The organism is Actinomadura sp. NEAU-AAG7, from assembly GCF_018603865.1.
Taxonomy (GTDB): domain Bacteria; phylum Actinomycetota; class Actinomycetes; order Streptosporangiales; family Streptosporangiaceae; genus Spirillospora; species Spirillospora litoris.
The window spans coordinates 461,374-515,885 of sequence record NZ_JAHFZY010000002.1; the positions used below are offsets into that span (position 1 = coordinate 461,374).

A 54,512-nucleotide genomic window follows, 5' to 3' on the forward strand; every position below is an offset into this window, starting at 1 on the left:
CGTCCGCCCGCAGGAGTCCGATGTCAACGGCCAGGGGAACATCGGTGGCTGGCATGAGATCCGGGCCGACCGCCTGGAGTCCTTCCCCAAATTGGAGGACGCCAACATCCTCATCGCGCCGCTTGCCAGGGTCCAGCGGGGCGTCAACATCATCGGGGCCGGGAACCGCTCGGCGCTGGGCTCGGTCTGGCTGATCGTTCGGCCGATCCCCCTGCTTGACGAGCCCGCGGAGTTGCTTGCGCATGTCCAGGCGGCGGCGCACGAGGCCCACCCCGGCCCCTCCGCGGACCCACCGACGCTCCTGAGGGAACGGCGCCGGGTCACCGACGAACGGCTGGGCGACATCATCCGGCGCCCGCCGTACTTCCAGGCCCAGCATCAGGCGGTCAAGGTCGCCGTGGTCGCCGAGATGCTCAACGGCGCGTTCCAGCTCATCGGCCGCGCCCGCCGCGGCGGTACAGACGCCGTCCTGCATCTGGTGGACGGCGCCATGCTCGACGAGGACTCGGGGACGAGCATCGCCGCGCTGATACGCCACCTGCACGAGAAATGGCGGACAGAGGGCGCGCTCGCGCGGATGACGACCTACTACGGCACCACACTCCAGGCGTTCTTCGACTACGCCGGGATCGAGGACAACGGAGAGCCCGCATGCTGATCACGCTCGCCTACCGCATTCCCCGCGAACTACTCGACGAGGTTCTCGGGACTGTGACCGCCTATCCACTGACGGAGGATTTCGACACTGCATGGCAGTCCCTGCCGCGCGGGGGCGGACGCCGAGTTCCGCGTTACAGCGCCCTGACACGTGGGCTCGTCGCGGCGACCGGCGAACCGATCCGGATGTTCGGGGAGACCGACCTCTCCGCCGACGAGGTGAAGACCGGAAGCCGAAAGCTGCTACTGACCGGGCGGGAGCTCGACCACCGGCTGCGTATCGCAGTACAGGCCTGGGAGCGGCACGTCCGCGACGAGCATGGGCGGTCGCTGCTCGCCGACGCGCTTCCGGAGCCGGAGGCTGCCCGCCCCTACGCGGACTTCATCCTGCACCGCCGAGGACAGGTACCGCTGGCACCCCACTGGGTCTATGAGACGGCCGAATGGCAGATCATGCGAAAGCTGGCGGGCGAGCCGCTCCGGATCGACGCTGGAAGGGGGCTGGCGTTGCGACTCGACACCGACGGCGCCCTGCTTGTCTGGGACCGGGACGACCTCCTCGTGCGCACCCAACACAAGCTCACCTCCTACGGGATGGCCAAGGTGACCGCTCAGCTGGTCACCCGCTCAGGTGTCGAGGACCCGGTGCTGTGTTTCGACGCGAACCTGTCGCGAATCTCCCATCGCTGGTACGGGAGGAGAACGAAGAACGCCTGGATCAACAGGGGTGAGGCGCACGAACCGATCCTGCGGTTGCCCGTTTTCCGTGCCCCCGACGGGAGCGCCGGCGACTACGAGAACCGTCTCGACCCCGCTATCGCGAAGATCCTCGAAGCGTGCAGGCTCAAGCCGATGAACCTGCCGCCGCTTCTGCCCCCCGTCCCGAACGACATTCGTCCGCAGTTCTCCAAGTCGCAGTTCCAGGCGCTTGGCAACGGATTGGGGCCGAGGTTCATGTTCTTCCTACACAAGCACGTGATGCGGATACTGCCCATGCTTGTTCCGCTGACCTACGAGGTGGACAGGAGCATCAAGCTGCCCAAGCGCGTCAAGAAGTATCAGGCGGGCGGCCTTCCCTCGACCGGGGTCGGCTCAAGCGGGTACCGGCACGTGACGATTGCCTGTCTCTACTCCACGGCCGAGGCCAGGTCGCGGATGCTGAAGCAGCTGGGTCTCCTCGCGGGCCACCCGGTCGACCCGCGTCCGAACGGTCCGGCCGTTCCCATCAACGACCGGCTCGACGTGGTCGCCAGGCACTGTCCCGAGCTGCTCTCCCACGACACTCTGAACAGAGCGGCGCACCTCAATGGCCTCACCGCGACACGGTCCGGAGGTGATCAGTTGACCGCTGTCTGGGCGGAGACCGAATTCCACCCCACGGTTGACCCCCCCATCTGCGACGCGAAGCCCCACCTGCGACGCATCCTCGGGCATCTGGGCAGTCCCGCGCAATTTCTCGCGACCGAGCCGGCTGTACTTCCTGACGGGGCGAGACGACGCAGCTTGAGCGAGGGGGAGCACTCTGCCCGCGCTGCCCTCCGTGACCTGCTGCGGGGCGCCGGGATCCTGGATGACAGGATGCCTGCGGCGCTCACCATCGAGCGACTGCCGAACGCGCTGACCCGCCGGACACTGCTCGTCGGCGTGCATGCCCGGCGGCAGCAGAATGGTGATGGCGACCCCGTTCTGGTGCTGGTCATGGTGGCCGTCGACCTGGTTCCTGGAAATCTGGCCGAGTGCAGGCTGCTCGTCTACAGCGAACGGCGGGGAACGTGGGCCCGCGCGGCCGAAGGAATCGCGGACTTCCATGCCGGCGCGATCGGTTCCGCGCGCCTCGGTCGTACCCGGGAGAAGGTCGTGCGTACCCGGGAGGAGATCGACTCGCGGCTGTGCGGCCTGGCATCCGGAGAGCGGTCGGAGATCCCGATGGTCATCTTCGTGGACGCTCCGTCGTCTCGGACAATCTGGCCCGGTCTGTCAGACACGTCTTTCGCGGAGGGCCCGGTGCCAGGAGACGCCCTGCGTGCGAGGGGTGGTGACGTGGCGATCGTCCGGCTGCATACCGCGGTGAACGAGCTCGGCAGGCCCGTCAACCGCACCGAGGGGCTCCAAGTAGGCGACCAGAACCAGCCAAACTCGCCCGGCCAGGCCGTCTACCGCCTCGCGGAAGCGAAGGTGCCGTCCTGGCTGTTCCCTGGTACGTCCGTCACATTCCGGTCCAAAGGAGGCAGCCTGGGAGCGAGGACGACCCGGTGGGCACTGGTTGACGACGAGGATGAGCACGGAGACCTGGGAAAGCCATGGCACTCGTATACGGCGAAAGAGATCGTGGTCGTGGAGCCGGGGTCTTGGCTGCCGGCGGAACTGGCCACGCTCACCGCGCGGTTGTGCGAGCAGAACATCTCCTGGGATGATCGCACCGCGCTGCCCGTCCCCCTCCACCTGGCCGTCACGGCCGACAAGGATCACCCCGACTATCGGGCGTCCGGCCAGGCAGAGGACGACTGGGCTAGCTAACGTGAGCGGGAGGGCCATTCACCGGAATCGGTCCTCCCCATCGCTCGCAGGAGGCCCGTGATCTCCTCCTCCGTGAACTCGTGGAGCTGATAGTGGTCACAGTTACGCGGCTGAAGAAAATCCGGCAGATTCTCGACCTTTTCGCCTGGCAGAACGACAGGCAGGATCTTCGGAATCCAGTGATCCTGGTTCTGTGAGAGCAACTCTCGGATCAGGTCCAGTTCAGCGCGGATCCCACGGTTCCGGTCGCTGGAGACCCTGCCCTCTGCTACGGCCTTACACAGAGGCGAGGCAACGACCGTGGTGAAATCCCCGCTCTTGATCTCTCCCTCTCCCCATATCCACCAGTTCTGGCGCGCAGGGTCGGCCAGCTTATCCATGTGGACATCCACCCCGACTTCGGCGAGTAGGTCGGCGAACTTGATGGCGTTCTGCTCGTGCCAGGGCGTGTCGTGTGCGTAGGAGATGAAGACCCGCGGCCCCTCCGACCTGCGGGCGGGGTCGGTGTCGTCGGTGGGGGCAGCCCTGATCAGAGGTCGGGCACCGTCCTTCAGGGCTATCGCGAAGGTCTGCGTTCCTCTACCCGGGCGTGAACCGAGAATCTCCTCAGGCGGAAGCGCGTAGCGGACCGAGAACTCGATCGCCACCTTCTGAGTGCCGCGAGGGACGAACAACGACAGCCAGGCCGCATGCGAACCCGAACGGACATTTTCCCCCTGTACGGCCATATTCCTCCAGCGCGGCCGGTTTCCGCCGACACCGAAAAGAGTGACCTGATGGCTGATGGCGGGGACGATGGCATCCGGCCCCATACCAGCGGTGTGGGGAGCGAACTGCAAGCGTCGGTTCAGCGAGTAGACGGTCTCCTCGGCCATACCGGTCCGGGGAAGGGCGTCCGCAACGGCGACAGGAGCGATGCCGTCACCAGCCGAGAAAGCGAACCCGATCTCGAACCAGTTCATGCGGATGGGGTCCGGGCCGAGATCCAGCTCGTAATTGAGCTTGATGAGGTATGCGTCATGCTCACCCAGGACCTCCGGCGACGCGTGGACCGGATGAATCTCCCAGCCCCGCAGCGTCACCACCCCGATACAGACTCCATCCGGCTCCAAGTCAACCCATCTTCCGCCTTCGTCGATCAAGGTCAGATCAACCTTGATCTCCCTTTCCAGCGACACACTTCCTCCCAGTCTTGTCTGGACTACGCGGTCACACTAGGACTCAGAGCACAGCCGCCGCACGAGAAGTTCGAAAGCGTCCTGTTTTTGTCAGGTTTTCGTGCAGGCGGCGGGCTTGGCGATCACGGCTGTCGCTCTCGTTCCATGCCGAGCACCACAGGACCGACGAGCAGAGATCGGTTATTGCTGTTACTTTCCACATCGATTGGTACGCGCTCAGGTCGGCATGGGCGTGACGCGAACTTTCGCATTCTCGTTCGGAATCGTTCCGACATGAGTCCCGCTCATCGGAGCATCGGAAAGGTCACCGCGGTCGGTCGGCAACCGAGATCTTCCGGCAGTCCTCGCATGGTCTGGGTGCTGGGCACATCGCGCTAATGCAGCGGACGGGGCTGCCGAAGACCACGGGGTGCCGGATCGTGGCGAGCGCGCGTCCGTCCTGTGGCACCCGCGTCGCCCGCCACACAGAATGAGGCGGCCCGACGCGGCTCGGTGCCGTTCCTTGAAACTTCACCTCAGTCGGCAGAAGGGGTGTGGTCCCAGGTCCAGGTGGCTATGCCTACGCGGTTGCGGGCGTTCAGTTTGCGTTGGATCGTCGCTATGTGGTTCTTGACCGTGCCGGGGGCCAGGTGGAGGGCCGCGGCGATCTCGGCGTTGGTCTGGCCGGCGGCGACGCCGCGGGCGATGTCGGTCTCGCGGGGGGTCAGCGGCTCGGTCGCCGGTTTCGCGGGGCGCGGACGGGCGAGGCGGCTCAGCATGCGGACGGTGATCTGCGGGCTGATCAGGGCGTCGCCGGCGACGGCGGCGCGGACGGCCTCGACCAGCAGCGTGGGGCTGGAGCGCTTGAGCAGGAAGCCGCAGGCGCCCTCGCGGAGCGCCGTGTCGACGTACTCGTCCAGGTCGAAGACGGTGACCACGACGACGCGGACGCCTTCGCCCGCCAGGGCCCGGGTCACGGCCAGGCCGTCCATGACGGGCATGCGGATGTCGGTGAGGACGACGTCGGGGCGGTGGCGCCGCGCCAGCTCGATCGCCTCGGCGCCGTCCGCGGCCTCGGCGACGACACGGATGTCGGGCTGCGCCTCCAGGATGAGGCGGAACGCGCCGCGGATCTCCTGCTGGTCGTCGGCGAGCAGAACGTCGATCACGCGTCCGCCCCCCGGTCGGGCAGTGTCGCCTGGACGCGCCAGCCCTGCTCGTGGGGGCCCGCGGTCAGCGTGCCGCCGAGGGCCCGCACGCGTTCGGTCAGACCTTGCAGGCCCAGCCCGCCGCCGGTGGGGCGCGCGAAGGGGACGCGCCGGCGGGTGCCGTCGTTGGTGACGCTGACCAGCACGTCGTCCCGGACGCGGCGGACGCGCACGTCCACCCGCGTGGCGGACGCGTGCCGGCGCACGTTCGTGAGCGCCTCCACGACGACCCGGTAGGCGACGGCGCCCACCTCCCGGGGGACCGCGAGGCCGGGGTCCAGGGCCAGGTGCACCTGTGCGCCCGCCGCCGAGTATCCGGCGGCCAGTTCGGGCAGTTCGGCGAGGCCGGGCATGGGCGCCAGGCGCCGGTCGGGGTGGAGGGCGTCGACGGCGCGGTCCATCGAGGCGAGGGCGCGCAGCCCGGCCTGTTCGACGGCCGCGAACAGGGCGGCGGCGCGGGCCGGGTCGCCCGCGGCGACCACCTGACCCGCCTGGGCCTGGGCGACGATGGCGCTGACGTCGTGGGCGACGAAGTCGTGGAGGTCCTGGGCGAGGGCCAGGCGCTGGTCGCGGCGCGCGTCGGTCACCGCGCGGCGGCGGCGCGCGTCCAGGAGGCGGAGGTAGGTGCCGGAGGCCGCGGCGACGGCGGGGCCCGTCAGGAAGATCGCGCAGGCGATCGCCGCCGTCACCGGCGGGACGTCGGTGCTCGCCTCGATGAGCCTGAGGACGAGCGCGGCGACGGCCGCGCAGGTCGCCGCCGTCAGCGCGACCGCCGACCGGAGCGGCGCCCGGCGGGCGAGCCCGAAGACCAGGGCCGTGAGCGCCGCCATCTCCGCGTATCCGAGCGCGGGCGCGGGCTCGGGGGCGCCGGTCCGCAGGAACGCCGCGCTGGCGGCGAGGGAGGCGGCCGCCGCCGCGCCCGCGCTCCACAGCGTGCTCGGCCTGGTTTCGGGCCGGACGCCGAGCACGGCGGACGACCCGGCCAGGCCGGCGGTCACGGCCGTCCAGCCGAGGGCGGGGACGGCCAGGCCGGAGCCCAGGGCGAGCCCCAGAGGCCAGAGGTGGCGGACGTGCATGGCGCCGATCCTAGGTCGTCGCGCCGGCGTCCGGACCGTGCCGATCGGCACCCTTTCACCGGGTGGGACGGGGCCGAACGGCATCTGGTGGCGGGCGGGGTGCGCCGCCGAGTGTTGAGGGCATGAAGACACCACCTCGCTGGGCCGTCTGGACGGCCCACGCCGCAGCACTCGCACCCGCCCCGGCCGGTCTTTGGCGGATCGCCATGGCGACCGGGATTCCCGTGGGATTCGACCAGGAGTGGCTCGACCGGGCCGACATTCCTGGAAAGGGCTCGGTATGGCCGATCCTGCTGAGCCTCGTCGCCGAGGGATGCGCGCTCCTGGCGCTGGGGCTGGTGCGTCCGTGGGGAGAGCGGGCGCCCCGGTGGATTCCCTTCATCGGCGGCAGGACGGTCCGTCCATATGCGGCCATCGTCCCGGCGGCGACCGCCTCGGTGCTCCTGACCGCGTTCGGCGTCGCGTTCGCCCTCAAGATCGTCCGGGTGCTGGGCGGGGCCGACGCCGATCCGAACTTCCCCGAGGGCACGGCGGCGGTCGTGATGAGCCTCACCTACGTCCCCATGCTGGTCTGGGGGCCGCTGCTCGCGCTCGCGACGCTCGCCTACCACCGGCGCAGGGCCGCCGCCCGGGCGGAGGTCCCGCTACGCCGCCCCGGGGTGCGCGTCAATCAGCCATCGGGGTGATCTTTGGGGGCGGCGGACGAGTCCCCGTGGTGGATCACGCGGTGCCGGTGGACGAAAGAGAATCGGTGCACCAATCCGCTTCTCTCGCGGAAAAGGCCTCCATCCCCCCGAAGGGAATCGCATGCGCTTCGGACCCAGGATTCTCGTGGCCGGCGTGGTCGCCGCGGCACTCGTCCCCGCCTTAACTGTCAGCGCACTCGCCGACCCGGGCACCGGCAGGGCCCAGGTCGGCGACACGACGAGCCCGGTCGAGGCGAAGCGCGTCGACCGGGTGCCCACCCCGAAGCTCGGCTGGTACAAGTGCTACGACTACGCGGAATGCGCGACCGTCCGGCTGCCGCTGGACTACGACGACCCGAAAGGCGCGACCACCGAGATCGCCGTTCTGCGGGTGAAGGCGCGGAACGCCAAGAAGCGGATCGGCAGCCTGTTCGTCAATCCGGGCGGGCCCGGCGGCCAGGGCACCGCGCTGGCCTACGGGGCGCCCGACATCTTCGGCGCGGACGTCCTCGACCGCTTCGACGTCGTCGGGTTCGACCCGCGCGGCGTCGGGTTCAGCTCGAACGTCACCTGCTTCAAGTCCGCCAGGGAGCAGACGCTCGCGATGACGGGGATGCAGGTGCCGTTCCCGGTCGGCGCGAAGGAGCAGGCGGCCTACATCAAGTCGGGCACGGCCCTCGGCAAGGGGTGCTCGACGACCGGGAAGCCGCTGTCGGGGTCGATGTCCACCGCCGAGGCCGCGCGGGACATGGACGTCCTGCGCCGCGCGGTCGGTGACAAGAAACTGTCCTATCTGGGGTTCAGCTACGGTACGGCGCTCGCGCAGTACTACGCGAACATGTTCCCCGACCGGCTGCGGGTCATGGTGGCCGACGGCGTCCTCAACCCCGTTTCCTGGGTCGGCACCCGCGCCACCGGGGGGCAGCTTCTGGACGACCGGCTGAAGTCCGCCGACGGCTCCTACAAGGCGCTGAAGGAAATGCTCGTCCGCTGCGGCAAGGCGGGCAAGAAGCGGTGCTCGTTCGCGGCGTACGGGGATCCGGTCAAGAACTTCGACGTCCTCGCCAAGCGGCTGAAGGCCAAGCCCGTCGAGATCGAGGGCGCGAAGATCACCTACGCCGACCTCGTCGCCGGGATCCTCGGCCTGCTCTACTACCCCGACGGCTACCTGTCCGTCGACCCCTCGCTCACCGACCTGTGGAAGGCGACCTCGCCGAAGGTGGAGGCGAAGGAGGCCGAGGCCGCGCGCCACGCCCTCGCGACCCGCATCGCGCAGCGCCGGGCCGAGGTCGCGCAGCAGAAGAAGTCGGCGGCGAACGTCCTGGCCAAGGGCTTCCCCTACGACAACGGCCTCGACGCGCTCAGCGGCGTCCTGTGCACCGACGGCGCGCACCCGAGGAAGGCCGGGGACTGGCCCGCGCTGACGGCGGCGTCCGACAAGCGGGCCCCCTACTTCGGAAGCGGCTGGGGCTGGAGCACCGTCCAGTGCGCCCGCGACGGGTGGACGGTGCGCGACGAGGACGCCTACACCGGCCCGTTCAACCGGCGGACGAGCGCGCCCGTGCTGTTCGTCGGCGACTACTACGACCCGGCGACCAACTACGACGACGCGGTCTCCTCCAGCAAGCTGCTGCCCGGCAGCCGGCTGCTGTCCAGCGACAGCTGGGGGCACACCGCCTACGGCACGTCGGCGTGCGTGACGGGGGCGGTCGAGACCTACCTCGTCAGCGGGAAGCTGCCCCCGGCGGGCAAGGTGTGCGTCGGCGACGTCCAGCCGTTCGCGAAGGACCCCGGGGCGGCGCTCAAGCCGCGGGGCCAGGCGGACGCGAGCGCGATGGCCGCCGGGCACGGCGCGAAGCTGCCGGCGGTGGCGACGCGGCTGCCGTCCTCCGTCCTGCTCGGGACGCGGTGACCTGAGCCGGTGAGGGCGCCGGGCGGGGCGTGCGACCCGCCCGGCGCTCTCAGCGGAACGAGCGGCGGTAGGCGGCCGGGGTGGTGCGCAGCGCGGTGTGGAAGCGGCGGCGGAGGTTGACGGCCGAGGAGAGGCCGACGCGGGTGGCGATGGTCTCGACGGGCAGGTCGGTCTCCTCCAGCAGGGCGCGGCTCGCGGCGAGGCGGCGCTCCAGCAGCCAGCGGCCGGGCGGGACGCCGAGCTGGTCGGCGAACTGGCGGGTGAGGGTGCGCGGCGAGACGCCCGAGCGGGCGGCCATGTCCTCGACGGTGATCTGCTCGGGCAGCCGGGTCAGCAGCCATTCGAGCAGGGGCGCCAGCGAGTCGGGCATGGGGCCGGCGGTGGGGAGCGGGGGGTACTGGCGCTGGCAGCCCTCGCGGTGCGGCCCGGCCGCGAGCTGGCGGCCGACGCGCATGGCGTAGGCGGCGCCGTGCTCCTGGAGGACCTGGTGCAGGCACAGGTCGAGGGTGGCGGCCGAGGCCCCGGCGGTGGCGACGTCGCCGTCGTCGACGTAGATGACGGTGCCGTCGGGGACGACGCGGGGGTGGCGTTCGGCGAGGTCGGCGGCCAGCTCCCAGTGGACGGAGACACGGCGGCCGTCCAGGATGCCGAGCGCGGCGGGGATGAAGATCCCGGCGGCGACGGCGACGGCGACGACGCGGGCGCCCCGGGCGTGCGCCCGCGCCACGGCGTCGAGCACGGCGGGCGACGGGGTGAACGTCCAGCCCGCGATGAGCACGGTGTCGGCCTCGTCGAGGGCGTCGAGGCCGCCGTCCACCTGGATGGGCGCGCCCAGGGTCGTGGACAGCGAGCCGGGGTGCTCCGCGCACAGGCGGAAGCTGTAGTGCTGGGGGATGTCCGGGCCGTGGTAGCCGAAGACGGCCGAGGCGGAGGTGACCGGATAAAGTTCCTGGTGAGGGGCGACCAGGGCGACCACGCGATGCGGGTCGGCGGGTGCCGGCGGTGTCTCCGGGCAGTCGAGGGGCATGGCACAAATGTACCTAATGATGTCATTTAGGACACCGGCGAACTGAGCTGGAGAAATCCAGACTTGGGGCTCATGTGGACGAGGAGCTTCAGCCTCTACTTCGGGGCCCGCACGGTCTCGCTGCTCGGCGACGCGATGATGCCCGTCGCCTCGGCGCTGGCGATCGGTGAGTACTACGGGATCGCGGGCGTCGGCTACGTCCTCGCGCTCTGGACGGCGTCGGCCGTGCTGGTCATGCTGTTCGGCGGGGTCGTCGCCGACCGGATCGGCGCCCGCCGCCTGATGATCGGCGCGGACGCGGTCCGCGTGCTCACCCAGGGCACCATCGCCGTCGCCTTCGTGGGCGGCGCTCCCCCGTACGCGCTGCTGCTGGTCATGGCGGTGCTGTCGGGCATGGCCGCCGGGGTGTTCGAGCCGGGCGTCTACGGCATGGTCCCGCTCGTCTCGGACGACCCGCAGCGCGCCAACGCGACGCTGAAGATCGCGGAGGCGGTCACGCAGCTGACCGGGCCCGCGCTGGCCGGGGTGCTGATCACCCTCACCGGCCCTGTCGTCGTCTACGCCGTGGACGCGGCGACGTTCCTGGTCAGCGGGGTGTGCCTGCTGCTGGTCCGGGTCGCGGTGCCCACGCCGGAACCCTCCGACGTGCTCAGCGACCTGCGCCGGGGCTGGGAGGAGTTCAAGGCCAGGACGTGGATGTGGTCGGTGATCCTGGTCTGGGTCTTCTGGGGCGTCCTCGTGATCGGCCCGTCGGTGCCGCTGGCCTCGCAGGTCATCGGGTCGGACTACGGCTGGGTGATGGCGGCGCTCGGCCTCGGCACCGTGCTCGGCGGGCTGGTGGCGATCAGGCTCCGGCCGCGCAGGCCGCTGGCGGCCGGGGCGGTGGCGCTGGTCGGCTACGTGCCCGCGCCGCTGACGGTCGCGCTCGGCGCTCCGCTGCCGGCGCTGATGGCCGGGCACCTGCTCGGCGGCTGCGCGATGGCGTTCTGGTCGGTGATGTGGTCGACGAGCGTCCAGACCCAGGTGGCGCCGGACGTGCTCAACCGCGTCAACGCCTATCAGGTGGCCGGTTCGGTGGCGGGCATGGCGGTCGGGCAGGCGGTGGCCGGCCCGGTCACGACGGTGGTCGAGCCGCGCGCCTTCATGGGGATGTCGGCGCTGGTCACGGCGGGCATCGTGGCGGCGCTGCTGCTGGTCGGGCCGATCAGGCGGCTGGGCCGGGAACCCCTGCGCGCGGCCGAGGACCCGCTCCCGGCCACCGCGTGCGCGACGACCTAGCCGCCGTCGGAGGGCGGGGCGATCATGACCGTATTCGGCCGTGGCCGACGTCGGCGGTTCCCCGCCGGGTATCGGTGCCCGACCATACAGTCAAAGCGGCATTCTCTCGGACATATCGGCCTTGGTGCCCGATCGGCTGTGAAGCGCCGCGAGGACGGCGGGGCACCTCGATCCCGGCAACGCGAAGGAGAGTTCGGCATGAGGCAGGCCCCGCGAAAGCAGAATCGTCTTCTCTCTGGCGCCAGGGCGCTCTTATGGCCGCGACGGATGGGGGCGCTGGCGGTCACATTCGTTCTGTCCGCGACGACGTTCGCCGTCAGTTCCGGTACCGCGCACGCGAGCGCGTTGTATTTCGAGGACGGGTTCGAGCGCGATCCGATGACGACCTGGGAATGGGACATGGAGGGCGATGGATCCGCCGGCTTCGAGTTCGCCGCGGGCATGGCACGGACGGGCGCGAACAACGGCTGGTTGACGGGAAGGCGCGGTGGGGCGTCCGAGAAGAGGTGGATGGACACAGCCGTGATCCCAAGAGGGGCCGGCGCCCAGTGTGCCGCGCAGATCTGGGTCGACGCGCCCTACCGGACCACCGTCGTCCTGGAGATGTGGACCCCGTCGGGCGGTCTGCGTTACAGCGGGACCCGCACCGTCAACGGCGGCAACTATGAGAGCGTGTCCACCGACCGGTGGCCGATGTTCGGCGAGTACAAAATGCAGTTCCGCATCGTCCTGCACGGAAGCGGCGGCGCCAGCGAGGACTGGGTTCGCCTGGACGACCTCGCCGTGCTGTGCACCTGGTGACCTCGACCTGACCGAGGACTGCTGAGGGACGGCCCCGGACTCGGCGCGCTGGACGCGGCGGCGCGCCGGGCCCGTGGCCGCGCCTTCAGGCGGGGGTCCGGTGGGGCGTGGGGGGCACGTTCCACAGGCGTGCGACGCGGTCGTCGCTCGCGCTGGCGAGCGTCCTGCCGTCGGGGCTGAACGCCAGCGCGGTGATCGCGCCGGTGTGGCCGGTGAGGGACGGGCCGAGGGGGGTGCGGGCGCGCGCGTCCCACAGCCGCACCGTGTTGTCCCGGCTCGCGGTGGCGAGCGTCCTCCCGTCAGGGCTGAACGCGACCGCGCCGGCGGCGTCCCTGGACACCAGCGGCTCGCCGACGGGGACGCGCGTGCGCATGTTCCACAACCGCACGGCCCAGGAGTGGCCCGCGGTGGCCAGGGTCTTGCCGTCGGGGGTGAACGCGACCGCGCCGACGGCGTTGGTGTCGCCCTTGAGCCGCCGGAAGAGGGGGGTGCGCGCCGTGACGTCCCACAGCCGCACGATGTTGTCGTTGCTCGCGGTGACCAGGATCCTGCCGTCGGGGCTGTAGGCGACCGTGCCGACGAGACCGCTGGTCACCAACGGGTCGCCGACGATCTTGAGCGTGTCCGCGTCGCACAGGAACACCAGTTGCCCCGCTGTCGCCAGGGTCTTCCCGTCGGGGCTGTAGGCCAGCGACCGGACGGCATCGGTGTGCTCGGCGAAAGGCTCGCCGATCGGGAAGCGGGTCGCCATGTCCCATCGGCGCACCGTCTTGTCGTCGCTCCCGGTGGCCAGGGTCTTCCCGTCGGGGCTGAAGGCCAGCGACCGGACCGCGCCGGAATGGCCGACGAAGGGCCTGCCGGTGGGGGCGCGAGTGGCCAGGTCCCACAACCGCACCGTCCTGTCCTCGCCGGCGGTGGCGAGCGTCCTTCCATCGGGGCTGAACGCGAGCGCGGTGAGGGGACCGGTGTGGCCGATGAGGGGGCGCCCGGCGGACCGCGGGGACGCGGGGGTCGACATGGCGCGGCGCGGGGCGGTCCGCTGGTGGCGCCTGAGAACGAAGCCGACCGGAACGGAGAGCGCCGCCAGGGCGGCGGCCCCGGAGACGAGAAAGGCGCGGCGCGTGGGCTGCGGGAACGCCGGCATGTCCGGCGCGGGAACGGGTGCCGGATCAGCCAGTGCGGTCAGGGTCGCGGCGGCGGCCTCGGCGGTGGGACGTCGCGCGGGGTCGCGACGCAGCAGGTCGCGCAGCACGGGCGCCAGCCGCCGAGCGCGCTGGGCGGGTGCGGGTTCGCCCCGCGAAACGGCCAGAAGAAGCGCGGCGAGAGTGCCGCCGGTGAACGCGGGACGGCCCTCCACGGCGGCGTAGAGAGTGGCGCCGAGCGACCAGACATCGGACGCGGCGGTGGCCTCGCCGCCGTTCACCTGTTCGGGTGCCAGATACGCGGGGGTGCCCACCAAGGCGCCGCTCGCGGTGAGGGTCGTCTCCCCCGCGACGGCGGCGATCCCGAAATCGGTGACGACGACCCGCTCGTCCTCCAGCAGGACGTTGGCGGGCTTGATGTCCCGGTGCACGATCCCGGCCTGGTGCGCGGCGGCGAGCGCGGAGGCGATCCGCGCGCCGACGCGGGCGACGCGCGCCTCGTCCAGCGGGCCCTCGTCGCCGATGACGGCGGCGAGCGAGCGGCCGCGCACGAGTTCCATGACGATCCAGGGCAGGCCGTCCTCGTCGTGGAACTGGTCGTGGACGGTGATGACGTCGGGGTGCTGGAGCGTCCCGACCGACCGCGCCTCCCGCTCCATCCGCGCCACGAGACGCTCGCGCTCGCCGACGTCCAGGCCCGGGGGGAGTTTGAGCTGCTTGAGCGCCACGTCCCGGCGCATCCGCTCGTCATGCGCGCGCCAGACGGCGCCCATTCCGCCCTCGCCCAGCACCTCCACCAGCCGGTAGCGGCCGATCACGACTCTTCCCGCGTCCCGTGTCACAGGGGCACACAACCACGCCGGCTCACGGACCGGAAGTGCCGCCGACCTGATTGTGATCAGCCCGCTCCAGCGCGATCAGGTCGGAGCCGAACCGGCGGCGGGAGAGCAGCCGGTGCCGGTGGGCCGTCCGGCGCCTCCTAGTGGCGGGCCCGGTACTCCGCGACCGCGGCGCAGACCGCCTCCACGTCGGCGAGCGTGTTGTAGTAGTGCAGCGACAGCCGGACGGCGCGTCCGCGCGGCGCGACCACGATGCCGCGCGCCGCCAGCCAGGCGCCGAGCCGCTCGGGGTCGGGGTCGTGGAGCGCGGCCATCGGCCCGCGCACCCGCGAGGCGGGCGGCGACATCAGCCGCTCCCCCGCCGCCGCGAGCCGCTCGTGCAGTTCGCCGACCAGTTCCGAGACGTGCTCCTCGACCGCCGCGAGGTCGAGGCCGCCGACCAGCTCCAGCGCGGCGGCGGCCGCGTACGCGGCGGGGATCGCCGGGGTCCCGGTCTCGTAGCGCCGCGCGCCGGGGGCGAAGTCGAGCGTGCGCGGGTCGAAGGCGTAGGGGTCGGCGCGGCCGAACCAGCCGGTCAGCCGGGGCGGGCACTCGTCCCGCACGCCGTCCCGGACGTAGAGGAACGCGATTCCGGGGACGCCCAGCAGATACTTGAGCGCCCCCGCCACCAGGTAGTCGCAGCCGAGCTCACCGACGTCGACGGGCAGCACCCCGACCGCCTGGTAGGCGTCGACGAACACGCGCGCGCCGGCGCGGCGCGCCGTCCGCGCGATGTCCGCGGCCGGCAGTCGGGCGCCGTCGCGGTAGGAGACCAGCGGCACCGACACCAGGCCCGTGGACCGACCGCTCCGCGCGAAGCCGTCGTAGCTGACCTCGGCGCCGGCGGGCCGCTGCGCCAGCCACACGTGCGCGATCGACGGGAACTCCAGCACGGTGGTGGTCAGGCCGGGACGCCGCGTCCAGTCGATCGTCGAGGCCACCTGGTAGGCGCCCACGGACGCGTTCGGAACCACCGCGACCTCCTCGGCGCGGGCGCCGATCAGCGCGGCGAACCGCTCCCGCGCCAGGTCGACCCGCCGCGTCCAGAGGTCCCACGGCGCCCCGAGGTCGCGCGCGGACGCGGCGAACTCCTCCAGCGCCGCGGCCACCGGCCGCGACAGGGCGCCCTGGCTGCAGCTCGCGAGATGGACGATCCCGCCCGGTGAGCCCTCGCCCGCGAGGCCGGGGAACAGCGTCCGGAAACGCTCCGGATCCCACCCCGGGGCCGCGGGCATTCAGCGCCCGCCGTCGCCGTCGATCGATCGCATCCCCAGAACGTAAGAGCGCTTGACTCCGGGGTCAAGAGCCTGTTCGGACCACTTCCCCCTGCCCGCTCTCCGGAGGCGTACCGGCGGCCGACAGGTCGCCGACGCAGTCGGCGTAGTACGTCGACTCGCCCACGTGGAACGCGATCTGGCGGAACGTCCAGCCCTCGCCGGGCGACCGGTCGAGTTGGACGGTGGTGAGCTCGGTCAGCCTGTCGGCCCAGATCCGGCCGAGGCGCGGGAGGCGGCTGCGGGCCTCCTCCAGGTCCTGCTCGGTGAAGGGTGCCAGATCGGCGGGCGTCGTGATCGCCGACGCGTGCCAGTGGTCGGGGATCGTGGGCCGCCCGGCCAGCCGCGCCTCCATCTCGGCCAGGTGGTCGACCATGTGGTCGGCGACGCGGCGGAGGGCCTTGTGCGGGGTGAAGACGCGGTCGTCGTCGGCGGGGACCGGCCGGCCGTCCCACGCCGTCCACGTGGCGGCGAGGCCGAGGACGTGGTCGACCATCGCGGTCACGACGAGCGCCGGGTCGCGCTCGTCGGTGATCGGAACCTCTTCGGACATCGGTGCCTCCCGGTCGGTGGTGTTCAGGGCCGCAGGTCACGTTAGGGCCGGTGAATCTCGATGGCCGTCGAAGTGTCGAAGCCCGGTCACAGGGCGATGAGGCCCGCTTCCGTGGAGCGGAATCCGCAGGCGTCGAAGTAGAACTCCCGCAGTTCGTCGTCGAAGTCGACGTGCAGCCATTCGCAGCGCGCGGCCCGGGCGCCCTCGACCGCCGCGGCGACGAGCGCGGCGCCGATCCCCCGGTGCCGGTGGTCGGCCCGGACCAGGGTGTCGAGGACGAACGCGTGGACGCCGCCGTCCCAGGCGACGTTCACGAAGCCGACGAGGTCGCCGCCGTCGCGGGCGCAGACCCAGCCGAGGCTGTGCCGGTGGAGTTGCGCCCGCCAGTCGATGTCCAGCACGGGGTGGTCGAAGCCTTCCGCGTGCAACGCGTTGAGGGGCGCGTTCTCGAACTCGCCCCGCCACTCATAGGTGATCGTCACCTCCACGACCCTAGGCCGCCGAACGATGGGCCTGCGGTCGCGCGGCCGCCGGGGGCGGGCGCTCAGCGCGGCGCGAGGCCCTCGACGACGAGCCGCAGCAGGCGGTCGGGATCGGCGCCGGTGTACTGGCTCGCGGTGCCCGCGCCGCAGGCCAGCGCGAACACCTCGGCGCGCGAGACGTCGGCGCGGACGGCACCGGCCTCCTGCGCCCTGGCCAGCAGCACGCCGGCCGCGGCCCGCATGCTCTCGACGCCTGCGTTCAGGTCCGATCCCTCGGCGCCGGCGGCCGTCAGTATCGATTCCGCCAGGCCGCGGTAGCCCGACGCGCACCGCCCGAACTCCTGCAGCCACTCGATGAGCGCCTCGTCGGCGGCGGGCGCGGCGGCGAGCCGCTCCGCGCTCTCCCGCAGGCTCGTGACCTGGTCGTGGATCAGCGCCAGCAGCAGGGACTCGCGGGTCGGGAAGTGCCGGTAGAGGGTGCCGATGGCGATCCCGCAGGTCCGCGCGATCTCCGCCAGCGAGGCGTGCACCCCCTCGCGCCGGAAGGTCTCATCCGCGATCCTCAGCAGCCGCTCGCGGTTGTGGCGCGCGTCGGCGCGCATCGCCTTCGGTTCGGGCACCCGGCCTCCTCGACAAGATGAGTACCCCTCACTATCGTAAGGTGAGAGGCACTCATCCTACTGGAGGACGCATGGACATCGCTGCCGGCCGCCTGGGCCTGTGGACGTTCGCCCTGGACACCCAGCCCGCCACCCGGGTCAGGGAGCTGGCCGCCGAGATCGAGGAGCTCGGGTACGGCGCGCTGTGGGTCGGCGAGGGGTTCGGCCGCAACGCGCTGACGCAGGCGGGGATGCTGCTCGACGCGACGGAGAACCTCGTGGTCGGCACCGGGATCGCCAACGTCTACCTCCGCGACCCGATCGCGATGGCCGCCGGGGAGCGCACGCTGGCCGAGGCCCATCCCGGACGGTTCGTGCTCGGCCTCGGCGGGCACCGGACCGACGACCGCCCCCTGATCCACCTGGGGTACCGCATCCCGTCCGGCGGGCGCGCCGTCGAGACCATGGGCGCCTACCTCGACGCGATGGACGCGGTGCCGCTCCAGAGCCCGGCCCCGTCCGTCCCGAACCACCGCGTGCTCGGCGTGCTCGGGCCGAAGATGCTGGCGCTGTCCGCCGAGCGGACCAGCGGCGCGCTGACCTACCTCGTGCCGGTCGCCCACACCGAGGACGCCCGGCCCCGGCTCGGCCCGGACGCGGTGCTGGCCGTCGAGCAGGCCGTCGTCCTGGACCCCGACGCCGACCGGGCCCGCGAGACCGCGCGGGCGCATGTCGCGGGCTACCTCAGGATGAAGGGCGCGCAGAGCAAGGACAAGCTGCGCTTCGGCTTCACGGAGGAGGAGCTGACCGGCACCCCGTCCGACCGGGTCGTGGACGCGCTGGTCGCGGGCGGCGGGCCCAAGTCGTTCGACGCCGTCGCCGAGCGGGTCCAGGCGCATTTCGACGCGGGGGCCGACCACGTGTGCCTCCAGGTGCTCACGGCCGACCCGTCGGTCGCGCCGACGGACGAGTGGCGCGAGCTGGCGGCACTGGCGGCGTCGGCGGCGCCGGGGCGCTGACCCGCGTCCTACCCCGGGAACGGCCCGTGCGGGGTCGCGCGCACGTGTGAGCGGACGCCCTGCTGGCCGAACAGGATGAGCAGTTCGACCGCGCCGCCGTCGGCGCTGCCCAGCCAGTGCGGCAGCGAGGTGTCGAACTCGGCCGCCTCGCCGGGCGGCAGCGTCAGGTCGCGCTCGCCGAGCACGAGCCGCAGCCGCCCGCTGAGCACGTACAGCCATTCGACGCCCTCGTGCGTCCGCGGCACCGGCTCCGGCGGCTCCGGCCGGGCCGGGATGATCATCTTGAACGCGTGCGTGCCGCCCGGCCGCCGCGACAGCGGGACGAACGTCATGCCGAACCGGTGGATCGGCTTCAGGTGGATGCGCGGGTCGCCGGTGCGCGGGGCGCCGACCAGGTCGTCCAGCGGGACGTCGTAGACGCGGGCCAGCGGCAGCAGCAGCTCCAGCGTCGCGCGCCGCCGCCCGCTCTCCAGCCGCGACAGCGTGCTCTCGGAGATCCCGGTCGTCGCCGCGAGGTCGGCGAGCGTGATGCGGCGTTCGCGGCGCAGGGCGCGCAGGCGCGGGCCGACCGCGTCGAGGACGTCCTCCGTCCCATGGTCCATGGGGCCAGCTTGCCAGAACGGCAAGATTTCGTGCCAGATCGAGGGGGTGGCGGTGAGACTGGGAGCGTTCCGACCAGGAGGAGGCCATCATGCCCAGGCGCCGCACCGACACGCCGCCGCCCCGGACCGGACGCGGTGAGGCCGACGTCCTGCGCGGTTTCCTCGACTACCTCAGGACGTCGGTCGCCGCGAAGGTCGCCGGCGCGCCGGAACCGCGGGTGCGGGAGGCGGCGGTGCCCTCGGGCACGAACCTGCTCGGCCTGGTCAACCACCTGGCGTTCGTCGAGCGCGCGATGTTCCTCGGCGAGGATGTCGCCGACTGGCAGGCGACGTTCCGGGCCGCGCCCGCGGCGAGCGTGGCCGACGTCCTCGCCCGCTACGACGAGGCGGTCGAGCGCGCGAACGAGGTGCTCGACGGGTGCGCCGACCTCGACGCGCCGCTCCCCCGGCCCCGACCGGGACGTCCGGCGCCGAGCGTCCGCTGGGCCCTCGCGCACATGATCGAGGAGACCGGGCGCCACGCGGGCCACGCGGACATCCTGCGCGAGCTGATCGACGGCGCGACCGGCCGCTGAGCCGCCCCGGCCGCCGGGGCCGTCGGGGCCGCCGTCAGGTCTCGTAGCGGGCGGCGATCGCGACCGCCCGGTCGCGCAGCGAGGCGCGCAGCCACTCCGGGGACAGGGCCTCCGCGCTCACGCCGAGCCGCCACAGCGCCCACACGGCGTGCCGCGCGTCCTGGAAGCTGACCTCCAGCCGCAGCCGCCCGTCCTCGTCGCTCTCCTCGGCGAGGACGGCGAGCGCGGTGTCCACCAGTTCCTTGCGCCGGGCCGGGTTCATCCTGACCAGCACCACGACCTGGTCGCCGCCGGTCCGGAACCGCGTGCTGCGCTCCTGCCAGGCCCGGTCGAGATCGACGTCGTCCGGACGCTCCGCGGGTTCGTCGAGCTCCTCGGCGGCGAGGACGCGCGACAGCCGGTAGGTGCGGTCCTCGCCCGACCTCGCGGCCAGCAGGTAGCCCTGGCCGCGCGCGGTGACCAGGCCGATCGGGTCGACCGTCCGCCACTTCGGGGCCTGGTCCACGGCCGCGTAGCGGATGCGCAGCCGGTGCCCGGCGAACACCGCGCGCCGGATCTCGGCCGCCACGGCGTCGGGCACCTCCTCGGCGGGCGCGCGCCGCGAGAGCAGGTCGGTCTCCGGCTCGATGAGCAGCCGCCGCGCCGCCCCGGCCGCGATGTCCCGGTGGCCCTCGGGCAGCGCGTCGGCCACCTTGAGCATCGCCGAGGCGAGCGCGGAGCCGAGGCCGAACACCTGTGCGCCGCGCCGCGACCCGGCGACCAGCAGCGCGAGCGCCTCGTCGTGGTTCAGCCCGGTCAGCTCGGTCTGGAAGCCGGGCAGCAGCGCGAACCCGCCGTGCCGCCCGCGCTCGGCGTAGACCGGGACGCCCGCCGCCGACAGCGCCTCGATGTCGCGCAGGACGGTGCGCGTGGACACCTCCAGCTCGCGGGCCAGCCTGGCCGCCGACAGCCGGCCGTGCCGGCGCAGCAGCAGGACCAGCGAGACCAACCGATCGGCGCGCATACGGGAACTCTACGAAATACACGACACAGGATGTCGTGTATGCCCTGCGACGCTCTGACCTCGACATCAACCAGTCAAGGATGGAGCAGATATGGCTGTGGAGCGAACGGCGGTCAACCCGTGGCCGTGGTCGGCGCAGATGGGCTACGACCAGGGCGAGATCGTCTCCGGGCACACCCGGACCCTGTACTGCTCCGGGCAGACCGCGATGAGCGTCGAGGGCGAGCCCCAGCACCCGGACGACATGGCGGCGCAGCTGGCCCTGACCCTGGACAACCTGGAGGCCGTCCTCGCCGAGGCGGGCATGTCGCTCGCGGACCTCGTCCGGCTCAACGTCTACACCACCGATGTCGACCTGCTGTTCGAGCACTACGGGGTGCTGGCGGGGCGGCTCGGCGCCGCCGGTGCCGCGCCGACCACCACGATGCTCGGGGTGACGCGGCTGGCGATCCCCGGGCTGATGGTCGAGCTTGAGGGCACCGCCGTCGGGTGACATCCGCCCCTCCCGGCTAGGCGTCGCGGACGTGCAGGAGCAGGCCGCCGACCAGCAGCGCCGCGGCGGCCCATCCGGCGGTGACGCCGAGGCCGGTCCAGGGCCCGTCGGGGCCCGCCGGCCCGATCCGCTGGAGCCACCGCGGACCGCCGATCGCCCGGGTGAGGACCGGGAGGAGGTAGAGCAGGGCGAGGACGGCGCCGGCGCCGGACGCCGCGTCCCGCACGATGGCGGCGACGCCCAGGCCGAGCAGGGCGATCAGGACCAGGTAGAGGACCGATCCGCCGATCGCGCGCGGCGTCGGGCCGTCGGCGGTGGGCAGGATGAGCCTTTCGGCCGCCGCCGAGCCGAGGATCGCGACGGCACCGGCCGGGGCCACGGCGCCGGTGAGGACGACGGCCTTCGCCGCCAGCACGGCGGTCCGGCGCGGCGTCGCCGCCAGCGTGGTGCGGATCATGCCGGTGCCGTACTCGCCGCCGATCACCAGGACGCCGAGGACGGCCACCGGCGCCTGGCCGAGCCGGACCCCGATGAGGCTCGGGACGGTCGTGGCGCCGCCGTCCACGGACGCCGCCGCCCAGGCCGCCCCGGCGCCGAGGGCCGCGGTCGCGGCGATCGCGCCGAGCAGCAGCCACCGGGGGGCGGCCACCGTCCGCAGCTTGGTCCATTCCGCATGCAGGGCCGCTCTCACGCGTCCCTCCTGTGGAGGAGGACGGCCGCGACGGCGAGGGCCGCCGCCGCGTACCCCGCCAGCACGCCAAGCCCGGCCCACGGCGGCAGCGGATAGTAGCCCTCGTACGGCGTGTAGACGCTCGCGACCTGGTCGTAGGGCACGAGCGTCTGCTGGACGGCGAACGCCGCCGCCGGGGTCACCCGGGCCGCCCAGTTCGACACGCCCGCGGGCATGAACGGGATCGCGACGAGGACGTAGGGCAGCACGATCCCCGCGACGACGGCGGTGACCGCGCCCGCGCCGTGCCGGAGGACGGCACCGACGGCGAGGGCCAGCACCGAGGCGGTCGCGAGCAGCGCCGCGATCCCGGCCACCACCCGCAGTTCGGTCGCGAACGCCACCGGGAAGACGTAGACGCCGCTCGCCCGCGCGAGCCGCCCACCGACCGGTACCGCGACGGCCGCTCCGACGAACCCGGCGGCGAACGTGACGGTCCACAGCACGATCGCCTTGGCCGCCAGCACCCGGCCGCGGCGCGGGGCGGCGGCGAGCGTGAGATGGATCAGGCTCCCGCGGTACTCGCTCGTGATGAACTGCGTCCCGATGACGACCACGGCGACCAGCGCGGCGAACGCGCCGGTGAGGATCTCGCCGAGGGTGCCGCCGGTCGGCAGGCTCGCGCGGACGGCGGGCGCGATGTCGCCCGCGCCGGTCACCGTGAGACGGCCGCCCTCCTCCGCGACCGAACCCGCGACGTTCCGCGGATAGCCGGAGAACGTGGGAGATCGCGGACCGACCTGCTCGCCTCTCCATTTCCCGTCCGCCCAGCCTCCCTCGGCGTGGAGATCCTCGAAGACGGCCGTGGACACGCTGCCGCTCGTGCCCATGCCCCGCACGGCCGGCGGGGACGCGACGAACGGCCCGCCCAGGACGGTCGTCCCGAGCCCCCGCACGCGGACGGTGCCGACCCTGGTCCAGTGCGTCCCGTCGGCGGAGGCGAGGCCGGTGACCTCCTCGCCCGAGCGGTCCAGCCGCAGCCAGCGCGGGGCCGCACCGGCGGGGCCCGGCGTGTCGCGGGTGTAGCCGTCCTGCATCCGCACGCCGTGCCCGCCGGTCAGCATGATCGCCGCGTAGGGCGACCCCTGGCGGGTGCCCGCCTTGATGATGAGCCCGGCCTTCGACCACGGCACGCGGCCGGGACGCAGGTCGGCGAGGCCCCTGGGCAGGCTGCTGCGCGGCGCGGAGACGGCGGCGGTGACGCTGCCGTCCCCGGTCAACGGGCGGTGGACGAGGTAGAAGCTGTCGGTGACGGGCCCGCCGTCCGGCCCGACCGGGACGTCCGGCCCGCCGTCGCCGCCGCCGCCGATCCCGGCGAGCACGGCGAACAGCACGACCAGCAGCGCGGCCGCCACGGTGCCGGTCACCCAGCCCCGGACGGTCCGGAACTTGGTCCACTCCGCATGCAGCAGGAGGAGGAAGCCGTACCGGTCGCGCGTCACCGCCGCACCTCCGCGGAAATCGCCGCGCGGTACTCGACCGCATCTCGGGTGAGTTCCAGGTAGACGTCCTCCAGGGTGGCGCGGTGCGCCGAGACCTCGGAGAACGGCACCGCGCCCGCGCCGAGCAGCGCCGCGATCCGGTCGGCGGGCAGCCCCGAGACGGTGACGGTGTCGCGGCCGCCCGCCACCACGCTGCCACCGGCGCGGACGAGCACCGCCGTCGCGTGCGGGGCCGCCGTGGTCCGCAGCGTCACCCGGCCCTCGGAGACGGCGGCGACCAGGTCGTCCACGGCGGCGTCGGCGAGGGCCCGGCCGCGCCCGGCCACGACGAGGTGGTCGGCCACGTCCTGCACCTCGCTCATCAGGTGGCTGGAGACGAGCACGGCGCGCCCCTGGGCGGCCAGCGACCGCAGGAACGCGCGCATCCAGATGATGCCGTCGGGGTCCATGCCGTTGAACGGCTCGTCCAGCATGAGGATCGGCGGGTCCCCGAGCAGCGCGGCGGCGATCCCGAGCCGCTGGCGCATGCCGAGCGAATAGGCGCCGCCCCTGCGGCGCGCCGCAGGGGCGAGGCCGACCTGCTCGATCACCTGGTCCACGCGGCGCGACGCCAGGCCCTGCGCGTGCGCGAGCCACAGCAGGTGGTCGCGCCCGCTGCGGCCGGGGTGCGGCGCCGCCGCGTCCAGCAGCGAGCCGACGTGGTTCAGCGGGCGCCGGAGCGAGCGGTAGGGCCTCCCGTCGACGAGCGCGGTGCCCGCCTCGACCGCGTCCAGGCCGAGGATCACACGCATCGTGGTGGATTTTCCTGCCCCGTTCGGGCCGACGAAGCCGGTCACCACCCCCGGGCGGACGGAGAAGGACATGCCGTCGAGGGCCGGGGCCGCGCCGTAGCGCTTGCGCAGACCGGCGACGACGATTCCGGTTGGACTCATGGCGACGGTTGTACGCGGCGCCCGGTTCCGCCCGCGTCGCGGCGGCCGCGACCCGGCTGGAACCGGGCATCTGGCATCGTGCACCGCATGGCATTTCGACCAGGCGGCCCCGGCGGGCGGCGATGAGGGTCCTCGTCGTGGAGGACTTCGAGATCCTCGCCCGCTCGCTCGGGACCGGGCTGCGCCGCGAGGGCATGGCCGTCGACGTCGTGCTGGACGGGACGGCCGCGCTCGAACGACTCGCCGCCACCCGCTACGAGGTGGTGGTCCTCGACCGCGACCTGCCCGGCGTCCACGGGGACGAGATCTGCCGCCGCCTCGCCCACGGCCGGGACGGGACCCGCGTGCTGATGCTCACCGCGTCCGGCACGATCGAGGACCGCGTCGGCGGGCTCGCCCTCGGCGCCGACGACTACCTGCCGAAGCCGTTCGCGTTCGCCGAACTGGTCGCCCGCGTCCGCGCGCTGGCCCGCCGCGCCACCCCGCCGCTGCCGCCGGTCCTGACCTGCGGGGACATCACACTCGACCCGGCCCGCCGGGTCGCGACGCGGGCCGGGCGGCGGCTGGCGCTGAGCCCCCGGGAGTTCGCGCTGCTCGAATGCCTGCTCGCCGTGCCGGGGCTCGTCCTGTCGGCCGAGGAACTGCTCGAACGCGTCTGGGACGAGGCGGCCGACCCGTTCAGCAGCGCGGTCAAGCACGCCGTGCACCGGCTGCGGGCCAAGCTCGGCGAACCGCCCGTGATCGAGACCGTCCGCGAGGGCGGCTACCGCATCGGGCCGGCGTGACCGCGCGGCGCCCGCTGCGGACCCGGCTCGCGCTCGCCTACGCGGCGGGCGTCTACGCGGCCGGGTTCCTCGTGGTCGTCATGGTCGCCGTGCCGCTTGCGAGCGTCCGGTCGACCGAGACGAGGGACGGTGCTCCGGCGCCGACCGGCACCGGAGCGGGCGTCGGCCTCCCCCGCCTGCTCGCGGGCTCGGCCGTCGCGCTGGCCGTCCTGGTCCCGGTCGCGCTGGTGCTCGGCTGGTTCGTCGCCGGACGGTTCCTGCGGCCGCTGCGCGCGATCACCGCCACCGCCAAGGTGATCTCCGCCGGGGACCTGCACCGGCGCCTGGACCTCGGCGGACCGGTGGACGAGCTGACCGAGCTGGGGCACACCCTCGACGACCTGTTCGCGCGGCTCCAGGCGTCCTTCGACGCGCAGCGCCATTTCGTCGCGAACGCCTCGCACGAGCTGCGCACCCCGCTCGCGGGCCTGCGCACCCTCCTTGAGGTGACCCTCGCCGATCCGGACGCCGACGCCGCCACGCTCCGCTCGGCCTGCCGGGAGGCGCTCGACCTGGGCGGGCACCAGGAGCGGCTCGTCCAGGCGCTGCTCGTGCTGGCCACCGGCGAGCGCGGCGTCACCTGCCGGGACGGGCTGGACCTCGCCGGAACCGCGGAGAACGTCCTCGCCTCCCGGCGGGCCCAGGCGGCGGAGGCGGGCATCGAGGTCACCGCGAGCCTGGCGCCCGCGGCGGCCACCGGAGACCCGAGGCTGGTCGAGAGCCTCGTCGCGAACCTCGTCGACAACGCCGTCCGCCACAACCACGCGGGCGGGTGGGTGCGGGTCACCACCCGGACGCACGGCGCGGAGGCGGCCCTCACCGTCGCCAACAGCGGGCCGGTCGTCCCCGGCGACCAGGTCGAGCGGCTCTTCCAGACCTTCCAGAAGGGGTCGCCCGACCGGCACGGCCACGGTCTCGGCCTCGCCATCGTCAACGCCGTCGCCCAGGCCCACCACGCCGCCCTGACCACCACCGCCCGCCCCGAGGGCGGCCTCTGCGTCACGGTGCGGTTCACGAGGTAGCGGGCCGGGGGCCGCCGGAGCGCCGGGAGGTCAGCCCGGGACGCGGCCGAAGACCCGGCTGCCCGGGGCGGCGGGGTCGTCCCCGGCCCAGAACTCGAACCAGTGGGCGGCGAACTCCTCGCGGGAGATCACGCCGTCGCCGTCGGTGTCGAGCAGGGCGAAGGTGTCGGCGACGTCGGCGCGGCCGCCGCTCCACGCCTCGATCATCCGCCGGTACTCCGCCGGCGAGATGCGGCCGTCGCCGTTCTCGTCCACGGCCTCGAACATGAGCGAGGCGGTCGTGGTGACCGCCTCGGACATGGTGGTGAGCAGGTCCACGACGGTCAGCACGTCCTCGATCGCGACCGCGTCGGACGCCCGGGAGTGCGCGGCCAGCGTCGTCCACCAGCCGCGCATCGCCGCCAGCAGGCGCTCCTCGTCGCCCGCGACCCGGGTCGCCGCCCACCGGCGGGCGAGGTCCTCGAAGTCGGACTCGCGGAGGGTGCCGTCGCCGTCGCCGTCCAGGGCGTCGAAGACCAGCCGGACCTTGTCTCGCTGAAAGGGGGTCGCCGCCTTTCCGTGGTCCCCCCATCACCGCAGGGTGACACTGCCCTCACGGTCGGCTTGGCATGGTCGAAGAGTAATGTCCTGATGGCCCTGCGGGTCAGGAGGACGACGTGGCCGCGGACGACTCGGCTGCCTCCTGGCGCGGCGGCCGGGGCCGCGCGGGCTCCGACCTGACCAGCCACAGCCCGGTGAACACCGCGCTGACCAGGGTGACCGCCCCGGCCGTGAGGAACGCGCTGTCGAGCCCGGCCCCGAACGACGCGCCGCCGGACTCCCGGGCGCGGACGACGGCGCCGAGCACCGCCACGCCCAGCACCGCGCCGATCTGCCGGGTGGTGCTGCTGATGCCGGACGCGAGCCCGCCCTCCCGCGGGCCGACCGCCTGGATGGCGGCGCCGGTCAGCGGCGACATGGTCAGCGCGAACCCGACGCCGACGACGGCCAACCGCCACCACACGTTCGCATACGCGGTATCCGCGTGGGCGAAACCCATCGTCAGCAGTCCCAGCCCGGCCAGCACCAGGCCGGCGGTGACGACGATCCGGAAGCCGTACCTGGCGGCGAGCCGTCCCGCGAACGGGCTGACGACCACCATCGCGAGGGAGCTGGGCAGGGTCTGGAGCCCGGCGCGCAGGATCGACGCCCCCTGGACGTAGACGAAGAACTGCGAGAAGAAGAACGCCGACCCCATGAGCGCGAAGCCGACCACGACCATCGCGGTGTTGGCGACGGTGAACAGCCGCTGCCGGAACAGCCGCAGCGGCAGCATCGGCGTCGCGGTGCGCGCCTCGAACGCGACGAAGGCGGCCAGCAGCACGACCCCGGCGGCGAAGGAGCCGAGGATCGGCGGCGAGGTCCAGCCCCGGGAGCCGCCCTCGATCAGCCCGTAGGTCAGCACGCCCACCCCGAGCACGGACAGGACCGTCCCGGGGACGTCGATCGCCGGCGCGTCCGGGTTGCGCGACTCCGCCAGGACGCGGAGACCGGCCAGGAGAAGGATCGCGCCGATCGGGACATTGACGAGGAAAATGGCGGGCCAGCTGAAGGCGTCCACCAGAATGCCACCGGCCAGCGGCCCGGCGGCGAGGCCGATTCCGCTGAATCCGGCCCACAGTCCGATCGCCCTCACCCGTTCCTGCGGGACGGGATAGGCGGCGGCGAGCAGGGCCAGTGAGGCGGGGCTCAGCGCGGCGGCGCCGACGCCCTGGAGCACCCGTCCGGCGATCAGCCAGCCGAGCGTGGGCGCGGCCGAGCACAGCACGGACGCGGCGGTGAACACCGCCACACCCGCGAGGAACACGCGCTTGCGGCCGAACCGGTCGGCGAACACGCCGCCCGACAGCAGCAGCATCGCGACCAGCAGGACGTAGGAGTCGACGATCCATTGCAGGCCGCTCAACCGCGTGTGCAGCCGCTCCTGCATGTCGGGCAGGGCGGCGCCGACGATCGTGCTGTCGAGCAGCACCATGAACTGTCCGAGGCAGGCGACGGCGAGCAGCACGCCCCGTTTCAGGGGAATTCCTCCGCCTGCGGGTGATGCGTTTTCGGGTGCGGACAACGCTGTTCCCTTCGTGAGGCGAAGTGCCGTCCCACAACATAGTTCGATAATCTCGTACTGTCGAACCATGGGGTATCGTCGAGCCATGCGACTGCTACCCGAGCCCGCCCGCGAGTCGATGACGCTGCCGCCGGTGCTGCACGCGCTCGGCGATCCGGTGCGGCTGGAGCTGGTGCGGCGCGCGTGGGCCAGTCCCGACTCGCACTGCTCCGCCCTCGCCGAGGGCATGAACGTGCCGCTGTCCACGATGACCAACCACTGGCGGATCCTCCGCGAGGCCGGGCTGGTCAGCGTGCTCGTCGACGGGCGGCACCGGCGGATCCGGCCGCGCTACGGCGACCTCGGCGACCGCTTCCCCGGCCTGCTCGACCCGATCCTGCGTCTGTGTTCATGAAGTCACGGCCCACACCCCGCGCCTGGCGGCTGTACTCATGAAGTCACGGCCCACACCACTCGCCTGGCGGCTCGCGGTGTGACCGCGCCTTCGGCGAGTGCGGCATCGCTTCGCGATCTTCCCGGCGGGGCTCGCCTCCGGCGTCGCCCCACCGGTCAGGTCACGCACTCGCGTGAAGGTTGAGGTCGCTGCGCGGCCCACTCTCAGAACCCTGAGAACGCGGCCAGCCCTAAAACCCTAGGACGGGGCGTCCGCCGCCAGTTCGCGCAGGATGGCCTGGCCGGCGGCGCGGTGCTCGGCAGCGGCGCCCGGGTCGGTTTCGGCGAGGACGGCGGCGATCCCCTCGTGGGCCCGCGCCTCCTTGTGCCGGGAGCCGACCTTCGGGGCCAGGTCGAGCGCCTCGCGGTGCAGCCGCAGCGCCTGCTCGGGCAGGCCCGCCAGGCGGCACGTCTCGCCGTAGGCGTCGAGGAAGTGGATCTTCCAGTGCTCCTCGAACAGCTCCTCCAGCAGGGCGAACGCCTGCCGGTGGCTGGCGAGGGCCTCCTCGTAGCGGCCCATCTGGCGCAGCGCGACGCCCAGGCAGTTGAGGCACCACGCCTCGTTGTGCTTGTGCCCGTCCTCGCGGGCCAGCTCCAGGGCCTGGCGCAGGTGCTCGGACGCCTCGTCCGGGCACTCCTGGGCGATGGCCACGCCGAGGGTGATCCGGGCGGTGAGCGTCGGCGGCCAGGCGGGGTCGGCGTGCGGGACGTCCAGCGCCCCGCGGGCCAGCCGCGCCGCCTCCTCGCGCTGCCCGAGCTGGAGCAGCGCCCACGCCTCGTAGGCGATCGCGTGGGTCCGGCCCGCCGGGCAGCCGGCGGCGCCGTACAGCTCGCCCGCCCGCCGGAACAGGCCGAGCGGCTCCTCGACGTGCCCCTCGTCCCACCTCAGGTAGCCGAGCCGCATGGTCAGCTCGGCCTCCGCCCAGGCGTCCCCCGACTCCGTCACCAGCGGCGCCGCCGCCTCGTAGGCCGCGCCCGCCTCCGCCATCCGGCCCGCGTTGTAGCGGGCGAAGCCGAGGTCGCTGTGCGCGTCGGCGAGCAGCCGCGGGTCGCCCAGCCGCCGCGCGGCGATCAGCGAGCGCTCGAACAGGACGTTGAGGTGCGTGGTGCCGCAGCGCCGCGCGAAGAACGCGCGCATGACGCGCGGCAGCTCGCAGACGTGCCGGTCGGCCCCGGTGGCGACCGCCGTCTCGAAGACGGCCATCAGGTTGGTGTACTCGGTGCCGAACCAGAACAGCGCGGCGTGCTTGCCCGCGAAGCGGGGCAGGTCGGCCGGGGGGCGGCTCGCCGAGGCCGCGCGGCCGGGCACCGCGTGCGACATCGCGGCGTCCGCGGCGGCCGCCGCGTGCACGTAGTAGTCGAGGACGCGGGTGAGTGCGCGCTCGGACTCCAAAAGGCTGTTCCGGGGGGCGTGGGGGGTCGTCCCCCCACCGGAGAACTGGCTGTTCCGGGGGGTGTGGGGGGTCGTCCCCCCACCGGAAAGCTGATCGTCATGCTCGGACGCGGCGCGGCGCGCGTGCTGGCGTACCAGGTCGTGCAGCCGGTAGCGGCCCGCCGCGGGCTGCTGGACGAGGTGCGCGTCCAGCAGGTCCTCCAGCATCTCCCGTGCGTCGCGCACCGGCAGGTCCGCGAGCGCCGCCGCGACGTACTCGTCGAAGGACGAGCCGGGCACCAGCCCCAGCAGCAGGAAGAAGCGGCGCCGCGCCCGGTCGAGCTGCCGGACCGACATGGCGAACGCGGTGTCGAACTCCGACGCGCCCTCCGCCAGCCGCTCGACGAGGACGCCCACCGTCCAGCCGGGCCGGTGCCGCAGCCGGGCGGCGGCCAGCCGCAGGGCCAGCGGGAGGTGCCCGCACAGCCGCAGCACCTCGGCGGCCGACTCCGGGTCGCGGGCCAGCCGCCCCTCGGCCCCGCCCGGGTCGCCGCTGGCGCGGGCCAGCAGCTCGGCGCTCTCGCGCGGGGAGAGCACGTCCAGCGACACCGGGGGCACCTCGTCCAGGCCCAGCAGGCGGTTGCGGCTGGTGATCAGCGCGACCGACGGCCCGGCGCCCGGCAGCAGCGGCCGGACCTGCTCGGCGCCCGCGGCGTTGTCGAGCACCACGACGGCCCGCCGGTGCGCCAGCTCCGAGCGCCAGCATGCGGCCAGCGGCTCGATGCCGCCCTCCTGCGGGATCTTCTCGGACGGGACGTCGAGGGCGGCGAGCAGCGTCCGCAGCGCGGCGTCGGGGTCGAGCGGCTCGCGCCCGGCGGTGAACCCGTGCAGGTCGACATAGAGCTGGGCGTCGGGGTAGGCGGCGGCGAGCCGGTGCGCGGCGCGCACCGCGAGGCAGGTCTTGCCGACGCCCGCCATGCCGTCGAGCGCGACGACCCGGTCGGCCTCCACGGCGGCGAGGACGGCGGCCAGCTCGGCCTCGCGCCCGGTGAAGTCGGGCAGGTCGCGCGGCAGGTCGTTGCGGGGCGGGCGCGGCGCCCCGGCGGGCGGCGACGGCGGCTGGACCTGGCGGCTCGTCTTCGGCGGCGCGGGCAGCGGGTTCGCCGCGCGCTCCCAGAGCGGGCGCAGCGGGCGCGGGTCGCGCTGGACGAGGCGGCACAGCGCGATCACGGCGGGCCAGGGCGGCACGGTCTGGCCGCCGAGGTAGCGCGACAGCGACGACGAGCTGAGGCCGGCGTCGCGCGCGAGGGCGCGGACTCCGCGCTCGGACACCTCCTGGAGCAGGCGCAGCCGGGCGGCCAGCTCGTCCCGGGGGTCCGCGCGCGGGCCGGCCTGCGGTGTCCGGTGTTCCACGGTCATCCGCCCGGTGCCTCCCTGTCCCATGCCGGTACAACTCTTCTGGATAGATTAGCCCTGCTCAGGGGTGTTTCGACTGTCCCACGGTGTCCCACGGCCATCGGCATGCGCGGCCCGTCCCGCTGTGATGGAGCCATGCCCCGAGGGAACGGGGCGGCCGATCACACGAAGGAGAACACCGAGATGCAGTCCCGGATGCAGAACCCCGCCGCCGTCCTGACCGGTGCGATGCGGCCGATCCAGGAGCTGTTCAAGGCCGCGCACTCCGGCGGGGTGGACCAGCAGACGCTGGAGCTGGTGCACCTGCGGGCCAGCCAGATCAACGGGTGCAGCCCGTGCGTCGACAGCGGCGTCAAGTCGGCCCGCAAGGCCGGCGTGGGCGACGACAAGCTGGCCCTGGTCGCCGCCTGGCGCGAGGCCCCCTACTTCACCGACGAGGAGCGGGCGGCGCTGGCGCTGGCCGAGGCCGCGACGCGGCTGGCCGACCGCCCGGACGCGGTGGACGACGAGACCTGGGACGCCGCCGCCACCTACTACGACGAGAAGCAGCTCGCCGCGATCGTCCTCATGATCGCGCTCACCAACCTGTTCAACCGGCTCAACGCCACCACCCGGCAGATCGCCGGGGCCTGGGGATAACCAGACCAGAAGGACGGCCCTCCGCCGAGGGCCCGCCAGCGAGAAACCGAGAGAAGGGGATTCCCATCATGAGCGAGACACCGAAGGCCGCCAAGGGCGACGCCGCGACCGGCAAGAACTTCGACGGGTTCTCCGAGGACGAGCGGGCCGCGATGAAGGAGCACGCCAAGGAGCTGAAGAAGGCCGCGCGGCGCAGCGCGTCCGAGGCCAAGGCCAGGGAGGAGGGGGAGCGCGACGTCCGCGAGAAGATCGCCGAGATGCCGGAGGCCGACCGGGTGCTCGCCGAGCGGCTGCACGAGATCATCGCCTCGGTCGCGCCGGGCCTCGTCCCGCGGACCTGGTACGGGATGCCCGCCTACGCCAAGGACGGCAAGGTGCTGTGCTTCTTCCAGAGCGCGCAGAAGTTCAAGTCGCGGTACGCGACGCTCGGCTTCAGCGACGTGGCCGCGCTCGACGACGGCACGCTGTGGCCGACGACCTACGCGCTGACGGCCCTGGACGCCGCGAACGAGGCCGTGATCAGCGACCTTGTGAAGCGGGCGGTCGGCTGACCCTCAATCGAACAGCCGGGCCCACGATCGGCGCCGTTTCACAACGGCCCCGGTAGTGGGCCCGGCTGTGGTTTGGGCCATGCAGCACCAGGGTAAACGGGCGCCCCACGCGTGGCGCCACTCGAAAAAAGCCGTGTGATCGTTAGCACTCTCGAATGTATGATCGAACAATATCGGGAAGGATTCATAGCAAGACCGGCTCGGCCGCACGCCGGGCCGGCGGACCTTCGACGTAAGGGCGGACACACCGATGTCGTTCTCACCCGAGGTGCTCCCAGCCGCCGTCAAAGCGATCACCAACTCCCCGTCCCGGCAACGTCCCGTCGTCATGATCACCTGTGGCGCCGACGGGCTGCCCCAGGTCTGCGTCCCGGACTGGGGCGAACTGCGCGTCGTCGGCGACCGGCACCTGCGGGTGTCGGTCTGGCCGACCGACCCCACCGCGGTCAACCTCGACCGCGACGCGCCCGCGCTGCTGATCGTCACCGCCCTGTCCGACGTCTACCTCGTCCACGCCACGGCTCGCAGGCTGCCCGGCGCCGCCATGGTGTGGGCCCACTACGAACTCACGATCACCTCGGCGCGGATCGCCGATCGGGGCACCACCCCGCGGCTCGTCCCCGACCACGACACCCCGACCGAGTTCCCGGCCCAGCGCCTGCCGAGGGCGCGCGACATGCTCGGGACGAAGGTCACCGCGCTCCGGGCCCACCGCCGGGACCCCGGCCCGCTCATTCGTCCTCGGACTCGGACGACTCCTCGTCTCCGGCCGGGCGCTGGGCGCGCAGGACGACCTTCCGGATGAGCTGCACATCGGTGAGCGGCCCGGTGGACGCGGCGAACCCGAACCGGTAGGCCGCCGGGACCGGCTGCGGGGCCGGGAACCGCAGGACCCGCTGGAAGCCCTCGTCGTCCTGGAAGTCGATGTCGACCGTGACCACCGGGTTCGGCGCGGGCGTCACGACGACGCGAACGACCCGCTTCACCGGCTCCAGCAGGCTCTCGGCCTTCTTCGCGGTGACCCTGGCGGGCATCGTCCTCAGGTCGCCATGCAGGCGTCCGGGCAGGCTCGACGTCCAGGGGCCGGTGGACGACCTGTTGCTCGTCGTGGCGTCGAGCAGGCAGTAGCCGTCGATGCCGTTCCCGGGGCCGCGCGCGGTCACGATGTTGGGCCCGGGAGCGGGCGCGCGGAACTCCGTCCCGGCCGGGGAACGCCGCTCGCAGCCGTTCCCGCGCCTTTCCCCGTCGCCGAAGTACTCCCCCAGCACGTCGAATCCGAGGCCGAGGTATCCGCCGCTGACGCCGGGGACGAAGTGCGCGTCCGACCTGCCGCCCGGCAGTTTCTGCGCATATCCGAGGCTTCCGCCGAACGCGCCCGGAGTGTGCAGCGACCGCGCGCCGTCGGTGAGGAAGAACGAGATGCCGTCGGCGGGCGCCCGGGTGGTGTTGCCGTACTGCCACTGCTCGAAGGTCACCTCCAGCCCGTCCCGCGCCGGGACGGGCGAGTCGAACATCACGGCGCCGGTCACCTCGGGGTGGGCGTCGGTGAGCTGGAGGTAGCCGCGCGGCGCGGCGCCGCCCGGCGGCACCGGACCGGCCGGATCCCGGCGGCAGCCCGAGAGCGCGTGGTTCGCGCCCTCCTGCGGCGCGTTCCCCCGCGCGGCGCCCGTCAGGCAGGCGGCGCCGTATCCGATGAAGCGCGAGTCGGCGGTGGCGCGGGTGAACGGCTCGTCCACCAGGACCGGCCCCGGCCCCGGGCCCGCGGGCGCGGCCACGGCGTGCCCGGTCGACGCGACGGCCAGCACGGCCCCGATCGACGCGACCACGCGAATCAACCCATGTCTCATATCGTCGATTCTTTCTGCGCGAATTCCCCGGTGATCTCCTTCTCCGAACTCATGGGACCACGAACTCGGGGCGGGAGCGGCCCATTACCTGTTCCATGGGAATATGCGCGGCAGATCATTAAGAAAACGCATGTCGGCCCATGCGGAGGTCACGGCTCCCCAGCGGAGTGCTCCGGGTGCGACCCGTCGGTGAGGGCCGCGTTGATCGCGGACGCGACCGCCGCGCCGTCGGCGGTGACCGCGACGACCCGCTCCAGCGGGGACGCGCCGTCCCCGGCGGCCCAGACCCCCGGCACGGCGGTGCGTCCGGCGCCGTCGGTCGCGATGACGGTGCCGACGACCCGGCCGCCGACCGTCAGCTCGGTGGGGCGCAGGCCGAGGCCGTCCAGCAGGTCGGCGCGGGCCCGGAAGCACGGGGCCACCACCAGGGCGCGGATCGGGACGGACGTCCCGTCGCCCAGCCGCACCCCGCAGAGCCGGTCGGCGGCGGCGATCACCTCGGTGACGGGGCCGTCGAGGACGGTGATGCCCCGCGCGCCCAGCCGTTCGAGGTCGGACGGGGCGGGCGGGTGGTCGGGAGCGGTGATCAGGGTGAGGTTCGGGGTCCACTGCCGCCACATCAGGGCCCGGCGGGCGTCCGCGCGGCCACCGCCCAGGATCGCGATCGCGCGGCCGCGCAGTTCCCAGCCGTGGCAGTGCGGGCAGGCGACGGCGTCGCGCCCCCAGCGCGGGGCCAGGCCGGGAATGTCGGGCAGCTCGTCGACGGTGCCGGTGGCGAGCAGCAGATGCGTCCCGGCGAGGACCCTGCCGTCGGACAGGGTGACGGCGAACCCGCCCTCGGGACGCGGCCGCGCCGTGCGGGCCGTCCCCTCCAGCACGTCGACGCCGTAGGCGAGGACCTGCGCGCGGCCCACCTCCAGAAGGACCTGCGGCGACAGGTCGGGAAGCCCCAGCACGCCGTGGACGTGGGCGGACGCGGCGTTGCGGGGCCGCCCGGCGTCGACGACGGCCACGGCGCGGCAGGCGCGGGCCAGCACCAGCGCGGCGCTGAGCCCGGCGGGCCCGCCGCCGACGACGACCACGTCGTGGGAGGTCATCCGGGGCCGAGGGCGCGGCCGCGCGGGCCGGGGACGACGCAGGCACCGGCGGTGACCGCGAAGAAGCGTTCCAGACCGGGCACGAACACCGACACCGTGCTCACGCCGTTGGGCTCGGTGCGCAGGACCCGGCCGTAGGGGCGGTACCCGTAGCCGGTGAGCGTGGCCGTGAGGCGCTGGAGGTGCTCGCGGGGCGCGGCGGGCGCGCCGGTCGGGAGGAAGTCGCGCGGGCGGGCACCGGCCAGATGCGGGTCGAAGTCGGCGCGTGCCGCCTCCAGCAGGCGCGGGTGGCTTTCCACCGCGCGGAGGTCCGCCGGCGGGTTCCGCTCGCCGCGCCGGATCGCGACGACCTGGATCAGCTCGTTCAGCGCCCGCCGCACCGCGTGCTCGGCCGACAGCGACGCGCCCTGCCCCTGCGCCGCCCTCCCGTCGCGGGAGGTGTGCGCGCAGAACGCCGGAACGCCCAGGTCGCTGGTCATGTCGATCAACGCGACCGAGCCTCCGGCGTGCCATCCGGCGCTCAGGTAGAGCTCCTGGAGGTGGTCGGGCAGGCTCGCCGGACGCACCAGCCGCAGCGGCGACGGGCGGGCGAGCAGGAACGTTCCGGCCAGCAGCAAGGAGAAGGCGTCACGTTCCACCGCCTCGGCCAGGGCGTGCACCAGGGCCTCGTCGCGGGTCGCGCCGATCGCGGTGCCGCTGTTGGTGCTGAACCGGCTCAGCGGGGCGTAGTCGAGGACGTCCCCCAGCTCGTGGCGGCGGTCGGCCGGGCATTCCAGGTAGGCGGGGTTGGTGAGGAACACCGGCACCGGGAGCGTGCGGCCGGAGTGGTCCAGCGCGGTGTAGCGCCGGCACGCCGCCGCCCCCGGCCCGCCGGACGCGGCGAGCGGCTCCAGGGCCGGGTCCCGCGCCAGGTCGGTGCCGGCGAGTTGGGCGGCGGTGAGCAGCTCGACCGGTTCGCCGCGCGCGGGGAGGGCGGCGCCGCGGTGGTGCTCCAGCGCCTCGTACAGGGCCCCGACCTGCGCGGACTGCGGGTCTCCCTTCCCCGCGCCCACCCCGTCGCGGACGGGGGTGCCGTCGGGATGGGAGAGGTGGCAGCGCCAGGCGCCGCGAAGATCGGTCAGCCGGGGGCGCAGCGCCGCCTCGTCCAGCGCCGCCTCGATGAGGGCCCTGGCGCGCGGCAGCGGGAACGCGCGTTCTCCGGCGTGCGGCGCGGCGGCCCGGAAACCGCGGGCGCCGCGGAAGTGGTCCGCGCACCAGAGGGCCCCCTCCCGGGGGAGGGGACCGCTCCGTTGGTACCTGTCCTGCGCGGTCAACTGGCCGACTCGTCCTCGGCCTGAGGCCGCTCCATCCGCTGGAGGCGTTCCGCCTCCTCGGCGGTCAGCTCGCCGACGGCGATGTTGGGACCGCAGCGGTATACCTCACAGCCCATTGCACTCGCTCCCTAACTCTGCGTGACTGGCAGTGTCGAGAGGTACTGTGCCCCACCGCGCCGGGCGGGGGAACATCCGGGGCGGATAGTTCCCGGTTGCCTCGCGGCCCCGCTTATCGCCACCACTGCTGGTTCCAGGGACCGCAGTCCCACAACTGGACGATGCCGCCGTTGCCGCCGGTGTTGGTGTCGGCGTCCAGGCACCGCTGGAAACGCCTGTTGTAGAGGTGGCCGTCGGGCCAGATGTCCCACCATTGCTGGTTCCAGGGGCCGCAGCCCCAGAGCTGGACCTTGCCGCCGTTGCCCCCGGTGTTGGTGTCGGCGTCCAGGCACTTCTGGAAGCGCGAGTTGTAGATGTGGCCGTCCGGCCAGACCTCCCAGTCCTGCTGGTTCCAGGGGCCGCAGTCCCACAGCTGGACGATGCCGCCGTTGCCGCCGGTGTTGGTGTCGGCGTCCAGACAACGCTGGAACCGGTCGTTGTAGAAGTGCCGTACCGCCAGGATCTTCGCGTCGGCGGCCTTCGCGGTCCGGGTGGTCTTCGCGGGCTGTGCGGGTTGCGCCGGCTGCGCGAACGCCGTGCCGTTGCCGACACCGACGAAAAGCAACGCCAGCGCCGCCCCCAACACGCGAGTCGTCCGTTTCATTTCGCTTCCCTTGGTCGGATGATGCGGATCCGAATGACGCACATCCTGTTCCGGACGACTCCCCCGGCCCATCCCCAAATATTGGGGGGTTACGGACCACTCCGGCCCGCGTTACTCTCGCGGGTTTCGCGGTTCTCCGGCGCTCAGGGACGCAGCCCCGCGGCATGCCGCATGGCCGCGCGGGCGCGGGGGGCGGCCTCGCGGTCCTCCAGCAGCTGGACCTCCTGGTTGAGGGCCATCGAGAGGCCGACCAGGGTCACGGCGACCTCCTCCGCGGGACGGTGCGGGCCCGGGAGCTCGGCCTGCGCCGCGGCGACCTCGGCGGCGATCCGCGCGCGCCAGGAGGCCACGCCCTCGCGCAGCCGGTCGCGCAGCGGCCCCGGGCGGCCGTCGAGTTCGGACGAGGCGGCCGTCACGAAGCAGCCGCCGGGGAACGGGCAGTCGGCCAGGTAGGCCACCCACCGGTCGATGAGCAGTTCCAGCCGTTCCGCGCCGGGGGGCCGCTGTTCCAGCGGGGCGATGACCGCCGCCTGGAAGATCTGCACGGCATGGTCGAGCGCCGCCGCCAGCAGCGCCTCGCGGGATCCGAAGGGGCCGATCAGGCCCGCCTTGCTCATGCCGAGCCGGCGCGCGAGCGAGCCGACCGTCAGCCCCTCCAGGCCGAGGCGCGAGGCGTCCCGCACCGCGGCCCGCACGATCCGGTCGCGCGTCCGGGCCGCTTCGGCGATCGAGTGGCGAGGAGACACGGGCCCATCATAGCGAACGACCGTACGTTATAGTTTTGGCGTACGATCGTTCGCTATTACCGGGAGCCCCCATGACCGACCTGTTCCGCCTGGACGCCACGGCGCTCGCCCTGATCGGGCACGACGTGGCGCTGATCCCCGACGCCGCGATGGCGGACCCGACCCCCTGCGAGGGATGGACGGTGGCGGATCTGCTCCACCACATGAACGAGCGGCACGAGGCCCTCGCCCGGACGGTGCTGCCGCCTCTCGAACCGGGCGAGGACCCCCGGGACGACTTCGCCCGTGTCGCCGGGCGCTCGCTCACGGCCCTCGACCGGACGGGGGCGACCGTGGACCTCCCGTGGCGGGGCCCGGCGCCGACCGAATGGGTGCTCGGCGTCCACGTCGTCGACATGCTGGTCCACCGCTGGGACCTGGCCCGCGCGCTGGGCACCGCGCTCGACACACCGGCCGGGCTGCTCCGGGCCGCGCTGCCGCTCGCCCGCGCCAACACCGCCCCCGGCAGCGTCCTCAACGGGCCGGGCGGCGTCTACCTCCCGCCCCTCCCCGAGGACTCCGGCCGTTCCGCGATCGACACCATCGTCGCCCTGCTCGGCCGCGACCCGCGCTGGACGCCGCCGGCGTGACCCGCGAAAGCGCTGACCGACGCGCGGGCGGCCCCGCCGGAGGGCCGCTCAGGAGGTGCCCATGCCCGCCCGGCGCGCCACCAGGATCGCCTGCGCCCGGTTGTTCACCTCCAGCTTCACGAACAGGTTGGAGAGGTGGTTGCGCACCGTCTTCTCCGAGATCCCCAGCTCCCTGGCGATCTGCGCGTACTCCCGGCCCCCGGCGAGCAGGTCGAGCACCTGCGTCTCGCGTCCGGTGAGCGTCGGGAAGTGCGTCCTCGCGGACGCGCCGGCGTCGGCCTTCAGCCAGTCGCGCAGCAGCACGGCGATCGGCTCGCCGAAGGCCGTCCCGCCGGCCGCGACCAGCCGCACCGCGTGCCGGATCTCCTCGCTGCCGGCGTCCTTGGTCAGGTAGCCGTGCACCCCGGCGCGCAGCGCCGACAGCACCGCCGCCCGGTCGGTCAGCGCGCTGATGACCAGCACCCGCACCTGGGGATGGGCGGCCAGGACGCGCTGCGCCAGCGCGGTGCCCGAGCCGTCCGGGAGATGGAGGTCGAGGGTGATCACGCGCGGTCGCGCGCCGCGCGGGCCCTCCAGCGCCTCCAGCGCGGCCGCGCCGGTGGCGGCCTCCGCGACCACCTCGAATCCGTCGCCGCGCTCGAAGAGCGCGCGCAGCGCGCCGAGATAGAGCGGGTGGTCCTCGATGATGAGAACGGGAACGCTCATGCCGGCCGCGACGGGATCCGGGCCCGGACGACCATTCCCTCGTCGGTCGCGCGGACGTTGCATTTGCCGCCGAGGGCGGCGGCCCGCTCCCGCATGGAGCGGAATCCGACGCCGTAGGAGGGGTGGCGCTCGCGCTCGCTGCCGATGGCGCTGCTGACCTGGAGGACGATGTCCCCGTCCTGCCGGTCGATTCGCACCACCGCACTGCGGTCGGAGGAGTATTTGCGCGCGTTGGTGAGCGCCTCGGCGGCTATCTTGTAGGCCGCCACCTCGCAGGCCGGCGACATCTCCAGCAGTTCGTTCTCGTCGGCCTCGATGCGCAGATCGGCCAGGGAGAGGAAGGCGCCCAGATCGGCGAGCGCGCCGATGAGGCCGAGCCTCGCCAACTCGGCGGGAAACGCGCCGTCGATGGCGGCGAGGAGGCCCGAGAGCGCGTCACCCAAATTGCGGATCGCCTCGTCCACCGAATCCAGCGAATCGAGCGGGTCCGGACCGCCGGCGCCGTCGGCGACGACCTCCCGCGCCAGGTCGAAGCGCAGCCGCAACGCCGCGAGGGCGGGCGCCATCTGGTCGTGGATCTCGCGCCGCAGCCGCTGCCGCTCCTCCTCGATCCCCGCCGTCAGTTCCCAGGCGACCTTGCCGTTCTTCTCCCGCCGGTCCATCGGCCTCCCCGTTCGGCGCCCCGTCGTGCCGGATCGTACGGCAGGCCGAACCGCCGGTGGACGAATGGTCACGGCCTTCCAAGAAAGCGGACGTCGATGCCCACGAGTTCCCGGCCGCAAAGCCGCAGCGCGACCGTGGACTCGCCTTCCATCTGGAATTCCGCGTGTCCGCCGGGCACGTGAACCCGCAGCGCCGCGCCGGCGACGTCGATTTCCGCGGCCCGCGTCTCCACCCGCGCCAGCAGGCCCATGACGTTTTCCGGGAGCCCGTCCAGCCCGATGGTCAGGCCCTTCCCGACGCTCGCCCGAGCGGGGAGCCCGCGCACGTCGACGACGCTGCACGCGCGTGCCGGCCAGGGGAACCAGACGCGCAGCCCCGCACCGCACACCGCCACGCGGACGTCGGAGTCCACCGGCGCTCCGGGCCCGCCTTTCCCCTTCATCGATCCCATTTTCCTTGCCGCGTAATGGTCCGCTCCTTCGGCCGAGTCCGTGTCAGGGCCCACCGAACCATGCCCGGTCACCCGGGGGCATGGGCTGAAGGTCTCGACCACCCAGGAGGATCGGCGCCCGGCCGGCGTCAGGAACCCACGCCGTCCCCGCCGCCGTCGCGGCGGAGCCAGCCGCGCTGGGCGCCCAGGTCGATGAGCTTGCTCGCGTAGGCGCCCAGCTCCGCGGACGCGTCGCCGATCACCGACTTGCGGCGGCGGACGCCGGCCTCGGTGACGCCCGGGGTGTGCCAGGTGCCGCCCTCGTTGCCGAAGTTGAGCAGCAGCGGCTGGAGGCGGTCCATGGCCTTGGCGAACCGCGCCTCCGGGGTCGCGCGGGCCTCGAACTCGTCCCACAGCGCGCGGAACGCCCCGGCCTGGTCGGGCGGCAGCAGCGCGAACAGCTCGTCGGCGGCGGCCTCCTCCCGCTCGGCCTGGTCGGCCGACGCGGCCTCGTCGTAGAGGAAGGTGTCGCCCGCGTAGATCTCCACGAGGTCGTGCACCAGGACGAGCCGCAGCGTCCGCGCGACGTCGATCGGCTCGTCGGCGTACTCGGCGAGCACGGTGACCATCAGCGCGAGGTGCCAGGAGTGCTCGGCGTCGTTCTCGCGCCGGTCGGCGGCCAGCAGCGGGCTGCGCCGCACGACGGTCTTCAGCCGGTCCACCTCGGCGATGAACGCGATCTGGGACGCGAGCCGCTCCGGGACGTCGCGCGGGGGCTCGGCCCTGCCGATGAGGTCGCGCCGCGTCGTGGAGGTCATGGAGATCCTTTCGGTCGGGGACCCGGGGCCGCGCGGTCTCCCGTGGTTCGCGGCTACCCGGTCAACGCATGATCGACACCGAGCCGTTCCGGGACAGACAAGCACTGTTCCGACACAGGCAAGTACGCGGGCTGTGAAGGCGGTGAACTTTGCCCGAAGCGTCCAGAGCGGACGAGGAAGGGGGCCGCCGTGGCAGCGGACCACCAGTCCGGGGTCGACGACAAGGTCGAATCGACACCCCGGAGCGAGGAACGGGCCGCCCCGACGGCGCTCGGCCGGATCCCCGTGCTGGCCGTCAGGGCCGGACGCGGCGAGGCGACCAGCGTGCTGATCGCCACCATCGTACTGGTGATTTTCACCAGCATTCTCCACCCGGACTTCCTGCGGCCGGGGCAGCTGCTGGACACCCTCCAGTCGTCGGTGTACGTCGGGCTCCTCGCCTGCGGCATGGCCTACCTGCTGTCGATGCGCGAGATCGACCTGTCGGTGGGCTCGACGTTCGGGCTGACGGTGATCGCGACCGGGCTGATGATGAAGCACGGCGTGCCGCCGTGGCCGGCGGCCGGGCTCGGCATCCTGCTCGGCGCGGCGCTCGGGCTCGGCAACGCGCTGATCGTCCAGTACATCGCGATCCCGGCGATCGTCGCGACGCTCGCGACGATGTCGGTCTACCGCGGGCTCGCGCTCGCGATGAGCGGCGGCCAGCAGGTGACCGAGATGCCGCTGGAGAGCTCCTTCTTCACGCTGCTCGGCGGCAAGACGCTCGGCGTCCCGACGAGCGTGTGGATCCTCGTGCTGGTCGCGGTGCTGCTGACGCTGGTGCTGCGGTTCACCCCGTTCGGGTACCGGGTGCGCTCGATCGGCTCCAACCCGGACGCGGCGTCCTTCTCCGGGATCTCGATACCGCGCGTCCGGCTCCAGGCGCTCGTGCTCGTCGGGCTGCTCGCGGGTGTGTCGGGCGTGCTCGGCCTGGCCTTCTTCACCTCCGGTGACCCGAACATCGGCACCGGGTTCGAGCTCCAGGCGATCGCCGCCGCCATCATCGGCGGCACGCCGCTGCGCGGCGGCAGCGCCACCGTCATCGGCGCCTGCCTCGGCGCCGTGCTGCTGAGCGTGGTCACCAGCGCGCTGCAGTACTTCAACATCCCCGCCAACTGGAGTGCGTTCGCGACCGGCGGGGTCATCCTCGCGGCGGTCGCGCTCGACAGCCTCGTCCGGCGCAGGCGGCGGCGAGACGACGCCCTGCTGGGACTCTGAACGGCTCTGAGGAGGGCACACGTGAGGATCAGATCGTTCGCCTTGACCACGCTGCTGATCGGCGCGGTCGCGCTGACCGGGTGCACCAGCGACTCGGGCGGGTCGGGCAAGAAGAAGACCGGGAAGCTGAAGCTCGGCTTCGTGTACGCGACGACGACGCAGAACCCGTTCCAGGAGATGGCGTTCGGCGCCAAGGCCGCGGCGGCCGCCGACGGCAAGGTCACGCTCAACGCGTCCGCGCCGACGGGGGTCAACGGGCCCGCGCAGGTGCAGCTGTTCCGCTCGGCGATCCGCAACTCCAAGGACGGGCTCGCGCTGCAGAGCCTCGCGCCCGACCTGTTCGTGCGCCCGCTCGTCCAGGCGGACGACGACGGCATCCCGACCGTCGCGGTGGACGCGGCGCCGCCCAAGGGCACCAAGACCAAGCTGTTCATCGGCAACAGCAACACCGAGGTCGGGCGGGCGCTCGGCGAGGAGTTCATCAAGCACGTCCCGAAGGGCACCCGGGGCGAGGTCGTGATCGGCAACGACATCCCCGGGCTGCGGCTGCTCTCGCAGCGCATCGACGGGCTGACCTCGGTCATCAAGAAGGAGCGGCCGGAGCTGACGATCAAGGGGCCGTTCGACTCCAAGTCCGAGCCGACCGACAACTACAACGCCTGGAACTCGATCGTGAAGGCCAACCCGAAGGCGATCGCGTTCCTCGGCGTCGGCGGCCAGGACGGCGTGTCGCTGCCGCTGATCCAGAAGCAGACCGGGCGCAAGTTCCTCGCCGGGTCCTGCGACATCGACCCGGCCGCGCTGAAGGCGGTGAAGGACGGGTCGCTGTTCGCGCTGTCCTCGCCCGAGCACTGGCTGAAGGGCTACGTGGCGCTGCAACTCATGATCGACCACCAGCGCAAGGGGACGAAGCTGCCCGAGGGCTGGTGGAACCCCGGCACGCTCGTCATCAACTCCGCCAACATCGACCAGGTGCTGGCGCGGCAGGTCAACGAGCAGAGCCGGACCGCCTACTTCAAGACGATCACGCAGGAGCAGCTCGCGAACCCGGGCAAGTACCTCAAGCCGCTCTCCCAGGCCGACTGAGCGCCATGACGGTACTCCAGGCACGCGACATCACCAAGACCTACGGCGGCGTCACGGCGCTGGCGGCCGGCACGATCAGCGTGGAGGCGGGCTCGGTGCACGCGCTCCTCGGGGAGAACGGCGCCGGGAAGTCGACCATGGTGAAGGTGCTGTCCGGGGCGATCCGCCCGGACTCGGGGACCCTGAACCTGGACGGCGAGCCCGTCGCCTTCCACGACACCGCCGACGCCGTCCGGCACGGGGTCGCGGTGGTGTCGCAGGAGCTGAACCTGTTCCCCGACCTCGACGTCCTCGCGAACCTCTACCCGCTGCGCGAGCCGCGCCGGGGGCCGTTCCTGGACCGGCGCGCGATGGCCGAGGCCGCGCGTCCGATCCTGGCGCAGCTCGGGCTGAAGGTGGACCCGCGCACGCGGGTCGGCGACCTCTCGCTCGGGCAGCGGCAGCTCGTGGAGATCGCGCGGGCGCTGCTGACCGAGCCGCGCGTCCTCGTCCTGGACGAGCCGACCTCGGCCCTCGACCAGGACGGCTCGGACCGGCTGCTCGGCATCCTCCAGGTGCTGCGCGAGCGCCAGGTCGGCGTCGTGTTCGTCTCGCACATCCTCGAAGAGGTCATGCAGCTCTGCGACGTGGTCACCGTGCTGCGGGACGGCCGCGCGGTGCTGCTCGGCGCGGACCGGGCGAGCCTCGGCATCGACGACATCGTGTCGGCGATGCTCGGCCCCCGGCCCGCCCGGGAGGCGGCGCCGCCCGCGCCGGCGCGGAGACCGGACGCCCAGGCCAAGGAGCTGCGGCTGGACTCGGTGTCGGTGGACGGCGTGATGAGCGACGTCGACCTGCGGGTCCCGGCGGGCGAGATCGTCGGTGTCGCGGGGCTGGCCGGCGCGGGCCACCTCGCGGTGCTCGAACTCGTCGCGGGGCTGCGCCGCCCGTCGCACGGGAGCGTGCGGCTGCCCGGCGACCGTCCGGTGCCGCGCGGCCTGCGCCGGGCGATCGCGGCGGGCGTCGCGGTGGTCTCGGGCGACCGGCGCGGGCGCGGGCTGATGCTCGACCAGCCGATCTGGGAGAACATCGGGCAGGTGCGCGCGATCGGGCTGCGGCGCGACGGGATCGTCGTCCGCCGCAAGGCGCTGCGGGAGCGGGCGCGCGGGCACGTCGAGCGGCTGCGCATCCGGTGCCGCGACATCGAGCAGCGGGCGGGCCTGCTGTCCGGCGGGAACCAGCAGAAGGTGGTGCTGGCCAAGTGGCTGGACGCCGCGCCCACCGTGCTGCTGCTCGACGACCCGACGCGCGGCGTGGACGTGGGCGCCAAGGCCGAGATCCACGACCTGATCCGGGGCGCGGCGGCGGACGGCGCGGTCGTCCTGCTGGCCTCGACCGACGTGGAGGAGCTCGCGGCGATCTGCGAGCGCGTCCTCGTGTTCCACCGGGGCCGGGTCGCCGCCCGGCTGTCGGGCGACGACCTGGACCAGCACGCGATCGTCCGGATCTCGAACACGGGAGAGGCGCAGTAGAAGACGTCAGTTCTGCGGCAGCCGGAGCGGGCCGTTGCCCTCGCGCACGTTCTCGACGATCGTGAGGCCGCTCACCGGGGTGCCCCGCTCGTCGACGGTCACGCGGACGGCGTGGTCGCCGAGGCAGGTGCGGCCCTGCTCGGGCCCCTCGCAGAACAGGACGTAGCCGGTGAGGCGGTCGATCCGGCCGGGCTCCAGGCGCCACACGCCGACGTAGTCGGTGACCTTGGCGTTCGGCCGCTCGGCGCGCAGCCGCTCGCCGACGGCGGCCTGGACCCGGCGGCCGAACGCCTCCCGGTCCTCGTAGGAGCGCGAGACGGCGAGCCCGGAGGTGACCGGCTCGTCGCGGTCGTCGCGGACGGTGAAGGCGGCGGTGAAGTAGGTCTTCTTGGCGAGGGCCGCCTGGAGTCTGGTCGAGGTCAGCCGGGCCAGGGTGGGACCGGAACCCTCCGCCGGGCGGCCCCGCGCCACGTCCGGCCGGACGATCCGCACGCGCAGCGCGCGGCTGCCGGCCGGCAGGCCGTAGGAGCCGTCGGAGGCGGGCGGCGACCCGTTCGCCGTGAGGGCCTTCGACCACCGCGCGGCGCACCGTCCCAGCTCGTCGAGCACGGCGGTCACGTTCTCGTTCGACAGCGACATCACGATCCACGGCTCGCCGGCCGTCGGCCCCAGGGCGATGATCTGATGGCCGCACCGTTCGAGGGAGGCGCGCAGCAGCCGGAACTCGGCGGCCTGCCTCCGGCCCTGCGCGACGGCCTTGACCAGCGCGTCCTCGCAGGACTTGCGCTCGCACGTCTTGTTCTTGCCGTCGATGCGCAGCCGCACGACCGCGTCGGGGTCGTCCTTGACGGCGAAGGTGACCTCGGATCCTGTGGTCTGCGGAAACAGCGTTCGCGCGCCGAGCACTCGCAACTGCCCCGGATAAAGGCGCTCGGCGAGTTCGCCCGCGCGCTTCCTGTCGTCGCCGGTCCCCACCGCGCATCCCCCGGCCAGCAGCGCGACGAGCGCGGCACACGAGCTCAGCGCCGACGTCCGCATCCTCGTCCTGCCCGATCCGCTCATGAATGTTCCTCACTGGGCTCCGCTGCCGCCGCGACCCACGCTATGGCCCGCACCCTTTGGACAGATGAGTACGGCTACTCATCCGGGCGCCGCCGGCGTACTCATGAGGGAAGCTGGGAGAGGACGTGTCGGCCGGCATGTCGTCGAAGAGCCGTCCGCCTAGGGTGGAGGGCGCTGGAGGTGGACCGGTGGCCGAGGAGATCACTGCGGTGCGGAGGGGCGGCGGGTCCCCTTTTCCCTGGGCTCCCCCCAGGGTGGACGGCGGGACGCGCGTCGGCGGCGAGACCGAGGTCCCGCCCGAGATCTGGGGGACCGCGAGCTTCCAGCGCTGGTACCGGGCGCAGCGGAGGGTCGGCAACATCCTTGAGGGCGCCCGCCTGGTGTGGACGTCGCGCGCCGGGCCCGGCCTCGGCGCCATCTTCTTCTGGGCCCTGCATGTGCGGGTGCGCGTGGTCGCGGAGGACAGGGTCAAGGACAACGAGATCGTGGTCTCCCGGCCCGACATCTCCTCCGTCGCGCTCTACCGGCGCGGGCCCTCGCTGGACGAGACGACGGTCGTGCTCGTCCGGGAGTTCCGCAGCCCCGCGTCCACGCCGGACGGCAACGTGCACGAACTGCCCGGCGGTTCCACGCTGCGCCCGGTGAGCCCGCTGGAGCAGGCGGCGGACGAGGTCGCGGAGGAGATCGGGCTCGCGGTCGACGCGAACCGGCTCCGCGCGCACGGCAGCCGCCAGGTCGCCGCGACCGTCTCCGCCCACCACGCGCACCTGTTCTCCGCCGAGATCACGCAGGACGAGCTCGACCGGCTCCGCGCCATGCGGGGGCGCCCCTACGGGGTCCACGGCGACTCCGAGCGCACCTGGATCGAGATCGCGACGTACCGGGAGATCCGGACGGCGCGCCTCGTCGACTGGGCGACGCTCGGCATGCTCGCGGAGGCGCTCGCTGACAACTGAGCGCGGAGGGCAGAACGCACTGGCCGGATGGTGACGCCATTGTGGCCCTGGGTTGGACGACACAGAGTCGCGGGGCGGACCCTCGTACCGTCGGCCGCGTGGGCCGCCGCTCGCGGGTGCCGACGCGCCCCGTTCCGGGCCGCCCACCGGGCACACGTCCGCCGACCGAGCGGGGGCAGCATGACCGGGCAGGAGACGGCGTTCGGGCCGGAGCTTCGCCGGCGGCGGGTGGCGGCGGGGCTCTCGCAGGCGCAGCTGGCCGCCCGGACGCACTACACCAAGGGCTATCTGAGCAAGATCGAGACGGGGCACAAGCCGCCCGGCCCCGACCTCGCGCGGCGCTGCGACGCCGTCCTGGACGCGGAGGGCGAACTCTCCGCGCTGGTCAGCAGGCCGCCGCCCGCCGCCGAGGCGGAGGACGGCGCCGGCGGTGAGACCTGGCACATCCGGCTCGCCCCGGACGGGGAGTGCCGCTTCCTCCCCGCGACCGGCGCGGCCGACGACACCACGCCGCTGTACCTCGGGCCGGGCGGCAAGGGGATGGGCGCGGCCGTCCGGGAGGACCACGCGGCACGGGCTCTGACGGCGTTCCGCGCCCAGTTCGACCAGGCCAGGCGGCTCGGGCAGTGGGCGCCCCCGGCCGCCGTGCTGCCCACGGTGATCACGCAGACGCACACGCTGCGGGGGCTCGCGGCCGCGGCCCGCGAGCCCGAGCGCGGCGAGCTGCTCTACCTCGCCGCCCGCTGCGCGGAGTTCGTCGGCTGGATGGCGCAGGAGGCGAGCGACGACCGGGCGGCCCTGTGGTGGACGCGCGAGTCCGTACGGATGGCGGCGCCCACGGGCAGCACCGTCCTGGAGGCGTACTCGCTGGTCCGCAGGGCCGAGATCGCGCTGTATCACGACGACGCCGTCCAGGTGATCGAGCTGGCGCGGCGGGCGCGGGCGCGGCCAGGCGTCCCCGCCCGCATCCGGGGCCTGGCGGCCCAGCGGGAGGCGCAGGGCCACGCCCTGTACGGCGACCACGACGGCTGCCGCCGCACCCTCGACCAGGCGGCCGAACTGCTCGCCGCGCCCCCGGCGGACGGGCCGCACGAGCCGGTCATCGGCTCCTCCACGGTCGCCAACCTCAACGTCGTCGTCACCGCCTGGTGCCTGCACGAGTTGGGCCGCTCGGAGGACGCGGCGGACCTGCTCGACCGCGAGGTGCCGCTGATCCCCGCGACCGCGCTGCGGGCGCGGCTGCGCTTCGGCGCGCGGCGTGCCCTCGCGCACGCCTCGGCGGGCGAGATCGACCAGGCCTGCCTGCTCGGCGCCGAGATCCTGGAGCAGGTGGACGTGGTGGACTCGGCGACGATCCGCACCGACCTGCGCCGCCTGGCCCGCACGCTGATCCGCTGGCAGGGGCAGGGCTCGGTGCGCGAGCTGTATCCGCGCCTCATCGCCGCGCTGCACACCGGCGCCGCCTGACCCGCCGCCCTCACTCCCCCTCCCCTCCGGACGCGCCGGGGCCGCCGTCCGGCCTGGCCCAGAGCACCGCGAGCATCACCGCGAGGGCGGCGGCGATCCCGAGGGCGGTGCCCCCGGCCACCGAGATCCGCGCCGCCGCGTCGAACTGGAGGACCAGCGCGATCGCCCCCTGCGCGCGGACCGTCGTGCCCACCATCGTCCGCGCCATCAGGCGGGCGAGCACGCGCCGCCGGGAGTGCGCCGATGCCATGGACCGGATCCGGGCCCCGACCGCCGTCCGCAACCTTCCCCGGTCCATGAGCACCCCTTCGCAGCGCGGCTTCGACCTGGTGTTGCGACCAGCCTGATCGGCGCTCGGACCGGGTCCAAGGAGTTGCCCGTGGCACACCCCGGAGGAGACGGGAAACCGCCTCCTCGCCGGTGGAATTCCCACGCCGGGTTTCCCGTCGCCCCGAACGCCGGGCGACGCATGACCGCTTCCCACCGGGAATGCCCCGTCGGCAGCATCGAATCGGGTGATCGACACCGATTCCGATCACGATGCGCTGGAAATCCGATGCTCTTTGGGGGCCATCATGCAGGTGAACACCGACCCGGCGCCAGGTTCGCTCCACGGCGGCGACGAGTATTTCCGGGCGCGTTTCGTCGAGGCCGACCGATTCGACCGCGGCGACATCTGCGCCCTGCTCAGCGGCACGGTCGCGGCCGTCGGGATCAGGCGGCTCCTCTCGCCGCTGCTCTGCGCCGAGGCCATGGCACGGCTCGACGCCGGCGCGCTCGCCCTCGACAGCTACGACCGGCGCCGGGTGCACCCGCCCGTCGCCCGCTTCGGCCCGGCCCTCAACGACTTCCGCGAGGGCGACCGGCCCGCCGCCGCCTACTGGACGCAGGCGCGGCGCGCGCGGCAGGTCCGGCGCGCCGCGCTGGGCCGCGTCGACCCCTTCGGCGCGGCGGTCGCCGGGCTGACCCGGGCGTGGGGACGCCCGCCCGCTCCCGCGCGCAACCAGGGCCGCCCGTTCTTCGCGGGGACGCTGCGCGAGATCAACGACGGCGCCCTCGTCCACTGCGACGACGTGCTCCGCGAGTACGGCCCGCACCTGTTCGACGGCGGGCCGCCGATCGCGCAGCTCGCCTTCAACGCCTGGATCTCCACGGCGCCCGAGGGCGGCACGACGCGGGTCTGGCGGCGGCGGTGGCGGCCCGGCGACGCGCCCCTGCGCAAGGGATACGGGTTCGACGAGCGCGTCGTCGCGGGCGAGCAGTGCGTCGAGGTGGCGATGGGACGCGGCGACGCGCTCCTGTTCGACTCGCGGAACTTCCACGCCGTCGACCCGAGCACCGGTGGGCGCCGCCTGGCGGTGGCGTTCTTCCTGGGGTTCGGCTGCCGGAGCGACCTCGTGATGTGGTCGTGAGCATGGCGGTGGACCCGATCTCCTGGTCCGGGCCCACCGCCTCCCCGTCCGGCCCCCTCGCGACGAGGGCCGGGGAACCCGCCGCAGCACTCCTCAGTATGCCTGCGGCAACATCAGTCACGGTGGTGGCCGACGGTTTTTTCCGTTAGAGGTACTTAATGCCGTGCCGTTACGGCTGTCCCCGTCGCCCCGCTGAGCGCCGCCGCGGCGTCCTGGAGGAACTTCAGGAAGGCGAACAGCGCGGGGTTCCGCGAGGTCTCCCGGTGCAGGGCGAAGATCGTCCGATGCTCGGCGGGCTCCAGGGGGAGCACCCGGACGCCCGGGTCGGGCCTGCGCACGAGCGAGCGCGGCACGATCGAGGCCCCGGCGCCGGCCGCCACCAGCGCCAGCGTGACCGCGTAGTCGCGCGTCTCGAACTCGACCCGCGGCTCGGCCGCCGACCGCTCGAACCCCCGGTCGAAGGCGACCCGGTGCACGTCCCCGGCCCGGCCCGAGATCAGCGGCAGGTCGGCGAGGCGTTCGAGCGTCACCGGCCCCCGGCCGAGCTCCTTGGCGTCCCGGGCCGGGACGATGGCGACGAAGGCGTCCTTCATCAGCGGCGTCCGCAGCAGCCCGGGCACCTCGGGGAGCGGGACGCCGGGGTAGGCGTGGCTGACCAGGATGTCGAGCCCGCCGGTCAGCACGTCGTCGTGCCCGCCCGGGGGCTCGACGTCCGCGAGCGAGATCCGGGGCCCGGGATGCTCGGCGCGCATCCGGGTGATCGCGGGCGTGACCAGCGTCAGCGCCGCCGTGGTGAAGCTGCCGACGCGCACCGCCCCCCTGCGCAGCTGGCCCACGTCCGCGACCGCCTGCTCGGCCTCCTCCAGCCGCCGCAGGATGTCCCTGGCCCGCTTGACGAGCTCCTGCCCCTCGGTGGTGAGCACGATGCCCGTGCGGGTGCGGATCGCCAGCGTCGCGCCGACCTCCCGCTCCAGCTTGGCGAGCTGCTGCGAGACGGCGGACGGCGTGTACCGGAGCGCCTGGGCGGTGCCCGCGATCGTGCCCTTCTCGTCCGCCGTGACCAGGATCTTCAGCCGCACCGTATCCAGCATAAGTAGACCTTAAGGCCGAAAGCGATCGCTGAGACTTCCGCTAAAGGCCATCCGCGCTCGCCCAGCGCGACCGCCGCCGCTTCTTCGCCGCCCGGGCGGCGCGGACTCGCCGTGTCCACGGGCAACATCGCCGGGCCCGCGCTGGCCGGCGTCCTGGTCGCGGCGGCCTACCCCGGGTGGGCCATCGCCGCCGGCGCCGCGACCTTCGCCGCCGGCGCCGCGCCGCTCGCCCGGCTTCGGGCGCGCCGCCGCCGGCCCGCTGGCGGCGGGGATCGGGGTTCATCGGGCGCTGGGGCTGGCGGGCACCGTCCAGGTCGTCGCGATGCTGGCCGCGCTCGCCGTTCCCGCCGTCCGGGGCCTGCCGGCCGGGGAGGAGACCCCCTCGGGGGATCTCCATGAAGGACATTCAGGAAAGGCCGTATTCGGAGGTAGAGTTAACCGATACGCGTTCAGCCGTCCGCGTCGGCGCGGGTTCGCTCCCATGTTCCGGAAGCAAGTATTTCGGCGGCGATCCACGTTATACCGTGCCAATTCCCGTGGACGCGAATATTGCGGCGAAGAGATGTACATAGGATCATGAAAGCGATACCCAGCAGGTAAATCGCACCTGGTGTTCGCGTCAGCCGAGAGTGACGCAAGGGTGATATTAGATATGGATATTTCGGGCATCGCTGGGCATACACCCACATTCTCTGTTCGGAGTCCGTCATGCCTGTCGCTCCTCCCGCCTTCCCTTTCCTGGCCGACCACGCGCTGCATCCGGCCACCGAACTCGCCGAGGCCCGCCTGAACCAGGGGCCGATCCGCATCCAGCCCCGTTACGGGGCGCCGTGCTGGCTCGTGACCCGGTACGAGGAGGCGCGTTTCGTCATGAGCAGCCCCGCGTTCAGCCGTGACCGCGAGCGCGTCGGGATCAGCCCCGAGGACGTGGCCCGGGTCACGCCCATGGAGGTGACCAGCGGCACCTTCGCCGCGCAGGACCCGCCCGACCACACGCGCCTGCGCCGCTTCATCTACCGCACCTTCACCCCGAACCGGGTGGAGGCCCTGCGGCCGGGCACCCAGGAGATCGCCGACCGGCTCGTCGGCGAGATGGCCGAGAAGGGGCCGCCGCTCGACCTCTACAAGCGGTTCGGGCTGATCCTGCCGGTGGAGGTCATCTGCAACCTGCTGGGCGTGCCCAGCTCCGACCGGGAACGTTTCACCCACTGGACGGAGGGCGTGCTGCTCTCGGAGGGGACGCCCGAGCGCGCGGCGGAGAGCGTCGAGCAGATGAACGCCTACCTGGCCGGGCAGGCCGCCCTGCGGCGGCGGCAGCCGACCGACGACCTCATCGGCGCCCTGGTGCGGGCGCGGGTCGAGGGGGACCGGCTCAGCGACGACGAGATCACGAACCTGCTGCGCATCCTGCTCGGCGCCGGGCACGAGACCACCGCCTCGCAGATCCCCAACTTCGTCTACCTGCTGCTGACCGGCGACGGCTACACGGCGCTCGTCGACCGGCCGGAGCTGGTGCGGACGGCGGTGGACGAGCTGCTGCGCTTCACGCCGCTGCTCACGCAGGGCTCGCTGGCGCGCTTCGTGCTGACCGACGTCGAGGTCGGCGGAACGCTCCTGCGCGCCGGCGACCAGGTGCTCATCGAGCTGGCCGCGGCCAACCGCGACCCGGACGCCTTCGCCGACCCCGAGACGCTGGACCTCGGCCGCAAGGACAACCCGCACATCGCCTTCGGGCACGGCCTGCACCGCTGCGTGGGGGCGTCGCTGGCGCGGATGGAGCTCCAGGTGGCGCTGGCCACGCTGACCCGGCGGCTGCCCGACCTGCGGCTCGCCCGGCCCGCCGGCGAGGTCGACTGGCTGGTCGAGCGGTTCGTCCGGCGCCCGAAGGAGCTTGAGGTCACCTGGTGAGGCGCGCGGGCGGCGGGCTCGTGCCCGCCGCCCGCCGCGGTTCTACCCGCGGCCCGGCCAGTCGGCGTAGTGGACCTCGCCGAGGACGGCGTCGCCGTTCGGCACCAGCGACAGGTCCTCCAGCTCGGTCCCGAAGTAGCGGGCGTGCGGGTCGGTGACCACCTCGCGCGGGTCGTCCCAGGCGGCGAGGGCCGCGCGGAAGAACTCGTCCATGCGGTAGCGGTCGGGCCCGGCGATCTCGACGCGGCCGTTCAGCGGCGTCCCGGCCGCGACCCGGCCGACGGCCGCCGCGACGTCGTCGCCCGCGATCGGCTGGAAGGACACCGGCGCGACCCGGACGGCGCCGTCCTCGGTGGCGTTGTCGGCGATCATCCTGGTGAACTCGTAGAACTGGGTCGCGTGCACGATCGAGTACGGGATCGGCGACTTGGCGATCAGGTCCTCCTGCGCGACCTTCGCGCGCAGGTAGCCGCTGCCCGGCAGCCGCTCGGTGCCCACCACCGACAGCGCGACATGGTGGCCGACCCCCGCCGCCTGCCCGGCGGCGAGCAGGTTGCCGGTGGCGGTGGTGAAGAACTCCAGCACGGCGGCGTCCTCGAACGACGGGGAGTTCGCCACGTCGACCACCGTGTCCGCGCCCGCCAGGACGTCGGCGAGCCCCTCGCCGGTGAGCGCGTCGACGCCGGTGCTCGGCGCCGCCCGCACCGCCTCGTGGCCGTGCTCGCGGAGCCGCGCCGCGAGCTTGGTGCCGATCAGCCCGGTACCACCGATGATCACGATCTTCATGTTGGTGCCCTTCCGTCCGCCGGGGCCCGGTCGCTCCCCGGTCGCCAGATACGACCGGGCAGCCCGCCGCCCTGTGACAGCTCCGCGGACATTTCCGCGGCAAGCCTCGCCGGGGTCGCCCTAACCGCAGGTCAGGGGTCGAAACGCCGCCGGGAACGGGCGAAGGCGGCGAGCTTGGCGGGGTTCATGACCCACAGCAACTCATAGATGCCCTCGTCCGAGACCGACGACGTCACCAGCAGGAGGTCGGTGCCCTCCCGGGAGAGCAGCACCCCCGGCGCGCCGTTGACCTCGACGGCCTCGGCGTCGGCGTCCGGCCAGAACCGGGGCAGGGCCGAGCACAGCGCCGCCACGCGCTCGGCGCCGGCCACCGGGGTCCGGGCGGCGCCCCTGGCGCCGTCGCCGTCGGCATGGCTGACGGCGTCGGCGGTCAGCATGCTCTCCAGCGCGGCGACATCGCCGCGCTGCGCCGCCGCGACGAACGCCTCCAGCAGGCGGCGGTGCTCGGCGCGGCCGACCCGCTCGCGCCGCCGCGCCGCCAGCCGCTTGCGGGCCCGGCTGACGA

Annotated in this window: 54 protein-coding genes (2 of these 54 only partly in view); 23 read left to right on the forward strand and 31 right to left on the reverse strand. The window is 73.3% G+C overall.

Annotated elements, in window-relative coordinates:
- Together KLI87_RS11495 and KLI87_RS11500 are read left to right on the forward strand one after the other, a co-directional pair.
- Nucleotides 1–658, forward strand: the 3' portion of a protein-coding gene (locus KLI87_RS11495; RefSeq protein ID WP_214616934.1) for a hypothetical protein. Its footprint begins 2,582 nt before the window's first position; only the last 658 of its 3,240 coding nucleotides appear in the window; the start codon falls outside the window, past its left edge; its stop codon occupies nucleotides 656–658.
- Nucleotides 652–3,174 carry an RNaseH domain-containing protein gene (locus KLI87_RS11500; RefSeq protein WP_214616935.1) on the forward strand — a complete coding sequence of 841 codons (2,523 nt, stop codon included), beginning with the start codon at nucleotides 652–654 and terminating at the stop codon, nucleotides 3,172–3,174. Before KLI87_RS11495 ends, KLI87_RS11500 begins: the two co-directional genes overlap by 7 nt.
- Here KLI87_RS11500 and KLI87_RS11505 read toward each other — a convergent pair.
- From KLI87_RS11505 to KLI87_RS11515, 3 genes are all read right to left on the reverse strand, one after another.
- The gene (locus KLI87_RS11505; RefSeq protein WP_214616936.1) at nucleotides 3,171–4,352 is read right to left on the reverse strand and encodes an SEFIR domain-containing protein; all 1,182 of its coding nucleotides are present in this window, start codon (nucleotides 4,350–4,352) and stop codon (nucleotides 3,171–3,173) included. The genes KLI87_RS11500 and KLI87_RS11505 overlap by 4 nt on opposite strands.
- 515 nt (nucleotides 4,353–4,867) lie before the next feature.
- A complete protein-coding gene (locus KLI87_RS11510; protein WP_214616937.1) occupies nucleotides 4,868–5,500 on the reverse strand; it encodes a response regulator transcription factor in 633 nt (210 codons plus the stop codon).
- The gene (locus tag KLI87_RS11515) at nucleotides 5,497–6,615 is read right to left on the reverse strand and encodes a sensor histidine kinase (protein ID WP_214616938.1); all 1,119 of its coding nucleotides are present in this window, start codon (nucleotides 6,613–6,615) and stop codon (nucleotides 5,497–5,499) included. Before KLI87_RS11515 ends, KLI87_RS11510 begins: the two co-directional genes overlap by 4 nt.
- Before the next feature lie 122 nt (nucleotides 6,616–6,737).
- On the opposite strand from KLI87_RS11515, the gene KLI87_RS11520 reads away from it, so the two are divergent.
- Nucleotides 6,738–7,301 (forward strand): hypothetical protein, encoded by a 564-nt coding sequence (locus KLI87_RS11520; RefSeq protein WP_214616939.1) that lies wholly within the window; start codon nucleotides 6,738–6,740, stop codon nucleotides 7,299–7,301.
- A 121-nt stretch (nucleotides 7,302–7,422) separates the two neighbouring features.
- Nucleotides 7,423–9,213, forward strand: a complete 1,791-nt coding sequence (locus tag KLI87_RS11525) for an alpha/beta hydrolase (RefSeq protein ID WP_214616940.1) — start codon at nucleotides 7,423–7,425, stop codon at nucleotides 9,211–9,213.
- 49 nt (nucleotides 9,214–9,262) lie between these two features.
- Here the strand turns inward: KLI87_RS11525 and KLI87_RS11530 are convergent, their stop codons facing one another.
- Nucleotides 9,263–10,240 (reverse strand): GlxA family transcriptional regulator, encoded by a 978-nt coding sequence (locus KLI87_RS11530; protein ID WP_214616941.1) that lies wholly within the window; start codon nucleotides 10,238–10,240, stop codon nucleotides 9,263–9,265.
- A 72-nt stretch (nucleotides 10,241–10,312) separates the two neighbouring features.
- Between KLI87_RS11530 and KLI87_RS11535 the strand changes: the two genes are divergently transcribed.
- Together KLI87_RS11535 and KLI87_RS11540 are read left to right on the forward strand one after the other, a co-directional pair.
- Nucleotides 10,313–11,518: an MFS transporter gene (locus tag KLI87_RS11535; protein WP_214616942.1), complete on the forward strand. Its 1,206-nt coding sequence runs from the start codon at nucleotides 10,313–10,315 to the stop codon at nucleotides 11,516–11,518.
- A 267-nt stretch (nucleotides 11,519–11,785) separates the two neighbouring features.
- Nucleotides 11,786–12,319 carry a hypothetical protein gene (locus KLI87_RS11540; protein ID WP_214616943.1) on the forward strand — a complete coding sequence of 178 codons (534 nt, stop codon included), beginning with the start codon at nucleotides 11,786–11,788 and terminating at the stop codon, nucleotides 12,317–12,319.
- 85 nt (nucleotides 12,320–12,404) lie between these two features.
- On the opposite strand, the gene KLI87_RS11545 is transcribed toward KLI87_RS11540, so the two are convergent.
- The 5 genes from KLI87_RS11545 to KLI87_RS11565 all read right to left on the reverse strand — a co-directional run bounded on the left by KLI87_RS11545 (nucleotide 12,405) and on the right by KLI87_RS11565 (nucleotide 17,268).
- Nucleotides 12,405–14,279, reverse strand: a complete 1,875-nt coding sequence (locus tag KLI87_RS11545; protein WP_214616944.1) for a WD40 repeat domain-containing serine/threonine protein kinase — start codon at nucleotides 14,277–14,279, stop codon at nucleotides 12,405–12,407.
- A 161-nt stretch (nucleotides 14,280–14,440) separates the two neighbouring features.
- Nucleotides 14,441–15,574, reverse strand: a complete 1,134-nt coding sequence (locus KLI87_RS11550) for an aminotransferase class V-fold PLP-dependent enzyme (RefSeq protein WP_214616945.1) — start codon at nucleotides 15,572–15,574, stop codon at nucleotides 14,441–14,443.
- Nucleotides 15,575–15,638: 64 nt separating this feature from the next.
- The gene (locus KLI87_RS11555; RefSeq protein ID WP_214616946.1) at nucleotides 15,639–16,166 is read right to left on the reverse strand and encodes a hypothetical protein; all 528 of its coding nucleotides are present in this window, start codon (nucleotides 16,164–16,166) and stop codon (nucleotides 15,639–15,641) included.
- Nucleotides 16,167–16,252: 86 nt separating this feature from the next.
- Complete coding sequence (locus tag KLI87_RS11560) at nucleotides 16,253–16,648, reverse strand: GNAT family N-acetyltransferase (RefSeq protein WP_214616947.1); 396 nt, start codon at nucleotides 16,646–16,648, stop codon at nucleotides 16,253–16,255.
- A gap of 62 nt (nucleotides 16,649–16,710) precedes the next feature.
- Nucleotides 16,711–17,268, reverse strand: a complete 558-nt coding sequence (locus tag KLI87_RS11565) for a TetR/AcrR family transcriptional regulator (RefSeq protein WP_214616948.1) — start codon at nucleotides 17,266–17,268, stop codon at nucleotides 16,711–16,713.
- A 71-nt stretch (nucleotides 17,269–17,339) separates the two neighbouring features.
- Between KLI87_RS11565 and KLI87_RS11570 the strand changes: the two genes are divergently transcribed.
- Nucleotides 17,340–18,266 carry a TIGR03620 family F420-dependent LLM class oxidoreductase gene (locus KLI87_RS11570; protein ID WP_214616949.1) on the forward strand — a complete coding sequence of 309 codons (927 nt, stop codon included), beginning with the start codon at nucleotides 17,340–17,342 and terminating at the stop codon, nucleotides 18,264–18,266.
- Between the two features lie 8 nt (nucleotides 18,267–18,274).
- Here KLI87_RS11570 and KLI87_RS11575 read toward each other — a convergent pair whose 3' ends face one another.
- Nucleotides 18,275–18,868 carry a helix-turn-helix domain-containing protein gene (locus KLI87_RS11575; protein ID WP_156217848.1) on the reverse strand — a complete coding sequence of 198 codons (594 nt, stop codon included), beginning with the start codon at nucleotides 18,866–18,868 and terminating at the stop codon, nucleotides 18,275–18,277.
- 89 nt (nucleotides 18,869–18,957) lie between these two features.
- On the opposite strand from KLI87_RS11575, the gene KLI87_RS11580 reads away from it, so the two are divergent.
- Nucleotides 18,958–19,443 carry a DinB family protein gene (locus tag KLI87_RS11580; RefSeq protein ID WP_214616950.1) on the forward strand — a complete coding sequence of 162 codons (486 nt, stop codon included), beginning with the start codon at nucleotides 18,958–18,960 and terminating at the stop codon, nucleotides 19,441–19,443.
- A gap of 34 nt (nucleotides 19,444–19,477) precedes the next feature.
- Here the strand turns inward: KLI87_RS11580 and KLI87_RS11585 are convergent, their stop codons facing one another.
- On the reverse strand, nucleotides 19,478–20,446 hold the full coding sequence (locus KLI87_RS11585) for a YafY family protein (RefSeq protein WP_214616951.1): 969 nt from the start codon (nucleotides 20,444–20,446) through the stop codon (nucleotides 19,478–19,480).
- Between the two features lie 97 nt (nucleotides 20,447–20,543).
- Between KLI87_RS11585 and KLI87_RS11590 the strand changes: the two genes are divergently transcribed.
- Nucleotides 20,544–20,939 (forward strand): RidA family protein, encoded by a 396-nt coding sequence (locus KLI87_RS11590; RefSeq protein ID WP_214617435.1) that lies wholly within the window; start codon nucleotides 20,544–20,546, stop codon nucleotides 20,937–20,939.
- 16 nt (nucleotides 20,940–20,955) lie between these two features.
- On the opposite strand, the gene KLI87_RS11595 is transcribed toward KLI87_RS11590, so the two are convergent.
- Genes KLI87_RS11595 through KLI87_RS11605 form a run of 3 tightly spaced genes read right to left on the reverse strand, consistent with a single transcriptional unit; the run spans nucleotide 20,956 to nucleotide 24,043 of the window.
- Entirely contained in the window at nucleotides 20,956–21,630 is a 675-nt protein-coding gene (locus KLI87_RS11595) for an ABC transporter permease (protein ID WP_214616952.1), read from the reverse strand.
- A complete protein-coding gene (locus KLI87_RS11600; protein ID WP_308165974.1) occupies nucleotides 21,627–23,111 on the reverse strand; it encodes an ABC transporter permease subunit in 1,485 nt (494 codons plus the stop codon). Before KLI87_RS11600 ends, KLI87_RS11595 begins: the two co-directional genes overlap by 4 nt.
- Nucleotides 23,108–24,043, reverse strand: a complete 936-nt coding sequence (locus KLI87_RS11605; RefSeq protein WP_214616953.1) for an ATP-binding cassette domain-containing protein — start codon at nucleotides 24,041–24,043, stop codon at nucleotides 23,108–23,110. Before KLI87_RS11605 ends, KLI87_RS11600 begins: the two co-directional genes overlap by 4 nt.
- A 122-nt stretch (nucleotides 24,044–24,165) precedes the next feature.
- Here KLI87_RS11605 and KLI87_RS11610 point away from each other — a divergent pair, with 122 nt between their 5' ends.
- Together KLI87_RS11610 and KLI87_RS11615 are read left to right on the forward strand one after the other, a co-directional pair.
- The gene (locus KLI87_RS11610; RefSeq protein WP_156217843.1) at nucleotides 24,166–24,828 is read left to right on the forward strand and encodes a response regulator transcription factor; all 663 of its coding nucleotides are present in this window, start codon (nucleotides 24,166–24,168) and stop codon (nucleotides 24,826–24,828) included.
- On the forward strand, nucleotides 24,825–25,889 hold the full coding sequence (locus tag KLI87_RS11615) for a HAMP domain-containing sensor histidine kinase (protein ID WP_214616954.1): 1,065 nt from the start codon (nucleotides 24,825–24,827) through the stop codon (nucleotides 25,887–25,889). Before KLI87_RS11610 ends, KLI87_RS11615 begins: the two co-directional genes overlap by 4 nt.
- Before the next feature lie 30 nt (nucleotides 25,890–25,919).
- Here the strand turns inward: KLI87_RS11615 and KLI87_RS11620 are convergent, their stop codons facing one another.
- Together KLI87_RS11620 and KLI87_RS11625 are read right to left on the reverse strand one after the other, a co-directional pair.
- On the reverse strand, nucleotides 25,920–26,285 hold the full coding sequence (locus tag KLI87_RS11620; RefSeq protein WP_250903744.1) for an EF-hand domain-containing protein: 366 nt from the start codon (nucleotides 26,283–26,285) through the stop codon (nucleotides 25,920–25,922).
- Between the two features lie 247 nt (nucleotides 26,286–26,532).
- Entirely contained in the window at nucleotides 26,533–27,936 is a 1,404-nt protein-coding gene (locus tag KLI87_RS11625) for a DHA2 family efflux MFS transporter permease subunit (RefSeq protein ID WP_214616955.1), read from the reverse strand.
- A 142-nt stretch (nucleotides 27,937–28,078) separates the two neighbouring features.
- Here KLI87_RS11625 and KLI87_RS11630 point away from each other — a divergent pair, with 142 nt between their 5' ends.
- Nucleotides 28,079–28,387, forward strand: coding sequence for a helix-turn-helix transcriptional regulator (locus KLI87_RS11630; protein WP_156217841.1), 309 nt, complete (start codon nucleotides 28,079–28,081; stop codon nucleotides 28,385–28,387).
- 237 nt (nucleotides 28,388–28,624) lie between these two features.
- Here the strand turns inward: KLI87_RS11630 and KLI87_RS11635 are convergent, their stop codons facing one another.
- Nucleotides 28,625–31,216: a tetratricopeptide repeat protein gene (locus KLI87_RS11635; RefSeq protein ID WP_214616956.1), complete on the reverse strand. Its 2,592-nt coding sequence runs from the start codon at nucleotides 31,214–31,216 to the stop codon at nucleotides 28,625–28,627.
- 180 nt (nucleotides 31,217–31,396) lie between these two features.
- Between KLI87_RS11635 and KLI87_RS11640 the strand changes: the two genes are divergently transcribed.
- The 3 genes from KLI87_RS11640 (at nucleotide 31,397) to KLI87_RS11650 (ending at nucleotide 33,208) form a co-directional block, all read left to right on the forward strand.
- Nucleotides 31,397–31,852 (forward strand): carboxymuconolactone decarboxylase family protein, encoded by a 456-nt coding sequence (locus tag KLI87_RS11640; RefSeq protein ID WP_214616957.1) that lies wholly within the window; start codon nucleotides 31,397–31,399, stop codon nucleotides 31,850–31,852.
- A gap of 68 nt (nucleotides 31,853–31,920) precedes the next feature.
- Nucleotides 31,921–32,403 (forward strand): iron chaperone, encoded by a 483-nt coding sequence (locus tag KLI87_RS11645; protein WP_156217839.1) that lies wholly within the window; start codon nucleotides 31,921–31,923, stop codon nucleotides 32,401–32,403.
- A 250-nt stretch (nucleotides 32,404–32,653) separates the two neighbouring features.
- Nucleotides 32,654–33,208 carry a hypothetical protein gene (locus KLI87_RS11650; RefSeq protein ID WP_214616958.1) on the forward strand — a complete coding sequence of 185 codons (555 nt, stop codon included), beginning with the start codon at nucleotides 32,654–32,656 and terminating at the stop codon, nucleotides 33,206–33,208.
- Here the strand turns inward: KLI87_RS11650 and KLI87_RS11655 are convergent.
- From KLI87_RS11655 to KLI87_RS11675, 5 genes are all read right to left on the reverse strand, one after another.
- On the reverse strand, nucleotides 33,135–34,250 hold the full coding sequence (locus KLI87_RS11655) for a hypothetical protein (RefSeq protein ID WP_214616959.1): 1,116 nt from the start codon (nucleotides 34,248–34,250) through the stop codon (nucleotides 33,135–33,137). The two genes, KLI87_RS11650 and KLI87_RS11655, sit on opposite strands and share 74 nt — an antisense overlap.
- Nucleotides 34,251–34,399: 149 nt before the next feature.
- Complete coding sequence (locus tag KLI87_RS11660; protein WP_214616960.1) at nucleotides 34,400–35,347, reverse strand: NAD(P)/FAD-dependent oxidoreductase; 948 nt, start codon at nucleotides 35,345–35,347, stop codon at nucleotides 34,400–34,402.
- Nucleotides 35,344–36,660 carry a YcaO-like family protein gene (locus KLI87_RS11665; protein WP_214616961.1) on the reverse strand — a complete coding sequence of 439 codons (1,317 nt, stop codon included), beginning with the start codon at nucleotides 36,658–36,660 and terminating at the stop codon, nucleotides 35,344–35,346. The genes KLI87_RS11660 and KLI87_RS11665 overlap by 4 nt, the downstream gene beginning before the upstream one ends.
- A 229-nt stretch (nucleotides 36,661–36,889) precedes the next feature.
- On the reverse strand, nucleotides 36,890–37,420 hold the full coding sequence (locus KLI87_RS11670; protein WP_214616962.1) for an RICIN domain-containing protein: 531 nt from the start codon (nucleotides 37,418–37,420) through the stop codon (nucleotides 36,890–36,892).
- A 143-nt stretch (nucleotides 37,421–37,563) separates the two neighbouring features.
- Nucleotides 37,564–38,166, reverse strand: coding sequence for a TetR/AcrR family transcriptional regulator (locus tag KLI87_RS11675; RefSeq protein WP_308165975.1), 603 nt, complete (start codon nucleotides 38,164–38,166; stop codon nucleotides 37,564–37,566).
- Nucleotides 38,167–38,237: 71 nt separating this feature from the next.
- On the opposite strand from KLI87_RS11675, the gene KLI87_RS11680 reads away from it, so the two are divergent.
- Nucleotides 38,238–38,795, forward strand: coding sequence for a TIGR03086 family metal-binding protein (locus KLI87_RS11680; RefSeq protein ID WP_156217833.1), 558 nt, complete (start codon nucleotides 38,238–38,240; stop codon nucleotides 38,793–38,795).
- Nucleotides 38,796–38,843: 48 nt separating this feature from the next.
- Here the strand turns inward: KLI87_RS11680 and KLI87_RS11685 are convergent, their stop codons facing one another.
- The 4 genes from KLI87_RS11685 to KLI87_RS11700 all read right to left on the reverse strand — a co-directional run bounded on the left by KLI87_RS11685 (nucleotide 38,844) and on the right by KLI87_RS11700 (nucleotide 41,411).
- Nucleotides 38,844–39,500, reverse strand: coding sequence for a response regulator transcription factor (locus tag KLI87_RS11685; protein WP_214616963.1), 657 nt, complete (start codon nucleotides 39,498–39,500; stop codon nucleotides 38,844–38,846).
- On the reverse strand, nucleotides 39,497–40,162 hold the full coding sequence (locus tag KLI87_RS11690; RefSeq protein WP_214616964.1) for a sensor histidine kinase: 666 nt from the start codon (nucleotides 40,160–40,162) through the stop codon (nucleotides 39,497–39,499). The genes KLI87_RS11685 and KLI87_RS11690 overlap by 4 nt, the downstream gene beginning before the upstream one ends.
- A gap of 68 nt (nucleotides 40,163–40,230) precedes the next feature.
- The gene (locus KLI87_RS11695) at nucleotides 40,231–40,575 is read right to left on the reverse strand and encodes a hypothetical protein (protein WP_156217830.1); all 345 of its coding nucleotides are present in this window, start codon (nucleotides 40,573–40,575) and stop codon (nucleotides 40,231–40,233) included.
- A gap of 167 nt (nucleotides 40,576–40,742) precedes the next feature.
- On the reverse strand, nucleotides 40,743–41,411 hold the full coding sequence (locus tag KLI87_RS11700; RefSeq protein WP_214616965.1) for an HD family hydrolase: 669 nt from the start codon (nucleotides 41,409–41,411) through the stop codon (nucleotides 40,743–40,745).
- A 189-nt stretch (nucleotides 41,412–41,600) separates the two neighbouring features.
- Here KLI87_RS11700 and KLI87_RS11705 point away from each other — a divergent pair, with 189 nt between their 5' ends.
- Genes KLI87_RS11705 through KLI87_RS11715 form a run of 3 tightly spaced genes read left to right on the forward strand, consistent with a single transcriptional unit; the run spans nucleotide 41,601 to nucleotide 45,265 of the window.
- Nucleotides 41,601–42,668: an ABC transporter permease gene (locus tag KLI87_RS11705; RefSeq protein WP_214616966.1), complete on the forward strand. Its 1,068-nt coding sequence runs from the start codon at nucleotides 41,601–41,603 to the stop codon at nucleotides 42,666–42,668.
- A gap of 21 nt (nucleotides 42,669–42,689) precedes the next feature.
- On the forward strand, nucleotides 42,690–43,754 hold the full coding sequence (locus KLI87_RS11710) for a sugar ABC transporter substrate-binding protein (protein ID WP_214616967.1): 1,065 nt from the start codon (nucleotides 42,690–42,692) through the stop codon (nucleotides 43,752–43,754).
- A gap of 5 nt (nucleotides 43,755–43,759) precedes the next feature.
- Nucleotides 43,760–45,265 carry a sugar ABC transporter ATP-binding protein gene (locus tag KLI87_RS11715; protein WP_214616968.1) on the forward strand — a complete coding sequence of 502 codons (1,506 nt, stop codon included), beginning with the start codon at nucleotides 43,760–43,762 and terminating at the stop codon, nucleotides 45,263–45,265.
- Between the two features lie 6 nt (nucleotides 45,266–45,271).
- On the opposite strand, the gene KLI87_RS11720 is transcribed toward KLI87_RS11715, so the two are convergent.
- Nucleotides 45,272–46,327: an SCO7460 family lipoprotein gene (locus tag KLI87_RS11720; protein WP_214616969.1), complete on the reverse strand. Its 1,056-nt coding sequence runs from the start codon at nucleotides 46,325–46,327 to the stop codon at nucleotides 45,272–45,274.
- Between the two features lie 188 nt (nucleotides 46,328–46,515).
- On the opposite strand from KLI87_RS11720, the gene KLI87_RS11725 reads away from it, so the two are divergent.
- Complete coding sequence (locus tag KLI87_RS11725; RefSeq protein WP_156217827.1) at nucleotides 46,516–47,283, forward strand: hypothetical protein; 768 nt, start codon at nucleotides 46,516–46,518, stop codon at nucleotides 47,281–47,283.
- Between the two features lie 180 nt (nucleotides 47,284–47,463).
- Nucleotides 47,464–48,750, forward strand: coding sequence for a helix-turn-helix domain-containing protein (locus tag KLI87_RS11730; RefSeq protein ID WP_156217826.1), 1,287 nt, complete (start codon nucleotides 47,464–47,466; stop codon nucleotides 48,748–48,750).
- A gap of 10 nt (nucleotides 48,751–48,760) precedes the next feature.
- Here KLI87_RS11730 and KLI87_RS11735 read toward each other — a convergent pair whose 3' ends face one another.
- Entirely contained in the window at nucleotides 48,761–49,000 is a 240-nt protein-coding gene (locus KLI87_RS11735; protein WP_156217825.1) for a hypothetical protein, read from the reverse strand.
- 325 nt (nucleotides 49,001–49,325) lie between these two features.
- Between KLI87_RS11735 and KLI87_RS11740 the strand changes: the two genes are divergently transcribed.
- Nucleotides 49,326–50,162: a 2OG-Fe(II) oxygenase gene (locus KLI87_RS11740; protein ID WP_214616970.1), complete on the forward strand. Its 837-nt coding sequence runs from the start codon at nucleotides 49,326–49,328 to the stop codon at nucleotides 50,160–50,162.
- Between the two features lie 155 nt (nucleotides 50,163–50,317).
- Here the strand turns inward: KLI87_RS11740 and KLI87_RS11745 are convergent, their stop codons facing one another.
- Nucleotides 50,318–51,253, reverse strand: coding sequence for a LysR family transcriptional regulator (locus tag KLI87_RS11745; RefSeq protein WP_214616971.1), 936 nt, complete (start codon nucleotides 51,251–51,253; stop codon nucleotides 50,318–50,320).
- A 708-nt stretch (nucleotides 51,254–51,961) separates the two neighbouring features.
- On the opposite strand from KLI87_RS11745, the gene KLI87_RS11750 reads away from it, so the two are divergent.
- On the forward strand, nucleotides 51,962–53,161 hold the full coding sequence (locus KLI87_RS11750; RefSeq protein WP_214616972.1) for a cytochrome P450: 1,200 nt from the start codon (nucleotides 51,962–51,964) through the stop codon (nucleotides 53,159–53,161).
- Between the two features lie 42 nt (nucleotides 53,162–53,203).
- Here KLI87_RS11750 and KLI87_RS11755 read toward each other — a convergent pair whose 3' ends face one another.
- Entirely contained in the window at nucleotides 53,204–53,947 is a 744-nt protein-coding gene (locus KLI87_RS11755; protein WP_214616973.1) for an SDR family oxidoreductase, read from the reverse strand.
- A 131-nt stretch (nucleotides 53,948–54,078) separates the two neighbouring features.
- Nucleotides 54,079–54,512 carry the 3' end of an RNA polymerase sigma factor SigJ gene (sigJ, locus tag KLI87_RS11760; protein ID WP_214616974.1) on the reverse strand. Its footprint extends 475 nt past the window's final position, so the window shows 434 of its 909 coding nt (coding positions 476–909); the start codon falls outside the window, past its right edge; it ends in the stop codon at nucleotides 54,079–54,081.

What these genes read in the sequence shown, in the direction of transcription:
- KLI87_RS11730 (WP_156217826.1), top strand. Translation starts at nt 47,464, where the DNA reads ATGACCGGGCAGGAGACGGCGTTCGGGCCGGAGCTTCGCCGGCGGCGG.
- KLI87_RS11620 (WP_250903744.1), bottom strand. Translation starts at nt 26,285, where the DNA reads ATGCGCGGCTGGTGGACGACGCTGGCCGCGCACTCCCGGGCGTCCGAC.
- KLI87_RS11575 (WP_156217848.1), bottom strand. Translation starts at nt 18,868, where the DNA reads ATGGACCATGGGACGGAGGACGTCCTCGACGCGGTCGGCCCGCGCCTG.
- KLI87_RS11525 (WP_214616940.1), top strand. Translation starts at nt 7,423, where the DNA reads ATGCGCTTCGGACCCAGGATTCTCGTGGCCGGCGTGGTCGCCGCGGCA.
- KLI87_RS11640 (WP_214616957.1), top strand. Translation starts at nt 31,397, where the DNA reads ATGCAGTCCCGGATGCAGAACCCCGCCGCCGTCCTGACCGGTGCGATG.
- KLI87_RS11530 (WP_214616941.1), bottom strand. Translation starts at nt 10,240, where the DNA reads ATGCCCCTCGACTGCCCGGAGACACCGCCGGCACCCGCCGACCCGCAT.
- KLI87_RS11540 (WP_214616943.1), top strand. Translation starts at nt 11,786, where the DNA reads ATGGGGGCGCTGGCGGTCACATTCGTTCTGTCCGCGACGACGTTCGCC.
- KLI87_RS11750 (WP_214616972.1), top strand. Translation starts at nt 51,962, where the DNA reads ATGCCTGTCGCTCCTCCCGCCTTCCCTTTCCTGGCCGACCACGCGCTG.
- KLI87_RS11685 (WP_214616963.1), bottom strand. Translation starts at nt 39,500, where the DNA reads ATGAGCGTTCCCGTTCTCATCATCGAGGACCACCCGCTCTATCTCGGC.
- KLI87_RS11570 (WP_214616949.1), top strand. Translation starts at nt 17,340, where the DNA reads ATGGACATCGCTGCCGGCCGCCTGGGCCTGTGGACGTTCGCCCTGGAC.
- KLI87_RS11550 (WP_214616945.1), bottom strand. Translation starts at nt 15,574, where the DNA reads ATGCCCGCGGCCCCGGGGTGGGATCCGGAGCGTTTCCGGACGCTGTTC.
- KLI87_RS11500 (WP_214616935.1), top strand. Translation starts at nt 652, where the DNA reads ATGCTGATCACGCTCGCCTACCGCATTCCCCGCGAACTACTCGACGAG.
- KLI87_RS11580 (WP_214616950.1), top strand. Translation starts at nt 18,958, where the DNA reads ATGCCCAGGCGCCGCACCGACACGCCGCCGCCCCGGACCGGACGCGGT.
- KLI87_RS11655 (WP_214616959.1), bottom strand. Translation starts at nt 34,250, where the DNA reads ATGAGACATGGGTTGATTCGCGTGGTCGCGTCGATCGGGGCCGTGCTG.
- KLI87_RS11515 (WP_214616938.1), bottom strand. Translation starts at nt 6,615, where the DNA reads ATGCACGTCCGCCACCTCTGGCCTCTGGGGCTCGCCCTGGGCTCCGGC.
- KLI87_RS11645 (WP_156217839.1), top strand. Translation starts at nt 31,921, where the DNA reads ATGAGCGAGACACCGAAGGCCGCCAAGGGCGACGCCGCGACCGGCAAG.
- KLI87_RS11585 (WP_214616951.1), bottom strand. Translation starts at nt 20,446, where the DNA reads ATGCGCGCCGATCGGTTGGTCTCGCTGGTCCTGCTGCTGCGCCGGCAC.
- KLI87_RS11690 (WP_214616964.1), bottom strand. Translation starts at nt 40,162, where the DNA reads ATGGACCGGCGGGAGAAGAACGGCAAGGTCGCCTGGGAACTGACGGCG.
- KLI87_RS11670 (WP_214616962.1), bottom strand. Translation starts at nt 37,420, where the DNA reads ATGAAACGGACGACTCGCGTGTTGGGGGCGGCGCTGGCGTTGCTTTTC.
- KLI87_RS11720 (WP_214616969.1), bottom strand. Translation starts at nt 46,327, where the DNA reads ATGAGCGGATCGGGCAGGACGAGGATGCGGACGTCGGCGCTGAGCTCG.
- KLI87_RS11635 (WP_214616956.1), bottom strand. Translation starts at nt 31,216, where the DNA reads ATGACCGTGGAACACCGGACACCGCAGGCCGGCCCGCGCGCGGACCCC.
- KLI87_RS11745 (WP_214616971.1), bottom strand. Translation starts at nt 51,253, where the DNA reads ATGCTGGATACGGTGCGGCTGAAGATCCTGGTCACGGCGGACGAGAAG.
- KLI87_RS11755 (WP_214616973.1), bottom strand. Translation starts at nt 53,947, where the DNA reads ATGAAGATCGTGATCATCGGTGGTACCGGGCTGATCGGCACCAAGCTC.
- KLI87_RS11740 (WP_214616970.1), top strand. Translation starts at nt 49,326, where the DNA reads ATGCAGGTGAACACCGACCCGGCGCCAGGTTCGCTCCACGGCGGCGAC.
- KLI87_RS11520 (WP_214616939.1), top strand. Translation starts at nt 6,738, where the DNA reads ATGAAGACACCACCTCGCTGGGCCGTCTGGACGGCCCACGCCGCAGCA.
- KLI87_RS11535 (WP_214616942.1), top strand. Translation starts at nt 10,313, where the DNA reads ATGTGGACGAGGAGCTTCAGCCTCTACTTCGGGGCCCGCACGGTCTCG.
- KLI87_RS11605 (WP_214616953.1), bottom strand. Translation starts at nt 24,043, where the DNA reads ATGAGTCCAACCGGAATCGTCGTCGCCGGTCTGCGCAAGCGCTACGGC.
- KLI87_RS11735 (WP_156217825.1), bottom strand. Translation starts at nt 49,000, where the DNA reads ATGGCATCGGCGCACTCCCGGCGGCGCGTGCTCGCCCGCCTGATGGCG.
- KLI87_RS11715 (WP_214616968.1), top strand. Translation starts at nt 43,760, where the DNA reads ATGACGGTACTCCAGGCACGCGACATCACCAAGACCTACGGCGGCGTC.
- KLI87_RS11650 (WP_214616958.1), top strand. Translation starts at nt 32,654, where the DNA reads ATGTCGTTCTCACCCGAGGTGCTCCCAGCCGCCGTCAAAGCGATCACC.
- KLI87_RS11555 (WP_214616946.1), bottom strand. Translation starts at nt 16,166, where the DNA reads ATGTCCGAAGAGGTTCCGATCACCGACGAGCGCGACCCGGCGCTCGTC.
- KLI87_RS11630 (WP_156217841.1), top strand. Translation starts at nt 28,079, where the DNA reads ATGCGACTGCTACCCGAGCCCGCCCGCGAGTCGATGACGCTGCCGCCG.
- KLI87_RS11700 (WP_214616965.1), bottom strand. Translation starts at nt 41,411, where the DNA reads ATGACCTCCACGACGCGGCGCGACCTCATCGGCAGGGCCGAGCCCCCG.
- KLI87_RS11680 (WP_156217833.1), top strand. Translation starts at nt 38,238, where the DNA reads ATGACCGACCTGTTCCGCCTGGACGCCACGGCGCTCGCCCTGATCGGG.
- KLI87_RS11660 (WP_214616960.1), bottom strand. Translation starts at nt 35,347, where the DNA reads ATGACCTCCCACGACGTGGTCGTCGTCGGCGGCGGGCCCGCCGGGCTC.
- KLI87_RS11610 (WP_156217843.1), top strand. Translation starts at nt 24,166, where the DNA reads ATGAGGGTCCTCGTCGTGGAGGACTTCGAGATCCTCGCCCGCTCGCTC.